The following is a 57671-nucleotide window of genomic DNA, read 5'->3' on the forward strand; positions in this document are numbered from 1 at the left end:
TTGTTGAAGATGAAGCTGTCGTTGACCTCACGGGAAATAATGATCCCGTGCTTCTTCTTGGTCCCGTACACCGTGTTGTCGGCAATGATCAGACCGTGGGAACGGTCGTGCGGGTCGATGCCGTAGACGATGTTGTCTTTGTAGGTGTTGCCCTTGACCACGAAGTCGCGGGTTTCGTAGCAGTAGAAGCCGTACCACATGTCCGAGAATTCCGAGCCGACGATCCAGCCGGTCGGCTCGGGACGCTTGAGCACCTTGGCCATGTTCGGCGTGTACTGGGAAATACTCACGCCATAGGACTTACTGTTGGCGTAGCCGAAACTGGCGATCTTGCTGTTGGCGATGTAGGTCTCGGTGCCACCCCAGGACAGCAGGAACGGGCGGAATTCCTTCGGCGAATTGAACGTCGCCGGGCCGTTGTCCTTCTCGCGCCAGCCGGTGATTCTGGTGTCGCGCACGAACAGCTGGCCGTCGTTGACCAGGAACGCACCGCCCTCCTGGGACAGGCGCAGTTCCTGGGTCTGCTTGTCGATTTCAAGGATGCCGTGACGACCGACCACGATCGGCAACCGGGAGAGGAACACACCCGGCGAGGTTTCGCTGAAGTACTGCTTGGGAACCTTTTTCGCCAGGTCCTTGAGGTTCATGTAGCCGTCGTCGACGAAGATCGCCTGGGGGATGCCGTGCTGACGCACTACCCACTCGGCCATCTTGTTGTCGCCGCCGATGAAGTCCTTCAGGGCGTCTTCCTGCATCATCCGGCGCAGGCTGATCTTGCCCGGTTTGCTGCGCACGACTTTCGCGGCGATGGCTTCGGCGGTGTAGCCGGAAACGTCCGGCAGTTTCGGCGTGGCCAGTTCCAGCGGCGCGGTTGGCGCGCTGCTGACGGTGTAGGTCTTGGCCTGTTGCAGCTCCTTGGCCATGGTTGCCGGCTTCGCCGGTTCCACATTGGCGAAGGCAGTCGCGCTGGCCAGCAGCATCGCGCCGGCCAACAGGCTGATCGAGCCTTTTCGGGCTGGATGATTCATCTGGGAGACTCCCTTCGCAATGTGCATCAGAAGCGCCAGATCACGTCGATGAACGCGCGGTGCATGTACGAATCGACTTCCTTGCCATAGGCATCGCCCGGCTTGAACACGCCACCACGGAAGCGCACCAGGGCCGAAGGCTCATCGATCGCTTGGCTCATCGAGGCGGGCAGCAAGCCTTGCTTGAAGTACTTGGTGACCACCAAGTCCATTTCCTGACCGAGGTCTTTCTCGCCATCGTTCAGCGGCAGCGAAGTGCTGGAGAGGATCGCGCCGGTGACATCGTCGGTGTTGTTCTCGACGGCGTTAATACCGTTGCTGCCGACCGGCTTGTTGCCGTCGACGCGCCAGAACTTGTGGTAGATCAGGCTGGCGTCGTATTCGTCGTTGAGCATCCACGAACCGAACAGGGTGGCGGTCTGCATGTTGTTCATTTCGCCACGGAAGGCTTCACCGAAACGGTGCACTCGCGAGCGGGTGCCGGTGTAGTTCGAGCGGTTGCTTTCCAGACCGTTCTGTTCGTACTCGGCGCTGGCGCGGGCATAGGCGGCACCGACTTGCCATTGCGGATCGAGGCGCAAACGCACGCCGACATCAGTGGCCCAGCCGTTGAGGTCTTCACCGCGCTTGGCTTCAGCCGGCGACGTGCCATCGGCGTTCAGCGGATTGACCTTGTCGATGTCGCCGCTCATGCCGGTGATGCTGCCCCAGTAATTGACGGTGTTGGTATTGCGCCAGTTATAGGCGTCGCTGTCGGCGGTGAGGCCGAGCCAGCTGATGTCGCCGTTCTGTTTCTTGTCCAGCGAATCGGCCGGCACACCCGGCTCCGGGTAGTCGAGCTTGCCGTTGTCATGGGTGTGATGACCGCGAATGCCGACCCAGTTGCCCGGGGTCCACTGGTACGCGGCATCGGCGTAGGCGTGCAGGCGATCCTTGTCTTGTGGCGACAGTTCCTTGAGGTCGGTTCGGTACTCGCTGAAGCGTTCGGCGATACCGACGTTGGCGCGCAGCAAGGTGGTGTCGAAGGTCCAGTTCAGGGCTTCGATGTTGGTGTCGCGCCATTGGCCGTCGTCGTTGCGCAGGCGCTGGCGACCGAGCTTCAGGATCTCGCCGGGGTAAGGCGTGAAGCCGCTGTAGCCGACCCAGAACTCACGCATGGCCAAGTAGTTTTTCTTGGTCTCGCGATCACCGTTGTCGGTGTTCTCGGCGCCATCGGATTGTTGCAGAGTGTCTGTCTCGATGATGTCGGTGGACGTCACCGCTTGACCCATGGCGTAGGCGCTCCACGCGCCGCTTTCGCCGTAGACCCACGGACGCAGGTCGAGACCGACGCCGTTGACGTCACCACCATGGGCGGTGCCGAGGTCACGGTCGTCTTCGGATTGGCCGGTGATTTTCACGTCCAGGCCGAAGTTCTTGGTTTCTTCAGTCATCGCAGCAAGCGTCGGGCAAGACCAGATCAGCGCGAATGTCAGGCCGATGCCGGCCTTCATGAATGGATTCAACTTCATTTCGATTCCTCGCTGGCTTCTTCTTGCAGGGCGTTCAGCTCCGGCGTGTTCGGGCTCAGGGCACCGCGCACGGCCTGTTCTTGTTTCAACAGGCGTTGGGCTTCGGCCAACCGCTCGGGCGGCAATTGCGTTTGGATGGTTTGTGCGAGCTCGGTGGCTTGCGGAGTGTTCTGGGCCAGGGCCAATTGGCTGAAGACGTAGGCGTTCAGCGGATCAGGCTTGGTGCCCTTGCCTTGGGAAAACAGTTGGGCAATGGCGAAGTCGGCGCTGTTCTGGCCGTTGCGCGCAGCGGTCAACAGATGGTCCAGGGCCTTTTGCGGATAGACCTTGCCCAGGTAGCCACGGCGATAGATCTGACCGAGGTAGTAATCGGCAGCGACTTCGCGACCGACCGCTTTCTGGAAATGCGCCTCGGCGACCTTGGCGTCGGCCGGTACCAGTTTGCCTTCGAAGTAGAGCTTGCCCAGCAACAGTTCAGCGCGGGGCTGGTCGGCGGCGCGACCGTTGTCCAGGTACTTCATCATCTGGTCGACGTCGCCCAGTTCGGGGAAGTCGTAAAGCAGTTGCGCGAGGGTGACCCACGATGCCGGGTAGCCCGGTGCGATCGGTTCGAGCAGCGACTGCGCGGTTTTCTCGTCGGTCTTGCCCAGGGACGCATCGGCGAGCACGCGGGCGACGCTGTCCACACGTTGTGCCGAAACGTTGCCGCGAGCGTGAGCCGCTTGCATCTGCTTGATCAGCTCGGCCTGTTGCTCTGGCTTGGCCTGTTTCTGATAGACCGTGGCCAGTTCGACGTAGCAGATGTCGCTGGTGGTGAGCGCGGCCTTGCAGATTTTTTCCACGTCATCCAGATGCTGGTCGTAGGTGCCCTGGGTGCGATAGAGCAGCACTTGCGCCAGGCCGGCTTCCGGTTTGTTCTCGGCACGCCATTGGCTGATCTGCTGCTGCGCGTTCACGTTGGGGAAGCTGTGCGGGTATTGCAGGTACAGCATCGCCAGCGGGATCAGCGTGTTGCCTTCGCCCGCGGCGGCGGCTTTTTTCAACAGGGTTTCGGCTTCGTGCTGCTCGGCTTCGGTGGAGCCGGGCTTGGCCACCAGCAAACGACCGAGGCGTGCCTGGGCGCGCGGAGAAACGCTGGCCGCGGCGCGGTAGGTCGCCTCGGCCTGTTTCATCTGCGCCGGGTCACGGCTGTCGACCTGGATATCGGCCAGACCGACTTGTGCTTCGCTGTAGCCCAGGTCTGCCAGTTGCCGGTAGTTTTGCGCGGCGGTGGCGGTATCGCCACGCTTGAGGGCTTCGTTGGCCAGGCGCTGGTCGGGCAGGCCGGCGCAACCGGCCAGGCTCACTGCCAATGCAACGGCACACAGCGGACCCATGTAGGAGCGAGCCTGCTCGCGATGCAGGCAACTCGGTGCATCAGACAGACCGCGTCGATCCCATCGCGAGCAGGCTCGCTCCCACAGGGTCGGCGGCGTGTTGAGGGTTGGAGTAGTCACAGGCATGTCCTCGACTTAAAGACCGACAGCCATGGCTTTGTCGATCAGCCAGTTCAGGCTTGGGCCACGGTCGCTGTTCACTTCAACCGGGCGGCCGGCGAGGGAGCTGTCCAGGGTTTCGTCCGGCTGGATCAGCACGCGAATGTCGGAGGACAGGTCGGCGCTTTTCAGGCTGGTGCTGCTGACGATCTTGCCGGTGCGGGTCTGGTCTTCGCCGGCGATCTGGAAGCGCACCGAAGTACCCGGGCGCACGTCGCCGAACTGGCGATAGGAGAAGCGCGCTTCAACGTTGGCTTCGCTGTTGCGCGGGACCAGTTGGAAGATCACGTCACCCTTGCTGGCGTACTGACCGTTGGCGACCATTTGCTGGGCCACGGTGCAATCGCAAGGCGAAGTCAGGGTGCCGGTCATCTGCTTGCCGAACAGTTCTTCAACCTTGGCCGGTTGCAGTTGGTCTTCGTCCAGATGGCCCTTGAGCACGTCGAGCATGCTGGTGCTGAAGGTCGCCAGCGGTGCGCCCTTGGCGGCCACGCCGTCGGCTTTCACCAGGCTCTGCACGGTGCCGTCGCGAGGCATGGTGATGTTCACGCCCGGCACGCTGACCAGACCGGCCTGGGCATGGCTGACGAAGTACATGCCGTACACGGATTTGAAAACAAAGCCGAATGCAGCCAGGCCGACAACGAAGATCCCCAGGCTGAAGGTCACGGCTTTCATGCGTCCGAACGCGGACATGCCGTGGCCGCCGTCCTTGAGCTTGCGTGCCTTGGTGAAGTTGTCGCGCTGCAGGGTTGCCAGTACTTCGCCGATGCTGACGATGTCGCCAGCCAGGTGCGAAGTGATCAGGTGGCGCAGGGTCGAAATGTCCTGCGGCTCAAGGTTCTGGAACTGGCAGCCAGCGCGTCCGGTCTGGCGGTCGAAGGAGCGGACCTGCAACTCGACGTCCATGGCCAGGCCGAGGTTGTCGATGACGAATTGCAGGCGGGCCTTGTACACGTCACCGATCTTCAGTGGCAATTGACCGGCGTTGAACGCCAGGCCACCAGCGGACAGGTCGATCACCCGAGCTTCGACCGGCGTCCGGTCAGGGCCGAAGAAACGCAACTTGGCCGGGATTTTCACGCGGGCGTGTTGGCGCTGGGCTTCGGATTCGTGCACTACGTTGGCGTTGACGGCGGTATTCATAAGGGCGTTTTCCTAGTTAATTCAGGCGAGTTCGGTCAGACCATCAACAGCAGCACGGCGACAAAAATGCTGCCGGCAGAGAAGGTCATGGTCCGAGACGACCAGGTGTTGAACCAACGTTGAAAGCTGGCGAGATCACGGGTCAGGGAAGTGGGCTGGCGAGTCCAGGATTGTTGGTCGAGGCGGAAGAACACATAGATCTTCACCAGCGCGCCAACGATCTGGTTGTAATAGAGAATCGCCGGGTAGGCCGGGCCGATCCGGTGTCCGGAGCACGACAACAACAAGGTCAGGATGAATCGGGTGATGCCGATCCACAGTAGGTAAACCAGGATGAACGCGGTGCCGTACTTGAAGCTGGCGATCAGTGCCACGGTCAGGCCCAGCAGCGAGGTCCACATCGACACGCGCTGGTCGAACAGCACCACCGAAGTGAACACGCCGAGGCGTTTGATCCCCAGGCCCAGGGCACGGGAGTTCTGCCGCAGGTTGTTGCCGTACCAGCGGAACATCAGTTTGCGGCTGGCCTTGATGAAGCTCTTTTCCGGCGGGTGTTCAACGGTGTTGATCGCCGCGTCGGGCACGTAGAACGTGTCGTAGCCCAGGCGCATCAGGCTGAACCAGCTCGACTTGTCATCACCGGTGAGGAACTTGAAGCGACCCAGGCGCCAGTGTTGCAGCGAGTCGCTTTCCACGTCGGCGATGAATTCCGGGTTGGTGACCACAGTGGCACGGAACACCGACATGCGGCCGGTCATGGTCAGCACGCGCTTGGACAGGGCCATCGAGCACATGTTGATGTGGCGCTGGGCGAAACGCAGCTTGTGCCATTCGCTCATGATGTAGCCGCCGCGCACTTCGCAGAACTCGTTGGTGGTCAGGCCGCCGACGTTGCCGAACAGCTGGAACCAGGGCACGGTTTTACGCACCACGCCTTCGCCGAGCACGGTGTCGCCATCGATCACTGCAACCACGGCGCGGTCATCCGGCAAGTGCCGGGAAATGGCACGGAAGCCGTAGGCCAGGCCATCGCGCTTGCCGGTGCCGGGAATACGCACGAAGTCGAGCTTGACGTGCGACGGTGGATTCATCCGTTTCCACAGGCTTTTGACCAGCAGCTCATCGGACATTTCCACGATGGAGCAGACCACGGTGGTCGGCAGGCCGCATTCCATGGCTTCGCGAATCACCGAGCTGTAGACCTGTGCGGTGGTCAGCGCGTCGATACGGAAACTGGTGACCATCAGGAACACGTGGGACGGGTCCGCCGCCTTGCCCAGCTTGCGCACTTTGCGCCGCAGGTGCGGGTAGACGATGTAGAGAAAAATCATGCCGCGCACAAAGTGCGTGGCACCCATCGAATAGCGCCAGATACCCACGGCGCCAATCAGGAAAATGAAGTCCTTCGACTCGGAGTCGAACGTGGACACGGGCAACGCCATGGCGAGGCCCATCAGTAAACTCAGGTAGAACAGCCAACCGGCGGCCTGGAGTAGGCCGTGTTTTAGCCTGTGCATAATCTGCATCCGTCTAGATCTCGGGTTAACGCAGGCGTACAAACCTGTAGGAGCGAGCTTGCTCGCGATGGTCGCCAACGATGACGCTGGGTATCTGATACCCAGCGGTGTTCTCAGGTGCATCGCGAGCAAGCTCGCTCCTACAGGGGGCTTACCAGCAGATACCTTCGGTGCGACCGTTGACGCTGGTGGCCTTGGACATGAAGCCAACCAGGTCGATCACCTGCTTGCCGTGTGGAACGTCCTGCACCAAGGCGCGGAATTTCTCGTCACGGTTGCCGAGGATGATCACGTCGGAGTTGTTGATCACCGCGTCGAAGTCGGCGTTGAGCAAGGACGAGACGTGAGGGATCTTCGACTCGATGTAGTCCTTGTTCGCACCGTGAACGCGGGCGTACTCGACGTTGCTGTCGTAGATGCTCAGGTCGTAGCCCTTGCCGATCAGCATTTCCGCCAGGTCAACCAGCGGGCTTTCGCGCAGGTCGTCGGTGCCGGCCTTGAAGCTCAGGCCCAGCAGGGCGACTTTGCGTTTGTCGTGGCTGGAGACGATGTCGAAAGCGTTCTGCACCTGGGATTCGTTGCTGCGCATCAGCGAGTTGAGCAACGGCGCTTCCACGTCCAGGGAACCGGCGCGGTAGGTCAGGGCACGCACGTCTTTTGGCAGGCACGAACCGCCGAAGGCGAAGCCCGGGCGCATGTAGTACTGGGACAGGTTGAGGGTCTTGTCCTGGCAGACCACGTCCATCACTTCGCGACCGTCGACCCCGACCGCCTTGGCGATGTTGCCGATTTCGTTGGCGAAGGTGACCTTGGTGGCGTGCCACACGTTGCAGGTGTACTTGATCATCTCGGCAACGGCGATGTCCTTGCGGATGATCGGTGCGTCGAGCTCTTCGTACAGCGATTGCAGAACATCGCCGGACGCTTTGTCGAATTCGCCGATGACGGTCATTGGCGGCTGGTCGTAGTCGGCGATGGCGGTGCTTTCGCGCAGGAACTCAGGGTTCACGGCTACGCCAAAATCAACACCGGCCTTCTTGCCGGAGCAGTCTTCGAGAATCGGGATGACCACGTTGGCGACAGTGCCCGGCAGTACGGTGCTGCGCACGACGATGGTGTGGCGGGTGGCCTTGTCGCGCAGGACAAAACCGATTTCGCGGCACACGGCCTCGATGTAGTTCAGCTCCAGGTCGCCGTTCTTCTTGCTCGGCGTGCCCACGCAGATCATCGACAGGTCGGTGTCGCGAATCGCCTCGGCGAAGTTGGTGGTGCCGCGCAGACGACCGGTCTGGATACCCTGGGCCAGAAGTTCGCCCAGGCCCGGTTCAACAATCGGCGATTTGCCGGCATTGATCATATCGATCTTGTCTTTGGCCACATCGACGCCAACGACGTCATGACCCCGTGCAGACAGGCAACCGGCACAGACTGCGCCGACGTAACCCAAACCAAAAATGCTGATGCGCATCGCAATTACCTCTCTATTATCAAGCCTGTTTACATCGAGCCATTAGATGGCCAGAGTTAATGGTGTGCAGCGGTAAAAGTGCACTCGCAAGTGCGACTTACAGGCGCAACAATGCCGTGTGCTGGCATATGAGTTACGAGTGTCTAAATAAATGCACTCAAGGGGTGCGCAACTAGGTCTTGTTATTATGATTTGCCCTGTTATGCAGCCGATCCTCCTTTCAGGAGATGCTCGCGCAAAGGTATTACACGCTTGATGTCAGGCCGAAAGCCCGTAGATCAAGCGCTTTGGTGCTCGGGTGAGCACGTTTGTAGGGGCGCTGTCGTGGCCTTGTAGGGGATAGTCATACCGCGTTATCTCCTGTCCGCTTGCTGTTGTCCAAATTAGTGATTAGTCAGCGCAAGTTTGTATTACAACTTCGCTATACGAATCGCTTATCTGCGTAAGTTATCTCGTACACGCTCGGCGAGAATCGTTACCGGTGGTATGAGCGGCGCGTTTGGACATAGTTCCAGTCCGCCCATCACGAAATCTGAAATTTCTTGAAATATTGAGAAAGATGGCACTGCTCTCAAACTGATAGCACTTGCCGTTTCGCCCTTTATATATAGGCGGATAATTGAAGCGGATAGTTTTTTGCCACTACGGAGAAATTATTTCGGTGCCACTACTGAAAAAAAAGATCGAAGTCGAGTGAAACTAAAGTTAGAAATTAGTGTGTTGTATTTTTGGCGCCATAAAAATGGCGAAAAGGCGGGGGAAGGCTGAAGTGAGTCCAGGGTCGGCGCACGAAGGTTGTGAAGGCCGTGCGCCGACGAGTTGCATCACTCTGGTGCGTGATCGCGCAGGAACACCAGAGTGTCCGGTTTAGACTGCTCGACGCTGTAGCGATAGCCTTGAACGTCGAACTGCTTGAGGGTCGCCGGATCGTTGATGCGTTCCTCGATGACGAAGCGGCTCATCAAGCCGCGGGCCTTTTTCGCGTAGAAGCTGATGATCTTGTACTGGCCGTTCTTCAGGTCCTTGAATTCGGTATTGATGATGCGTGCGTTCAAGGCGTTGCGTTTGACCGCCGAAAAGTACTCGTTGGACGCCAGGTTGAGCAGCACGTCATCGCCCTGATCGACCAGGGCTTCGTTCAGCCATTCGCTGATGCGCGTGCCCCAAAAGGCATACAAATCCTTACCCCGGGCGTTGGCCAGCTTGGTGCCCATTTCCAGGCGATAGGGTTGCATCAGGTCCAGCGGGCGCAGCAGGCCGTACAGGCCCGAGAGCATGCGCAGGTGTTTTTGGGCGTAATCGAAATCGGCTTCGCTGAGGGTTTGCGCGTTCATGCCGGTGTACACATCGCCCTTGAAGGCCAGCAGTGCCTGCTTGGCGTTTTCCGGGGTGAACGCAGGCGTCCAGCTGCCGAAACGCGCGGCGTTAAGCCCGCCGATCTTGTCGGAGACGTGCATCAACTCGCTGATTTGCGCGGGCGTCAGCTCGCGCAATTGCAGGATCAACTCCTGGGAGTGGTCGAGGTACTGCGGCTGGGTGAAGCGCTGGGTCGCCGGCGGTGTTTCGTAGTCGAGGGTCTTGGCGGGTGAGATCACCATCAGCATGAAGTCGTCTCCTTTAATCGTGGCGGCGATTCTAGGGGGTTGTCTTCGTTGACTCCAGCTATCGCGTCCATAGGTGATGGCCGGTGGAGTACGGATTTTGTCTAGATGGGCTTCTGTGGCGAGGGAGCTTGCTCCCGCTCGAGCGCGAAGCGGTCGCAATCCTGTGCACCCATTTACCCTGAAAGAATGCGATTGCTCATTTTGGGTCTGCTTCGCAGCCCAGCGGGAGCAAGCTCCCTCGCCACAGAAAGCATTCATGCCTCAGGAGGAGTGGGTTACTTATCAGCTATAGTGCCGCGCGGGTTTTGTTATGGAGACATCCCATTGCGTATCGTTTTTCTTATCTCGATCTGGCTGTTGAGCTTCGGCGTGCTGGCGGCACCGGGCGATGTGGCGACGCTTGATCGCGGCACCTGGCCGGAAAAGCTCGGCAACCCGACGTTGTTCGACGTGGCGTCGAGGGCCGAGATCCTCATGTTTTCCAGTGTGCTGTTGACCAGCGAGTCGCTGGATGAAACTGCCCTGGCCCAGCGCCTGGGCCTGCGCACGATCAATCTGGAGTCGGTCAACCGGGTTCGCCAGCATCTGTGGCAACGGCTGCTGGCCAACTACAACTTCGCCCAACAGAGTTGCGACCAGGATGCCTCCTTCTGTTTTCTGGTCGAAGACATGCCCACCCTGCGCGAGCAGGCCGCCAAGTTCCAGGTCAGCGCAGACAGCTACTACATCAAGTGGGCCGAGCCGAGCCGCGTGTTTCACACCCAATACCTGGACGAGCAGTTGCGCAAGGCCGCGCTGTTCCCGCAAACCAGCAGCGAAGTCGATCGTTTCGGCGACTATGAGCGCAACGGCGACCAGATGCATGACCGGCTGTTTCTGCTGACCTTCGACAGCGCCGCCAACGCTGCGCCGGACAATACCGCCTGGGTCACCGAGTACCTGCGCAAGTCGAACATGAGCGCAACGTTCTTCGTCCTTGGCAAGGACATCCAGGCCCGTTTGGCCGAGCATTCGGTGAGCAACCTGCAAGCGACTTACTCGACCCAGTGCATCGGCGTGCAAGGCTGGGAGTTCCGTTCCCACAGCTATTGGCAGGACTGGCAGGACTCGGTGCGCCGCAGCGCTGAACTGGTCAAAAGCAAACTGCCGGAGAACTACGTGCCGCTGTTCCGCCCACCGGATGGCCAGCGCCGTTCCGATGCTGAAAGCTTCTTCAAAACTCAGGGTTTGCAGGTAGCGCTGTGGGACATCGACGCCCAGGACGGCGCCGGCAAACTCAAGGGCAACCAGAGTGCGCAACGGGTGCTCACCCTGATGCTGCTGTGGCGACACGGCGTAATCAATTTCAATGTGAAGCAGGATGGGGTGAAAACGGCGTTGCCGTGGCTGGTCACGCAAACGGCGCCGGTCGGGATCGGCTGGGAAGATTGTCAGGATGCGTTTCGCTGAAAGCGACAAAACCCAGTAAACATTGGGTTTTTGGCAGTTTTGGACGGGAATTTACTGCAGGTTGACTTCCGACTGTAAACGGGTGATGGCAGTCCGCCAAGTGTTATTGGTCATTCTGAAAAATAAACTTCAAAAAAGCGTCAAAGTACTTTTTTCTGTCACACGTTTTGGAGTATTACGAAGACAGACCGCCGAAACCTGCAACACAGGTGGCGTCTTCCAAGACCCCGCATGTAGGCAGAACACTTGAGTCCCCGCAGGTGTATTCGGTAGTCACTTCGAGGCGCAGCACCGCCAAGGTATTGCGTCGAATGGCTCCCACAAAGGTGACCGAGTATGGATGATCACGGACGTAGCTCTTCTTCCAACCAGCCAATCCTTTATGTACTCGATACCAACGTATTGATTCACGATCCAAACGCGCTGCTTAACTTCGAAGAACACCACGTCGCGATCCCGATGACCGTGCTTGAAGAACTCGACAAGCTCAAGAGCGGGCATCACAGCGTTGCCGCCGAATGCCGCCAGGCCATCCGCCTGATCGACAAGACCCTGGGTGATGCCTCACCCGAGGACGTCGAGCAGGGTGTGCCGATCCAGCGTGGCAAAAGCGGACCCAAGGGTTTGCTGTCAATTCTGATGAGCAAGCATGCCGAGCCGAACCTGATTCTGCCCGAGCACCTCAACGACAACAAAATCATCAACCAACTGATCGACCTGCATACGCGCGATCCGAAGAAGCCCGTGGTGCTGGTCACCAAAGACATCAATATGCGCCTCAAGGCGCGCGCCTGCGGGATTGCGGCCGAGGACTACAGCACCGACCAACTGGTCGATGACGTGTCCTTGCTGCCCAACGGCTACCACAACATGACCGGCTCTTTCTGGGACCGTGTGAGCAAGGTCGAAACCCGTCAGGACCATGGCCGCACCTGGCATCAAGTGCAGTTGATCGACAACCTGCCGGCGGTGCACATCAACGAATTCATCATCGATGAACAGGGCTTTGTCGGCTGGATCAAGGAGATTGAAGAAGACCGCTTGCTGATTCTCGATCTGCACCAGGAACCGCTGCTGCACCAGGAAGCCTGGGGTCTGAAGCCGCGTGATATCTATCAGAGCCTGGCGTTGTATGCCTTGCTCGATCCGGACATCCACCTGGTCAACCTTTCAGGTGCCGCGGGTTCGGGGAAAACCATCCTGGCGCTGGCCGCTGCGATCGAGCAGACCATGGTCAGCAAACGCTATCGCCGCATCATCGCCACCCGCAGCGTGCAGGGCCTGGATCAGGAAATCGGCTTCCTGCCCGGCACCGAGGCGGAAAAAATGGAGCCGTGGCTGGGCGCCATCACCGACAACCTCGAAGCCTTGCACATGGATGACGAAAGCACCCATGGCAGCGTCGACTACATCCTCAGCAAAGTGCCGTTGCAGTTCAAATCCCTCAACTACATCCGGGGTCGCAGCTTCCAGCAGAGCCTGATTTTGATCGACGAATGCCAGAACCTCACGCCGCACCAGATGAAAACCATCATCACCCGTGCCGGCGCCGGTTCCAAAGTAGTGTGCCTGGGCAACCTGGCGCAGATCGATACCCCTTACCTGTCCGCGACCAGCTCCGGGCTGACCTACCTCACTGAACGCTTCAAGGACTTCCCGAACGGGGTGCACATCACCCTGCAAGGGGTACCACGCTCGATCCTGGCTGAATACGCCGAAACGCATTTGTAACCCTTCACCCAAACCGGGCGGCCGCGAGGTCGCCCGGTTTTTTATGCCCAACACAAATCCAAAATGTAGGAGCGAGCCTGCTCGCGATGGACGTCAACGAAAACGCGTGCTGCCTGAATAACCGCGTTGTCCCTGCGTTTTTCGCGAGCAGGCTCGCTCCTACAGGGGATGTGTGACCCGATAATCATGCGTGCGGAAAATTGACCCGCAGGTTTACAATCGGGATTCCTGATCAGGAGTAATCCCGTGCTGACTCATCTCGATTCCCAAGGTCGCGCCAACATGGTCGACGTCACTGAAAAAGCCGTGACGTTCCGTGAGGCGACCGCTCAAGCGCTGGTGCGCATGCTGCCCGAAACCCTGCAGATGATTGTCAGTGGCGGCCACCCCAAGGGTGATGTGTTTGCCGTGGCGCGCATTGCCGGCATTCAGGCGGCGAAGAAAACCAGTGATCTGATTCCCCTGTGCCACCCGCTGATGCTGACCGGCGTCAAGGTCGAGCTCAGTGCCGAAGGTGAGGATTCGGTGCGCATCGTGGCGCGCTGCAAGTTGTCCGGGCAGACCGGTGTCGAGATGGAAGCCCTGACCGCTGCCAGCGTCGCCGCGCTGACGATCTATGACATGTGCAAGGCCGTGGACCGCGGCATGACCATCGAAAGCGTGCGACTGCTGGAGAAGGTCGGCGGCAAGAGCGGTCACTTCCAGGCGGAGCAGCCATGAACGTTACCGTGAAGTTTTTCGCTCGTTATCGTGAAGCGCTGGGGCTGGACTCGGTGAAGGTTGAAGGCAACTTCGCCACCGTCGACGACGTGCGCGCACTGTTGGCCCAGCGTGACGGTGCCGAAGTATTGAGCGAGCAAAACCTGATGTGCGCCCGCAATGAAGACCTGTGCCAGCTCGACGAGCCGGTCAGCGAGGGCGATGAAGTGGCCTTCTTTCCGACCGTGACCGGAGGCTGAGGCATGGCCATTCGCGTGCAGTCCACACCGTTTGACCCGGGTGCCGAAGTCAACGCCATGCACGATGCCAATGTCGGCGTGGGTGCGGTGGTGAGTTTTGTCGGCTACGTGCGCGACTTCAATGACGGCCTCGACGTCGCCGGGATGTTCCTCGAACACTATCCCGGCATGACTGAAAAGGCCCTCGGCAAGATCGCCATCGAGGCCGGGCAGCGCTGGCCGTTGCTCAAGCTGGAAGTGCTGCACCGCATCGGCGCCCTGGAACCGGGCGAGCCGATTGTCTTCGTCGGCGCGGCCAGCGCCCATCGTCAGGCGGCATTTGACGCCTGCGCCTTTGTCATGGATTACCTGAAAACCCGTGCGCCGTTCTGGAAGAAAGAAAACACCAGCGACGGACCGCGTTGGGTTGAGGGGCGTGAAAGCGATCATGCGGCGGCGGATCGCTGGAAGCAGTAAATCCTGCGTTGCTCTCAGGTAAGCCTTCGCGAGCAGGCTCGCTCCCACAGAGTTCTGTGTCGTGCACAAAATCTGTGTTCAACCAGATCTGGGAGCGAGCCTGCTCGCGATGGCGTCATCTGCATCACCAAAAATCTTGCTGACACACCACTCGACCATCGGCTGGCACGGGCTGCAATTGCCTCATTGACGACTCATACATAAAAGTCCAGTATGGAATTATAAGTACAAAAAAGGCTTCCACCCGTTTCAGCTTTTTCTTCTGTCTTGCCAAACCAACAACAACCCGCGAGAAACGAACATGAAGAAGTTTCCCCTCATCACCGGTCTGGCCCTGAGCCTGTTGGCGTGCAGTTCTGTGTTTGCCGCCGAGAAAACCCTGCGCATCGGCATTGAAGCCGCTTACCCACCGTTCGCCTCGAAAACCGACAAAGGCGAGATCGTCGGTTTCGACTATGACATCGGCAACGCCCTGTGCGCGCAGATGAAGGTCAAGTGTGTGTGGGTCGAAGGCGAGTTCGACGGTCTGATTCCTTCCCTGAAGGTGAAGAAAATCGACATGGCGCTGTCGTCCATGACCATCAATGAAGACCGCAAGAAGTCGGTGGACTTCACCCACAAGTACTATTTCACCTCGTCGCGCCTGGTGATGAAGGACGGCGCGGTGGTGGATGACCAGTACGCCAGCCTCAAGGGCAAGACGGTCGGCGTGCAGCGCGCCACCACCACCGACCGTTACGCCTCCGAGGTGTTCGAGCCCAAGGGCATCAACGTCAAGCGCTACAGCAACAACGAAGAAATCTACATGGACCTGGCAGCCGGTCGCCTCGACGCGATTTTTGCCGACACCATTCCGCTCAATGACTTCCTGTCGATGCCGCGTGGCCAGGGTTATGCCTTTGTCGGGCCTGAGCTGAAAGATCCGAAGTATGTGGGCGAGGGTGCCGGGATTGCCGTGCGCAAGGGCAATACCGAACTGGTCAGCGAGCTGAACACGGCCATTGATGGCATTCGCGCCAATGGTGAGTACCAGAAGATTTCCGAGAAGTATTTCAAGTCTGACATTTACGGCGACTGATAGATCGCCATCGCGGGCAAGCCCGCTCTTACATTAATGGATCGGTTTACACCGTACCCTGTGGGAGCGGGCTTACCCGCGATGAGGCCAGAACAATCCCAGCAAATCTTCAGCCCTTCAATTCCTTCAAATGCTTGTACACCGTCGCCCGGCCCATGTTCAGCACATTGGCCACGTAGTTCGATGCGCTTTTGCCTTTGAACGCGCCTTCGGCGTGCAACGCCAGCACCAGTTCACGCTTGTGGTCGCGGGTCAGCAGATTCAGGCTCAGCTGACGTTCCCGTAGCCAGGCATGCAGGAAGGTGTTGATCCGTTCCTGCCAGTCATCGCGGAACAGTGCGTCCGGTTGCGGGATCAGTTTGGTCGGCGACAGGAACAGATCCAGGGCGGCCTTGGCATTCTCGAACAATGAAATATTCAGGTTGATGCATAGCACGGCCAGCGGATGACCTTCGCTGTCGCGTAGCACCGTGCTGAGGCTGCGAATCTTCTGACCATCCCAGTTGAGCTTTTCGTACGGCCCGATATTTCGCTCGCTGACATCGTCGCTGAGCATGTCTTCCAGCGCCGAGTCGTCGCCGATTTCCCGCTTGGACAGGTTGTTGGCGATGTAGTCGACCTTTTGTGTGCGCAGGTCGTGCAGCACTACTTCGGCGTGGGGAAAGAACAGCGTGGCGATGGCATCGGCGATCGCCCGGAAGTTATCCAGCGACGCAGTGTTGGGGGCCGAGTCTTTTTCGGGGGCGTTCATGCAGTGGAACTCCAGGCAGCGTCAGCGCCCCATCAAAGGGGCGCTGAAAGTGTGCCGTAATCGTGTGGGCGCGTCACCTGAGGATCAGGATCAGCCGAGGCGGGCAGGGGAGAGCATTTCGGCACTCAGGCCGAAACGGCCGAGCGTCTCGGGCAGCGCCACACCGCGTACCAGCGCAGTACTGGCCTGGCCCATGGCCGGCGAGGTCTGGATGCCGTAACCGCCCTGTGCCGCGACCCAGAACAGCCCCGGCACCTGTGGATCGAAACCGGACAGCAGGTCGCCATCGCTGACGAAGCTGCGCAAGCCGGCCCAGGTGCGGGTCGGGCGGCGAATGGTCAGGGTCGTGGCTTCTTCGATCTGGTAGATGCCCATGGCAATGTCCAGCTCTTCGGGCTGTACGTCGTGGGGTTCCACCGGGTCGGCGTTGGCCGGCGAACCGAGGAACATGCCGGCGTCGGGTTTCATGTAGAAGGATTCGTCGAGGCTGACCAGCATCGGCCAATGGTGGATGTCCACGCCCTCCGGGCCGGCGAAGATGAACGCGGCACGGCGTTTGGGTTGCAGGCCCAGTGGTTTCGCGCCGGCCAATTCACCGATCTTGTCGGCCCAGGCGCCGGCGGCGTTGATGATGATCGGCGCGCTGAATGTCTGGCTGCCGGTCTGGACGTGCCAGACACCTTGATCATCGCGGCTCAGGCTGACGACTTCGCTGTCGGTATGCACTTCACCCTGGTTGCGGCGGATTCCGCGCAGGTAGCCTTGGTGCAGGGCATCAGTGTCGATGTCGGTCGCCGTCGGATCGTAGATGGCACCGTGGACTTTTTCCCGACGCAGGACGGGTACCAGTGCGCAGGCCTCGTCGGTGCTGAGTAATTGCATCTCCGGCACGGTGGCTTTCGCGCTCTGGTATTGCCTGTTCAGTTCATCCGGATCGCCAGTGAGATCCACGGTCATCTCGCCGCGCGGGGTCAGCAGCGGGTGTTCGCAGAAGCCAACGGGCGGGTTGTCAAAAAAGTCGCGGCTGGCCAGGGTCAATGCCCGTACTTGCGGGGTGCCGTAGGCGGCGGTGTACAACGCAGCCGACCGACCGGTGGAGTGATAGGCCGGATGGGATTCGCGTTCGAGTACGATCACGCGGCCATGCTGCGACAGCCAGAAACCCGTGGAAGCGCCGGCAATGCCGCCGCCGATGATGATGAAGTCTGCCTGGCTCATGAACGTCTCCTGATAGGGCACAAATGGGTAGGCCCTGTAGGAGCCGACTTGCTGGCGATAGCATCACCGCGGTTTATCTGATGGACCGCGGCGTCTGCATCGCTGGCAAGCCAGCTCCTACAGGGTTTGTGGCGTTAACGCTGCAGGCGATAGATCGCATTGGCCAGCGCAATGTCTTCCAAACCCAGGCCGATGGAGCGGAAGAACACGTGGCGGTCGTAACCGGGGCGCTGTACTTTCTCGCTGATCAAGTCGGGCAGGTCGCCGACAATCGCGCCCTTGTCCCAGCCATGCTGTTCAGTGGCGATCAGCATTTCACCGGCCGAGCCCGGAGTGGTCAGGCGATAGTCGCAGAACACTTGCATGTCGTTGAGGCTCTGCGGCGGCACTTCGTGAGCGCGCGGCGCGTTGGTGCTGATGGAGGTGATCAGCGCCGGTTTGCTCAGGCTTGTCGGGTCGATCACCGGGCCTGCGGACGAGGTGCAGAGCATGATTACGTCGGCTTCCTGAACGGCGGCCTCGCGACTGTCGACGATGTTCAGGCGTGGTTCGATGTTTTTCAGCCGGCCAACGGTGTCAGGGTCGTCGCTCAGGTTCGGCGCGTACAGGCTGATGCTCTGCCAGTCGCGCAGGCCTTTCACGTAATGCAGGTGCGCCTGGGCCACTTTGCCGCTGCCGATGATGGCCAGGCGATTGGCTGTGAGCGGCGCGAGGGCGTCGACCGCTACGGCGGTGGTCGCGGCGGTGCGTGCCGTGGTCAGTTCGCCCGCATCGCACAGCAACAGCGGCTGGCCGGTTTGCATCGACATCAGCAAGGTCCACGCCGTCACCAATGGTCCCTGCTCACGGACGATGTATGGCGAAGTCTTGATCCCGTACACGCCGTCTTCGGCCAACACACCCAGGTAGTTGATGAAGTCACCGGCGCCCTGTGGGAACTCCACCAGTTGCTGCGCCGGTTGCACGGCTTGCCCGGTCGCCAGGTCACGGAACATTTTGCGCAGGATCTGCGGTACATCGACCTGCGCCAACAGCTCGCGAGCCTGGGCTTGGGTGATCACTTGGGGCGTACTGGACATGGTCGGCTCCGGAGCTGAAAGTAAACTAATTTGTCTATTATGGACTTTTAGTTGTCGCTAGCAAGCACCTGTTGAAACGCCGGGCGAAAAAAAAGCGCAGTCCGTTTCCGGCTGCGCTTCTCTTTTCAGCGTCGCTTAATGAGGACGCTTGCGCTCCACGGCCCGCAACAGATGCGTCGGTGGCGTTTCACAGCTGATCTTGCGCCCCAGCTTTTCTTCGATGGACGGTAGCTGATAGGAGTCGTCTTCACCGGCAAAGCTGATGGATACGCCGTCGGCACCCGCACGCCCGGTACGCCCGATGCGGTGCACGTAGTCGTCCGGCACTTCCGGCAGGGTGAAGTTGATCACGTGGCTGATGCCGTCGATGTGGATGCCGCGACCGGCCACGTCGGTGGCGACCAGCACACGAATCTTGCCTTCGCGGAAACCTTCCAGGGTCTTGATGCGCTTGTGTTGCGGTACGTCGCCGGACAGTTGCGCGGCATTGATGCCGTCGCGGACCAGGCGTTCTTCGATGCGCCGCACTTCGTCCTTGCGGTTGGCGAACACGATCACCCGCTCCCAGCCGTTGTCGTTGACCAGGTTGTAGAGCAGTTTGTACTTGTCGGCACCGGCCACCGCGTAGATGTGCTGTTCGACGTTTTCGTTGGCCACATTCTGCGACTCGATCTCGACGATGGCCGGGTCGGTGGTCCATTGCTTGGCCAGGTTCATCACGTCTTCGGTGAAGGTCGCGGAGAACAACAGCGTCTGTCGCTCGTTTTTCGGCGGCGTCTGGCGAATGATCTGGCGCACTTGCGGAATGAAGCCCATGTCGAGCATGCGGTCGGCTTCGTCCAGCACCATGACTTCGACCATGTCCAGATGCACGTCGCCGCGCTGGTTGAAGTCCAGCAGGCGGCCGGGTGTGGCCACGAGGATGTCGCAGTGACGGGCTTCTAGGTGCTTGAGTTGCTTGTCGAAGTCCATGCCGCCGACGAACGTCATGACGTTCAGGCCGGTGTACTTGGTCAGGTCGGCGGCGTCCTTGGCGATCTGCACCACCAGCTCCCGGGTCGGCGCGATGATCAGCGCCCGTGGCTCACCCATGTAGCGCTCTTTCGGCGGCGGGGTTTGCAGCAGCTGGGTGATGATCGAGATCAGGAACGCAGCGGTTTTGCCGGTACCGGTCTGGGCGCGGCCGATAGCGTCTTTGCCCGCGAGGGTGAAGCCCAGCACCTGGGCCTGGATCGGCGTGCAATACGGGAAGCCCAGGTCCTGGATGGCGTGCATCAGTTCAGGGGCGAGTTTGAAATCGTGGAAGCGGGTTTTACCTTCCTGGGGTTCGACGACGAAGTCTTCGAGTTTCCATGGGATGACCGGCGCCTTGGGCTTGGGTTCGCGGCGTGGTTTGGCGGGTTTCGGCGTTTCGCTGCGCGGCTGCTCCGGGGCTGTTACTGCCTCAGGCTGGGCAACTTCTGCGGTCTTTGGCTCATGCTTGGGTGCCGCTGTGGTGGCGGCCCGTTCAGACTGATTACCGTCGGTGCGGTGGCTGGGAGCGTGAGACGCAGCGTTGGGAACTGGCGCGAGTTGCTCAGTCTCGCTTTTACCGAACATTTTCTTGAGTGCTTTGAGCACGGTCATCTCATCAATTGGTTAAGGAATGTACGCCGGCCAGTGTAATGCAAGAATCGGGCGCGGCGTAGTGGGATGGATCAAAGGGTGTTTTTAAACCTGAGTGTTCAACGCAGGCGCTCGGAGAGCCAGGTGCCGATATCACGAATCTCCTCGGGTAACACTTCGTGACCCATTGGGTATTCCTGCCATGTCACGGTGACACCACGCTGCTTCAAATGCTCGTAGGCGCTGCGTCCCATCGAGTTTTGCACTACATCGTCGTATTGGCCGTGCATCGACAGTACCGGAGTGCGCTGCTGGCTGGCGGACAGTTCCAGTTGGTCGCTGAAGGTCGGTGCATAAGTAGAAAGGGCAACGACGCCACCCAGTGGTCCCTGCCACTTCAGAAACGCGGTGTGGAACACCACGGCGCCGCCTTGGGAAAAACCTGCCAGGAAAATCCGCGAGGCGTCTATTCCGATGGCTCGCTGGGTGTCGATCAATTTGATGACCCTGTCCGACGACTCTTCCAGTTGCTCGCGGTTGATCGCGCGCGCGGGGCTCATGGCCAATATGTCGTACCAGCTCGGCATCTCGTATCCGCCATTGATGGTGACGGCGCAGGTGGGGGCCTGAGGGAGAACGAAGCGGGTGGTCAGCAATGTTTCCTGCAACGCTTCGGCCACTGGCAGGAAGTCGTAGCGATCGGCGCCCAGGCCGTGCAGCCAGATAACGCAGGCGTCTGCGGGCTTGACGGGTTCAAGAATCAGGGGCTCGGTCATGTCTGCTCCAATGTTGTGCGTGCGCGCTCATTAAGTGCGTGGTCGGAGTGCGCGTCTGGTTGATCAGTTACGAAGATGTCGCAAGGTTACAAGTTTTGCTATTGACCTGCAGCTGAACCGCTTCGGAGGGCGGTGTGGTACGGGCTTTGCTATGGCGAAGTCTGTATGAAAAATCCCACGTCTGTCGGTAACACTATCAGGCCAAGGTTATTAGTGGGATTGAAAAGAATCCGGTGATGGATGTTCGCCAAGGGCCGCTACGGGGCTTCGCGAACGTGAAAGGGCTACAGCCCGTTCGGCCGACTGGTGAGAGTGAGTTTTCCATGATGTGGATTTTCTCCTACTAGACTCATAGCTAACGTCTTACGTCGGTTGACCCCAAAACAAGCCAACTCGGGTCAACTACGCCTCATAAGGGTGCGACAGGACTCACGCTCCGACACAACAAGAGCAAAACTGGAGGTTTGAATGAAGATGTTGAAATCCACCCTGGCTATCGTGACTGCAGCCGCAGTACTCGGTGTCAGCGGGTTTGCCCAGGCGGGTGCAACCCTGGATGCAGTGATGAAGAAAGGTTTCGTGCAGTGTGGCGTCAGCGATGGCCTGCCAGGCTTCTCGGTTCCGGATTCCACCGGCAAGATCGTTGGTATCGATGCTGACTACTGCCGCGCAGTAGCGGCTGCTGTCTTCGGCGACGCGACCAAGGTCAAGTTCAGCCAGTTGAACGCCAAGGAGCGCTTCACCGCGCTGCAATCCGGCGAAATCGACATCCTGTCGCGCAACACCACCATGACCAGTTCCCGTGATGCGGGCATGGGCCTGAAATTCCCGGGCTTCATCACTTACTACGACGGCATCGGCTTCCTGGTAAACAACAAGCTGGGCGTCAAGAGCGCCAAGGAACTGGACGGTGCAACCATCTGCATCCAGGCCGGTACCACTACTGAACTGAACGTTTCCGACTACTTCCGCGGCAACGGCCTGAAATACACCCCGATCACTTTCGACACCTCCGACGAAAGCGCCAAGTCGCTGGAATCCGGTCGTTGCGACGTACTGACCTCCGACAAATCCCAGCTGTTCGCCCAGCGCAGCAAGCTGGCTTCGCCGAAGGACTACGTCGTTCTGCCGGAAACCATTTCCAAGGAACCTCTGGGCCCGGTCGTACGTAATGGCGACGACGAGTGGCTGGCCATCGTGCGCTGGACTGGCTACGCCATGCTCAACGCTGAAGAGGCCGGCATCACTTCGAAGAACGTCGAAGCCGAAGCCAAGGGCACCAAAAACCCTGACGTTGCCCGTCTGCTGGGTACCGACGGTGAATACGGCAAAGACCTGAAAGTGAAGAAAGACTGGGTCGTGCAGATCATCAAACAAGTGGGTAACTACGGCGAAGTGTTCGAGAAAAACCTCGGCAAGAGCACTCCGCTGGAAATCGACCGCGGGCTGAACGCTCTGTGGAACGCTGGCGGCATTCAATACGCACCACCAGTGCGCTGATGGTTCTATCACCCGGTGGGCCAACCACCGGGTGATGTTCTGTTCCATTATTTCCGGGGCACTTCATGCAAAATTCAATCGGCGCACCAAAGCAGAGGCTCAGCCTCAGCGATCCACGAGTGCGTGCGTGGCTATTCCAGATCATCACCATTATCGCGGTGGTCTCGCTGGGCTGGTATCTGTTCGATAACACCCAGACCAACCTTCAGCACCGGGGCATTACCTCCGGTTTCGACTTTCTGGAGCGCAGTGCCGGTTTCGGCATCGCTCAACACCTGATCGACTACACCGAAGCAGACACTTACGCACGGGTGTTTGTCATCGGCCTGCTCAACACCTTGCTGGTGACCTTTATCGGCGTGATCCTGGCGACGATCCTCGGCTTCATCGTCGGTGTGGCACGGCTGTCGAAGAACTGGATCATCGCCAAGCTGGCGACGGTGTATGTGGAAGTCTTCCGCAACATTCCGCCGCTGCTGCAAATCCTGTTCTGGTACTTCGCGGTGTTCCTGACCATGCCGGGGCCGCGTAACAGTCACAACTTCGGTGACACCTTCTTTGTCAGCAGCCGTGGCCTAAACATGCCGGCGGCGTTGATGGCGGACGGCTTCTGGCCGTTTGTGGCCAGCGTTGTGGTGGCTATTGTCGCCATCGTGCTGATGAACCGCTGGGCCACCAAGCGCTTCGAAGCCACCGGTGTGCCGTTCCACAAGTTCTGGACCGGCCTGGCGCTGTTCCTGGTGATCCCGGCCTTGTGCGCGCTGATCTTCGGCGCACCGGTGCACTGGGAAATGCCGAAGCTGCAAGGCTTCAACTTCGTCGGCGGTTGGGTGTTGATCCCGGAACTGCTGGCCCTGACCCTGGCCCTGACCGTGTACACCGCGGCGTTCATCGCCGAGATCGTCCGTTCGGGCATCAAGTCGGTCAGCCATGGCCAGACCGAAGCGGCGCACTCACTCGGCCTGCGCAACGGCCCGACCCTGCGCAAGGTGATCATCCCGCAAGCACTGCGCGTGATCATTCCACCGCTGACCAGCCAATACCTGAACCTTGCGAAGAACTCCTCGCTGGCGGCCGGTATCGGTTATCCGGAAATGGTCTCGCTGTTTGCCGGGACCGTGCTCAACCAGACCGGCCAGGCGATCGAGGTGATTGCGATCACCATGAGCGTGTACCTGGCGATCAGTATCAGCATTTCCCTGCTGATGAACTGGTACAACAAGCGCATTGCGCTGATCGAGCGGTAAGGAAAAGCGCATGAGCACTCATACTTTCAAACCTGACATGCCTCCACCGAGCAGCAGTATCGGTGTGGTGGCGTGGATGCGCGCGAACATGTTCTCCAGCTGGCTCAACACCCTGCTGACCCTGTTTGCGTTCTACCTCATTTACCTGGTGGTGCCGCCGATCCTGCAGTGGGCCATCCTCGATGCGAACTGGGTGGGCACGACCCGCTCGGACTGCACCCAGTCGGGCGCCTGCTGGGTGTTCATCCAGCAGCGCTTCGGCCAGTTCATGTACGGCTACTACCCGCCGGTACTGCGCTGGCGCGTGGACCTGACGGTGTGGCTGGCGATTGTCGGCGTGGCGCCGTTGTTCATCTCGCGCTTTCACCATAAGGCGGTGTACGGGCTGAGCTTCCTGGTGCTGTACCCAATCATTGCCTGGTGCCTGCTGCATGGCGGCGTAATGGGGCTGGACGCCGTGGCGACCAGTCAGTGGGGCGGCCTGATGCTGACCCTGGTGATCGCCACCGTCGGCATCGCCGGTGCGCTGCCGCTGGGGATTGTCCTGGCATTGGGCCGTCGCTCGAACATGCCGGCGATTCGCGTGGTCTGCGTGACCTTCATCGAGTTCTGGCGCGGTGTGCCGTTGATCACGGTGCTGTTCATGTCCTCGGTAATGTTGCCGTTGTTCCTGCCCGAAGGCATGAACTTCGACAAACTGCTGCGGGCCCTGATCGGCGTGATCCTGTTCCAGTCGGCCTACGTGGCCGAGGTGGTGCGCGGTGGTCTGCAGGCGATTCCCAAAGGTCAGTACGAAGCGGCTGCCGCGATGGGGCTGGGCTACTGGCGCAGCATGGGCCTGGTGATTCTGCCGCAAGCCCTGAAGCTGGTGATCCCCGGCATCGTCAACACCTTCATCGCACTGTTCAAGGACACGAGCCTTGTGATCATCATCGGCCTGTTCGACCTGCTCAACAGCGTCAAGCAAGCCGCCGCCGATCCGAAATGGCTGGGCATGGCCACCGAAGGCTATGTGTTCGCCGCCCTGGTGTTCTGGATTTTCTGTTTTGGTATGTCGCGCTATTCCATGCATCTGGAACGCAAGCTCGACACTGGCCACAAGCGCTGAGGCGCTACCCAATTTAGGAAGTTTTGTGATGAGCGAAGCAAACAAGAAGCCTGTGAGTCCTGAAGGCATTATTCAGATGCAGGGCGTAAACAAGTGGTACGGCCAGTTTCACGTACTCAAAGACATCAACCTCAACGTCAAGCAGGGCGAGCGCATCGTCCTGTGTGGCCCGTCGGGTTCCGGCAAGTCCACCACCATCCGCTGCCTCAACCGTCTGGAAGAACACCAGCAGGGCCGCATCGTGGTCGATGGCGTGGAGCTGACCAACGACCTCAAGCAGATCGAAGCGATCCGTCGTGAAGTCGGCATGGTGTTCCAGCATTTCAACCTGTTCCCGCACCTGACCATTTTGCAGAACTGCACCCTGGCGCCGATGTGGGTGCGCAAGATGCCCAAGCGCAAGGCCGAGGAAATTGCCATGCACTACCTGGAACGCGTACGCATTCCGGAGCAGGCGCATAAATATCCGGGGCAACTGTCCGGCGGTCAGCAACAGCGTGTGGCGATCGCCCGCGCACTGTGCATGAAACCGAAAATCATGCTGTTCGACGAACCGACTTCGGCCCTCGACCCGGAGATGGTGAAGGAGGTTCTCGACACCATGATCGGCCTGGCTGAAGACGGCATGACCATGCTCTGCGTAACCCACGAAATGGGCTTTGCCCGCACCGTGGCCAACCGCGTGATCTTCATGGACAAGGGCGAAATCGTCGAACAGGCCGCGCCGAACGACTTCTTCGATAACCCGCAAAATGATCGCACCAAGCTGTTCCTGAGCCAGATCCTGCATTGATCGACGCTCGGCAGTGAAATAAACCCGGACTGCGTTCCGGGTTTATTTTTGCCTGAAGAAAACCATGTCCCTATAGGAGCGAGCTTGCTCGCGATGGACTTGAGAGCGCTGCGAGGTACCTGCCAACCAGCGTTTTCGTTGACGTCCATCGCGAGCAGGCTCGCTCCTACAGGGATCGCCTTGCTCTCTCGGGTGAAGCTGACTAGCATGTCAGAAAATTCATCCTATGATTGGATGAAAGGGCGAATCCTATGTCAGAAACTTCTCCACTCGTTAAACGATCCCTGGTCGATCAGGCCCTGGAGCAACTGCGCCAGCGTATCAACCAAGGCGTTTGGACCGTGGGCCAGCGGTTGCCTACAGAGCCTGAGTTGTCCGCCGAGCTGGGCATCAGCCGCAACACCGTGCGCGAAGCCATGCGCGTGTTGGCGTTTTCCGGGTTGATCGAAATCCGTCAGGGCGATGGCAGTTACCTGCGGGCGGTGGTCGACCCGCTCGATACCTTGAAAGCGCTGTCCCGTTGCTCCCTTGAGCAGGCCCGGGAAACCCGGCACATCCTCGAAGTCGAGGCCATTGGCCTGGCAGCCATGCGCCGCACCGATGAAGACCTGGTGGCATTGCGCGAGGCGCTGGGTGTCAGTGGCAGCCACTATCACGGCGATCTCGACACCTACATCGCCTGCGATCTGGTGTTCCACCGCCGCTTGGTGGACGCAGCACACAACCCGACCCTCAGCGAGCTGTATCGCTATTTCTCCAGCATCGTCGGCGCGCATTTGCGCCAGACGCTGAACATCGTCCCGCGCCGCCAGGAAGTGTTCGACCTGCACATCGAATTGCTCGATGCCGTCGAACAACGCGACCCGGAACGGGCCAAATCCCTGTCGAGGCAGTTGATCAATGAACCTTGAAACCGAGAACTCGATACAGCGCAGTGATTTATCCACAGCCCCCAAACGCTCGGCTGAGCTGGAAGAGCTATTGATCGACGCCGAGGCCGATGACGAACAGGTTCAGCAAACCCACCCGGTACTGCGCCGGCCGTGGCTGTTGCTGCTGGGCCTGATTCTGGTGGCGCTGAACCTGCGCCCGGCGCTGTCGAGCATGGCACCGATGCTCAGCGAAGTGTCGAAGTCCCTCGGTCTATCCGCATCCCAAGCCGGTTTGCTGACGACGTTGCCGGTGCTTTGCCTCGGCCTGTTTGCGCCGTTGGCACCCGTGCTGGCGCGGCGATTTGGTGCGGAGCGGGTGGTGCTGGGCATTCTTCTGACCCTCGCTGGCGGGATCATCCTGCGCAGTTCCTTTGGCGAGATTGGCCTGTTCGCTGGCAGCGTGCTGGCCGGTGCCAGCATCGGTGTGATCGGCGTGTTGCTGCCGGGCATCGTCAAGCGTGATTTCCCGAAGCAGGCCGGGACCATGACCGGCGTCTACACCATGGCCCTGTGCCTGGGCGCGGCGATGGCGGCGGGTGCGACCGTGCCGCTCAGTGAGCATTTCGACAAGCGCTGGGCGCTGGGCCTCGGTTTCTGGGTCATTCCGGCATTAGTGGCCGCGCTGTTCTGGTTGCCGCAAGTCGGCCAGAAGCACGGCGCGCATAATGTCGCCTACCGCGTACGGGGACTATTGCGTGACCCGCTGGCCTGGCAGGTGACTTTGTACATGGGCCTGCAATCGTCCCTGGCTTACATCGTGTTCGGCTGGTTGCCGTCGATCCTGATCGGGCGCGGCCTGACCCCGACTGAGGCCGGGCTGGTGTTATCGGGCTCGGTGATCGTGCAACTGGTCAGCTCCCTCGCCGCGCCATGGCTGGCTACACGTGGCAAGGATCAGCGCCTGGCGATAGTGATCGTAATGGCCCTGACCCTCGGCGGTCTGTTCGGTTGCCTGTACGCCCCGATTGAAGGTCTGTGGGGCTGGGCAATTGTGCTGGGGCTGGGGCAAGGCGCCACGTTCAGCCTGGCATTGACCTTGATTGTGCTGCGTTCGCGGGATTCCCATGTGGCGGCGAACCTGTCGAGCATGGCCCAGGGCTTCGGTTATACCCTGGCGTCCATGGGGCCGTTCGCGGTGGGTATCGTGCATGACTTGACTGGCGGCTGGACGGCTGTGGGCTGGATCTTCGGTGTGATCGGTCTGGGGGCGATCATTGCCGGCCTCGGTGCCGGGCGCGCGCTGTATGTAGAGGTCAGCAGTGAGAAAATTCAACCGTGACAGACGCCTATCAATAGATAACCTCCAGGGTCGCAGAGCCGTCGAGTGATCGTACTTATCAACAACGTTGCGATCAGGGTTAAAGGTATACGCTTCATCGGTAAATTCTTTTTTGGGAAGAAGGTATAGGTGCTGAACCGCTTGTTCATACAGCCAACAAACGGTTCAGCGTCTTGGTCCTTAGAGGTACATCACTTCAAACGTTGCGGAGCCGTCAATTTCGAGGTCGCCGTCCAGCTTCAGCTCATCAGCACGGACGATGTAGGTGTCGACCTTGAAGTCCACGGTGACAGTCTGTGCATCGATCGGTGTAGTACTGCCAGTAGTGGCAGCGGACAACCAGTATCCCGCTTTAACAAAGTCTGTGTTTGCCCAAGTGGTTCCGTTGTCGTTTGACTCGATAGGATCAACCAGGACGCTATCCGCTGTGATTTGCTGAATGAATGGGGTAAAAAATCCCACCGGTTTTCCCTCACTGGTCAGGCCAAGGCCAAACCCGTCACCAAGTCCTGTACCGTTTCTATTGTCGATTGCATTGATGGCGAAGCCGGTAGATCCATCGCAGTCCAAGGTCAATGTAATCTCATGACTGCCAACCCGAGTGTTCCGCTCCTGATCTAGCTGATTATACGAGATCGATCCCAGGTCAATGGCGCCTCCACTGGAGAGTGTTGGCGTGCAAGCGGCTGGCGTGATGACGCCGCTGACCGTCAGTTCAGTGCTCGGCCCTGCAAGTGCAAATGGAGCGATGCTGATCAGTACCGTCGTGGTGAGTGCTGCGAAGTACTTTTTCATGGATGAAACTTCCTTTCGGTAGTTGACCTTGAAGGGGCCAGGGCGCGTGATTGCGCCTTGGGTTCAACAAGGCAGGGTGGGTATTACGGGTAAAACATTTCGATCGTCCCTGAGCCGTCGAGGTGAACGGCGGTGCTCAGGTCCAGGCTCGCTGTTGGGGCGATGACTGCATCGACCGTAACCGTGGTTGTGAGGCTCTGGATGAAAGCAGGTCCTGCGATGCTGGCGGTGCTGTCGGTAAAGCCCAGGTAGCTTTGCTGGGCGATCGCTACGGGGTTTGAACTGGAGGTGCTCCAGGCCCCGCCTCGGGTGGTGGAGCCGGTTTGATACATGCGGGTAAAGCTGTCCACGCTGGCGTTGGCGGGATTGACAGTCAGTGAGTACAGGCCAATCTTGTTGTTGCGCTTATCCAGACCCAGTCCGTAGTAAATCCCGCTGTTGACCGTCGCCGTACCTGGGCGGTTGTCATGCATGACAAGGGCAAATTGCGTCGGTGCGTCGCAGCCAATTCGCAGGGTTAAATCCTTGGGAGGCAGTCGGGTGTCTTTGTCGAGATTCAGGTCGTTTATCGATAACCGACCGAAATCCACCTGGCCGCCATTGGACAGATCCACGTTGCAGGCGACGGGAGCGAAACTGGCGCGCAGGGTTATCTCCCTTGTGCGGCCCGTAGCGACCGCGTCGAACAGGCCGGTGGTTTCCCAGACAACCGCATCTCGTACCTGCAATGCGTTTTCCGGCGTCCAGGCTGTCAGTTCCAGTTGCGCCGACAGGCTTTGCCCTCGTACCGCCATACCGCCCCGAACCGGAACGATCGCCTGTTGCGGTCGCCAAGGCAGACTCGAAGCGGTTTGTTCGGGTAACTGGCCGACGGAGGAAATCAGGCCCAGGTCCACCGGTTGCCCATCGAGTACGGCGTCCCCCATACGCACGGCATAGCTGCCGTGCTCGGTAAAGCGAAAGCGTTCGGCGGTCGCGGCCATGGCGCGGTAGAACAGGGTCATGTCGGTGGGGTGCGGGCAGTTCAGGTTCAGGCTCAGACGGCGCTCGCCCAGGGTTCGCTCTGCGGGGACCTGGGCGCGTATTGCCCGATTCATCACGCCGTAATCGAGCACGGGCTGACTCAGGGTTAGCTGGCAGTCATCAGCGAGCGCCCAGGCCTGAGGCGCAAGTCCGCTCAACATCAAGGTGCCGAGTGTTAACAGCAAAGGGTGGGACAGCTTCATAGGGACATCCTTAAAGTGTTCGGCACTGGGCGGTGGCGGTCTCGTAATACACCTGGTTATTGGCCTTGGCGGGCAGCTCGAAGCGCAGTTCGCAGCGCTCCAGCCCCGGTGCGGTTATCCACAGGTCGCGGGTGTCCAGGACGTTGGGCAGAAACACCAATCCCCCTTCTTGAGCGAGCGTGACGAACTCACCGTTTGCGGTGCTTACCGTCGCGCCACGGGGTAGGGGGGCACCGCTGTCGGTGGTGACTTTGAGCAAGGCACGACGGGTCGACGTGACACCGAACTCGACTTTGTCGACGGCTCCGCGCCCGGCAGAAACCACAGCCAGTCCGTTGTTGATATCGAGGTTGCGTGGCAGCGAGCGGGTGTCGACTTCTACCGGGCTGCGACCATAGGCGCGCACTTGAGGAACCACGGCGTAACCTTGCCAATCGGTCCATACCGGACCGCTTGGGGTCGAGACTTTGATGGCGCTCGTATCGCCTGCCGAAAGCAGCGCGAAGGTGTCCCGCACGGCATACGGCGATAACGTCAAACCGTCGCCATGCAACACAGCTGCGCCACGCGCGCCAATCTGGTAGCTGGAGTGTTCGGCATCGGAGCGGGTGTAGCTCACGTCCAATTGGCTGTAGCGCGGCAGCAGGGAAACCCCCGCCGAGGACTGCACTTGTCTGTCTCGTGTGTCGTGCTCAACACCGACCCGGTAACTCAACTGGTCGTTGAGCTGTTCGTTCAAGCCGACACCGCTGCGGTAATCGCCAGCTGAACTGCGTATCCAAGTGCGCGCCCGACGATTTTCACCCAGTGGAATACTGACGCTCAGGTAAACGCTGTCGTCGCTGCGTTGGGTACCGCTGACGTGCCATTGCGCCGTGGCCGACATCGACACGCCGCCAATCTGGGTGCCCCAGGACGCCAGGGCGCGGCTGCTGTTTTGTCCGTCGAAAGTCGTTGAGCGATTGAAGCCACTGCTGAACGCGCCAAGCCCGGGGTGTGACCAGGCCAACGACAGGCTCTGCTGATCGCGGTAACGCGACTGGCTGCGCTCGGACCGAGTATCGAACACTGCCTCCGAGAGTTCGCGATAGCCGAAGGTCCGGTGCGACGTTCCGGCATTGATCGACCACTGTTTTCCCATGCGTTGCGAAACATTCAGGTCGGCCTGAAGCCCACTGTCGGCCTGGTGGGTGCTGGTGTCGGTCGCTTGCAGGGTGGTCTGGATCTGTGTGTCCGGCCCTGGCAGCAGGCTCAGGCCTGCGCCCGCAGCACGGTAGTCTTTAGCCCCCGACGCACCGGTGGTAAGCAGAACACTCGGGTTGAGTGCTCCGCTCCAGCCGCCGCTGATCACCCAGGGCTCGCCGCTCTGTGCAGCGCCGAGACTACGTACCTGGCCGGCGGCCAGCGAAAAGCCGGGAGCCGGCAAGCCAACACCGAGCATGGCGACGGGGACCGTGAAGCGTTGCTCGCTGCCGTCCGCTTCCTTGACGGTGACCTCGACATCGGAGCGACTGTCGAGCCGACGCACGTTACTCAGGGAAAACGGCCCGGGCGGCACCACTGTCGAGTGGATCAGTGAACCGTTCTGCCGGATTTCGACCTGAGCCTGGCTGTGAGCAATCCCTTCGATGGGATTGCTTTGGCCTTCGACCTGGAGCGCCTGCTCGGTCATGAGCTGGACGCCGGTGATCTGTGCGCCAGCCAGTACCGGGTTGTAGAGATTGACCTGACCCGCTTGAAGCACCGTCTCATGGCTGGCAAAGGTGCGCTGGGCGTAAGCGGCCAGGTGAGTGGTGCTGGACACATCGTTCTGCCAGGTCTGCACCTGACGACTGCGCACAATCCAGTCGCCGGCATTGAAACCGACTTCGGTGTTGGCTGAGAGGTAGCGGTTCGATTGGTTGCCGTATTGACTGTGAAGGCTGTTGACGTCGTAGTTGAGTAACCCGGCGATACCGCCGGTTTGATAACCAGAGATATCGCGGACCGCCGGACGTATCGCCTGGCTGGGCACTATCAATGACAGGCCGAGGTTGGCCGGGTCCTGTTCGATTCGGGCTTGCGGCCAGGTGGCGAGCACATTGAAGCAGCCTTTGTCGTTGGCTGGAGTTGGGGGGACGGTCAGGTTTGCCGCATCGAGCAGGGCATGGTCAAAGCACAAGTCGTCTTCGCGGTTGAATGTGACATCCACCCGGCCACTACGCAGGCCATTGACCGTGAGGGTGATCGGATGTCGGCCAGCGGTGAAGTTCGGAGCGGCCAGCAGCAGGGTTGCGAGACTGGGGTCAATACCGCGTTGACTCAGCATTTTTTGGTCGAACGAAGTCAGTAACGAAGCAGCATTGAGATCTTCGGCATTAGCTTCGAGCCCTATCAGCACGTTGCTCATCAGCAACACCATGCCGGTCTTGGCCCGTGACAGTTGAGGGACCGTGCTGGCCGACCGAATCTCAGGCATGGCTTCGCCATCACGGTATTTCAATACGGTGTTCATGAGGTTCACTTGGGTTATGTCTGGGGGTCGGCTTGATTCGCTATGGCTTTCGTCACACGTGCGGCGACGGCAAAACAGGCCGTCACGTCGAGATGTCGACGCCTGCCTTTCCCTGCACGCTGCTATCGGTGGTACTGGCTCTAGGGAACGAGCAGCGCTTCGTAGGCAGGCACGGCAAAGCCATAGACGGTCGCGGGATGAATTCGAACCTGGGTGGCAGCCTTTACAGGGGTGGAAATGCTGATGTGGTCCCCGGGTAGTACGTAGGTTCGCGGTAGCATTGCACGGCTCCCGGAAGGCAGCAGTTGTACTTCCTGAGCCAGGCGTACGACATAAGGTGTTTCGTTGCGTACGCTCAGTTGACCCTCCTGCAGCGACCATTTCAGGTCGGTCCAGGGTGTGCGGTTGGGGGCCAGGCCGGCGGGGTGAAGGATGACCGGCAGGTTCTGGCGCACCGTCACACCCACACGGGCATGCCCGGCTTCTGGAGCAGATTTGCCTTGGGGGATGCCTTCAAAAATCACCCGTTTCAAACGCTGGGTGAGCAGGGGCTTTTCTGTTTGCAGGATGAAACGCACCAATTGTGACTTTGAAGCTTCAACGCGTGCCAGTGGCGGCGTCACGAACACCAAGGGTTCGGTGTCTTCGGGAATGTCTTCGATGGTTACGTGCAGCAGTGCCAGGCTGGCGTCGGTATTGGTCACCGATACAGCGGTTTCCCCGTTGGCCTCATTGACGATCACCACGGAGGTATCGGGCACCATACCGTCGGCGTGGACCTGTGCGATCCATAACAGAGCGCACGCACTGATACCCGTATGGGTCAGGCGGCGCACCTGCTTCAAAAGCATTGTCGTGATGTCTCTCATTGAAATTCCCGGATAAAAGACTGTCGGCATGGCTCGCATTACAGGTAACGCAGGGATTGTGTGAGCAGGAATTCAGTGCGCTGGGTCATTGGCGTCTTGTTCATGTATTCGATAGTTATGCAGAGAGTGAGCGCAGTTCCGTACGGGCATGGCCGGACTGCTTGGCGGGCCACAAGTTAGCGAGCAGGCGGAGCAGGAGGAATGCAACTAGTACGAAAAGAGAGGGGGCGTGTATGAAAGAGTGTTGCGGACTACGTAGTGTTTTCGTACGAGGAATACTTTGGTTGTAGTCCTGCCTGCGTAGTCTTCAGCGCGCTGCAATGTAGGAACCATCTATTTGTTAGATGGGCAAAGAGTTAGTCCATTGAATACATTGAGGGTGCGACGTTAGAGCGGGAGGGCGTGGCGTTGTGGAATGGGTAGGAACGGCGCTATTTTCCGCGCCTTTGTGCCACAAGCAGGAGGTATCCCACAATGCGAGTCGTAATTGCTGACGACCACTCTGTCGTTCGTGTCGGGCTGCGCATACTCATCAACGCCAGCAGGCGATGCGTGATCGTCGGTGAGGCTGACAATGCCGACAGCTTGATGAATGTGCTTTCAAGCACGCCCTGTGACCTGCTGATCACTGACTTCTCCATGCCGGGAGGGCAGCAGGCCGATGGCTTGAAAATGTTGAGTACGATTCAACGTCACTACCCGGCCTTGCCGGTCATTCTGGTGACGATGTTTACCAGTGTGGCGACGGCAAGGGCAGCGTTGGCGCAAGGGGTGATGGCCATCGTCGCCAAAACCGCATCGGCGAAGGAGTTGCCCCTGGCAATCAATGCGGTGCGGGAAGGGCGCCGCTACCTCAGTGAGTCCCTGCGCGCGCTGTTGGCCAACAGCCACAATCAGTTGTACGAGTCGCCACTGTCAGCCAAGGAGCACGAAGTGGTCCGAATGCTCGCCAGCGGCATGACCGTCAGCGAAATCGCCATTCATTTCAAACGCAGCGTGTCGACCATCAGTAAACAAAAGAACATGGCCATGCACCGGCTGGGTATTTCCACGGACGTTGATCTTTTTTCCTACGCCCGGGACAGCGGAATGACGTATTGAAATGACGTGAATAGTCCCTGCGTTATTTTCATCATGAATGCAGATAGTGTTCGATGCATTTGCAGACTATCGTGCAGGCAATCTTTTGAAGCCGTTATGCAAACCTAGGGGAACCTGCAAATGAGTGAAGCCCATAGCGCCTTGATCACCCGTTTCTACCAGGCTTTCCAGCGCTTGGATGCCGAAGCCATGGCGGCCTGCTACACCGATGATGTGGTGTTCAGTGACCCTGCGTTCGGCGAGCTTCGCGGTCGCGATGCCGGTGATATGTGGCGCATGCTGACCACTCGGGCCAAGGACTTTTCCCTGACCTTCGACCATGTTCACGCCTCCGAGCGCACCGGTGGTGCGCATTGGGTCGCGACCTATCTGTTCAGCCAGACCGGCAGCACCGTGGTCAACGATATCCAGGCGCGTTTTGTCTTCCGTGACGGCAAGATTTGCGAGCACCACGACAGTTTCGATCTATGGGCCTGGTCGCGTCAGGCGTTGGGTTTCAAAGGCCTGCTGCTGGGCTGGACGCCACTGGTGAAGAACGCCGTCCGCGCCCAGGCATTGAAGGGCCTGAAGGCATTCCAGGCCAGTCGCTGATAAGATCGCGGCTTGTTTTCCTTCAAGTTCTGATCGTTACGTGACCACCCTCAGCGAAAGCCCTGTCGACGCCGACACCCCCGCGAGCAAAACCTGGTTCGTCTACCTCGTTCGCGCGGCCAATGGTTCGCTCTATTGTGGGATCAGCGATGATCCCGTGCGTCGTTTCGCCAAGCACCAAAGTGGCAAGGGCGCACGATTCTTTCTCTCTAGCCCAGCGATGGCGCTGGTCTACACCGAACGCTGTCGCGACAAGAGCGATGCGTTGCGTCAGGAACGGCTGATCAAAAAACTCAAGAAAAGCGCCAAGGAATGCCTGGTGGCGAGCGCGGCCTCTGGCTTATCACCCTGACTGATCAGTTCCCATCAGGCAGATCTGTAGGCCGCCAGGTGATTGCGCGCTAAGCTGCGGACTCCTGATCCTTGCGGCGGAGCCGAGCATGTCCGAGTTGATTCTGCATCATTACCCGACGTCCCCCTTTGCCGAGAAGGCTCGTTTGCTGCTGGGATTCAAGGGCTTGTCCTGGCGCTCGGTGAAGATCTCGCCAGTGATGCCCAAACCGGATCTCACGGCGTTGACCGGTGGCTATCGCAAGACACCAGTGTTGCAGGTCGGTGCAGATATTTATTGCGACACGGCATTGATTGCCCGGCGACTGGAGCAGGAAAAAGCCTTGCCGGCGTTTTTCCCGGAAGGTCAGGAAATGATCACCGCGTCGTTTGCCACGTGGGTCGACTCGGTGGTGTTCCAGCATGCGGTCAGCCTGGTGTTCCAGCCGGAGTCGATAGCGGTGCGCTTTGGCAGTTTGCCGCCGGAAGCGATCAAGGCGTTTATTGCCGACCGTGCCGAATTGTTCAGTGGTGGTAGTGCGACAAAGCTGGCCGCCGAACAGGCCAAACATCAGTGGCCAACGATCATGTCGCGCCTGGAGCTGCAGTTGCAGCGCGAAGAGGGGGATTTCCTGTTCGGCGAGCCGTCGATTGCCGACTTCGCCCTGGCTCATTGCCTCTGGTTCCTAAAAGCCACGCCCGTCACGGCGCCACTTGTGGATGCGTACCCGGCAGTTGCCGCGTGGCACGCGCGGGTACTGGGCTTCGGTCATGGTGCGTCCAGCGAAATGAGTTCCGAGGAGGCTCTGGCAGTGGCGCGCGCGTCCATGCCAGCGGCATTGCCGGATGAGCAGTTCATCGATCCCAACGGGTTCACGGCGGGTCAGCAGGTGGTCATCGCGGCCACGGACTATGGCGTTGATCCGGTGGTGGGGGAGTTGTTGTTTGCTGGCCGTGAAGAATTGATTGTGCGTCGTAAGGACGAGCGTGGCGGGGTGGTGCATGTGCACTTCCCGCGGTTCGGTTTTCGGATTGAAGCGCATTAATTGACGCTGCCGAATTTGGTCTGGACAACAATCTGTGGCGAGGGGGCTTGCCCCCGTTCGGCTGCGTAGCAGTCGTAAATCCAGTGAATGCGATTTGATCCCTTGACATGCTGGGGCCGCTTCGCTGCCCAACGGGGGCAAGCCCCCTCGCCACAACTGTCGTGCATATCTGGTGGGGTTACTTCAACGCCGCCAGAATCGCATCCGGGTCATACCCGCGAATCAGGGTTCCGTTCACATCGATGATGGGAATCCCTCCTCCACCCAGCGCCTGATAGTCCTTGCGCGCGACGGCATCCTTCTCGATATCGAACTCCTTGTATGGAATGCCTTTCTGATCGAGAAAACGCCGGGTGAGCTTGCAGTATCCACACCATTCGGTGGCGTAGAGCACGACGTTGGCCTGGGCCTGCGTCTGTGCAGGCACCACTTGCGAAGGGTTGAACACCCGCTCGATCTTGCCCCAGTTCTGGTAAACCACGACCACCAGCAGGATCAGCAGGAATTTTTTCAGTACGCCGCCGAGCATCAGTTGCGACGCTTCAGCTGATCGGTGAGCGAAGTGGGCAGGCCCTTGATGATCAGTGTGCCGGCCTCTTCGTCGTACTCGATCTTCGAGCCCAGCAAGTGTGCTTCGAAACTGATCGACAGGCCTTCGGCGCGGCCTGTGAATCGGCGGAACTGGTTCAGGGTGCGTTTATCGGCCGGGATTTCCGGCGACAGGCCGTAATCCTTGTTGCGGATGTGATCGTAGAAGGCCTTCGGGCGTTCTTCATCGATCAGCCCCGACAATTCTTCAAGGCCCATCGGCTCACCGAGCTTGGCCTGGCTGCTGGCGTAATCCACCAGGGTCTTGGTTTTCTCGCGGGCGTCGTCTTCCGGCAGGTCTTCGCTTTCAACGAAATCACTGAAGGCTTTGAGCAAAGTGCGGGTTTCACCGGGACCGTCGACGCCTTCCTGGCAGCCGATGAAGTCGCGGAAATACTCCGAAACCTTTTTCCCGTTCTTGCCTTTGATAAACGAAATGTACTGCTTGGATTGTTTGTTGTTCTGCCACTCGGAAACGTTGATCCGCGCCGCCAGGTGCAACTGGCCAAGGTCCAGGTGGCGGGACGGGGTCACGTCCAGTTCATCGGTCACGGCCACGCCTTCGCTGTGGTGCAGCAGGGCGATGGCCAGGTAGTCGGTCATGCCTTGCTGATAGTGTGCGAACAGCACGTGGCCGCCGACCGACAGGTTCGACTCTTCCATCAGTTTTTGCAGATGCTCGACCGCCACGCGGCTGAACGCAGTGAAATCCTGGCCTCCCTCGAGGTACTCCTTCAGCCAGCCGCTGAACGGGAATGCGCCGGACTCCGGATGGAACAGGCCCCAGGCTTTACCCTGCTTGGCGTTATAGCTTTCGTTGAGGTCGGCGAGCATGTTCTCGATGGCCGCGGACTCAGCCAGTTCAGAGTCACGGGCGTGGAGAACTGCAGGTGTGCCGTCGGGTTTTTTGTCGATCAGGTGGACGATGCAATGACGGATCGGCATGGGCTTCTCGGCTGAATGAAGAGAGGAGGGCGTGCTCCCCCGAAAAAGCCCTCAGTGTACCGCAACCACTGGTTTTGGCGCGGTGTGAAGGGCAATTGTCAGGCGACCGACGGCGCTTATGCGTTTTTTTCCTGTTTTGGCGCAATAAAGCTGACCAAATGGGTAGCTAGAGGCGGATATTTCCACGTCTGTGTGCTAGCTTTGCCCGGTCTTGCGCGAAGTCACTGCGTTAAGCGTGCAGTCAGCATTTGTCAGGTCGAACCAAACCCTGATTTCGGTATCTATAACCCCGATCCCGAGGTTATTTGGCCGAGGGTGCCGGATCCAAAAGATCGGGCTCGATGGCTGACATTGCACTCTGCAATCCATATGAATTTGATAGGGAAGGAACACTAAATGGCTCTTACTAAAGACCAACTGATCGCCGACATCGCTGAAGCTATCGACGCGCCGAAAACCACCGCGCGTAACGCTCTGGACCAACTGGGCCAAATCGTTGCCGATCAGCTGGAAAACGGCGGCGAAATCACTCTGCCAGGTATCGGCAAACTGAAAGTGACTGAGCGCCCTGCCCGTACCGGCCGTAACCCTTCGACTGGCGCTGCCATCGAAATCGCTGCCAAGAAAGTGATCAAGCTGGTTGTGGCCAAAGGCCTGACCGACGCTGTTAACAAGTAAGACTTGTTAAAAAAAAACCGTGCGCCGGAGCGATCCGGGCACGGTTTTTTTGTGGGCGACATAAAGATCTACGCAAGCTAGATCGATACAAGACATTTGTTGTTTCTCTGTAATACATATCTATTCCCGATATTTCATGGGCGATTGTTTGTGGATTCGGTTTTTTAAGTGTGCACTGAATAAATCAGTTTTCTCCGTATATCTGACGAACTTTCCTACAGTACTGATAGTTGAGTGTCTGCCCTGGATCGGTAGTATCGATCGGGTGTGACGCTCGGCTTTGCGTAAAAGCTAAAAAACTAAATTCTAGTGGTAAGTTGTAGGGATATTTTATGAAGCTTAAACAGTTGGTGTTGGGTGTGGCGGTTATGTTATCCGGCCAGGCGTGGGCAAATGTCACGGAGTACTGCCCAAGCCCTTCAGACATCAAAGAGGCGGCCCCAGGTGTCTATAAAGCCCCTACGGCCAGTGGCGACGGCGAGTGGTATGGCGTGTCTCAAACCGGCCAGGGGCCGGTGGGTGAATTCGAGTTGGCTATATTCGCGCCTCACAAGGATGTCGAGGGTGAAACTGCCATAGGTGAAGTCCTGCGTTGTGGTTATAAGCTGCAAAAGGGCGGCGCGGTGGATATGCACTTCAAGCGGGAAGGGGTCGTCGCCAGTATTGAAACCAATGGGCCATGGGAAGAGTGGAATTCACGGTATTACTGCGACAATAAAAAAGTGCGCGGCTGCGCATTCAAAGAAGTTGTCAGGGCAAGCAAGCGCTGATGCGCGATTCATTCGATCCAGAGTGTCGGGTCAATGGTGGCCAATATCCTGATTGAAGCTATCAGCAAGTAACATTTGTTAAAAAGCCGTGCACCGGATTAATCCGTGCACGGCTTTTTTGTTCGCGATAACGACTTGGCCCAAGGCCAAGCCTGCAACATTGTGTTACTCCGATGAAGCCTTGGCCCAACGTGCCTGGCGCCAGGCCTGTTGCTGCGCTTTGGTCTGGAAAGTCCACGCGACGAAGCGGCTCTGTTTCTGTCCCTGGGACATTTCCACTGTCTGGCTTTCCAGGGCGCCGGCCTTTTTCAGGGCGGTCTGGATCGCGGGAAGATTTGAGGCTTTCGACACCAGGGTGCTGAACCACAAGACCTGCTGCCCCACTTGAGCACTTTCGCTGATCAGTTGTGTGACGAACCGTGCCTCTCCGCCCTCGCACCACAACTCTGCGGCCTGACCGCCAAAATTCAGCACCGGCAGTTTGCGTTTCGGATCGGCTTTGCCCAGGGCTCGCCATTTGCGTGTACTGCCCCGTGTGGCCTCGTCCAGCGAGGCGTGGAATGGCGGGTTGCACATGGTCAGGTCGAACCGCTCTGCGCTCTCCAGCAGGCCTGTGAGGATCTGCTTGGGGTTGCTCTGCTGGCGTACCTGGATCGCTTTGTTCAGGCCATTGGATTGAATGATGGCCTTCGCCGCGGCGATGGCGGTCGCGTCGATATCGGAACCAAGGAACTGCCAACGATAGTCACTGTAACCTATCAGCGGATACACGCAGTTGGCGCCCATGCCGATGTCCAGCACCTTCACGGCGGCGCCCCGGGGGATCATACCGTCATTGCCACTGGCCAGAAGGTCGGCGAGGAAGTGCACGTAGTCGGCCCGCCCTGGAACCGGTGGGCACAGGTAGTCGGCCGGAATGTCCCAGTGGGCAATGCCGTAGAACGACTTGAGCAGCGCCCGGTTGAACACGCGCACGGCTTCCGGGTTGGCGAAGTCGATGCTTTCTTTGCCGTACGGATTGATGATCACGAACTTCTTCAGTTCTGGGGCGCTTTTGATCAGCGCCGGAAAGTCGTAGCGACCCTGATGGCGATTGCGCGGGTGCAGGATGGCCTTTTCCTTCGGGGCGACGGCCGTGGCCGGAGTCTTCGGGGCAGGCTTGTTGCGCGCAGGCTTGGGGGGGCGGGGGGCGGTCATGGGTGTGGTCGATTCGGGTATGGCTGAAAGTGGCGGGCATTGTCCCACATCCGGCCCGTGTGAGCCCAATTGTGGCAAACACCGCTATCCCTTGTGGGCGAGCTTGCCCGCGATGGCGGTCGGTCAGTCAATATTGATGTTGAATGTTATGGCTTCATCGTTGAAGCGCCGCCCGGAGCAAGCTCGCTCCCACAAGGTTTTTTTGGCGTTTGGGAAAATGTGGCAGGCACAAAAAAGGGAGACCATTGCTGGCCTCCCTTTTTCATTGCGTTTTGCCGTTACAGGCTGGCAATCCGCGCGTGCTGCTCGGCCAGCTTGCCCAGGGCCTGTTCGGCCTCGGCCAGTTTGGCGCGTTCTTTCTCGATGACTTCCGCTGGTGCCTTGTCAACGAAACCGGCGTTGGACAGCTTGCCGCCGACACGTTGCACTTCACCTTGCAGACGCTGGATTTCCTTGTCCAGACGCGCCAGTTCCGCACCTTTGTCGATCAAGCCGGCCATAGGGACCAGCACTTCCATCTCGCCAACCAGTGCGGTGGCAGACAGCGGTGCTTCTTCGCCGGCAGCCAGGACGGTGATCGATTCAAGGCGCGCCAGCTTCTTCAGCAGGGCTTCGTTCTCGGTCAGGCGACGCTGATCCTCGGCGCTGACGTTCTTCAGGAACAACGGCAGCGGTTTGCCCGGGCCGATGTTCATTTCGCCACGGATGTTACGAGTGCCAAGCATCAGGCCCTTGAGCCATTCGATGTCGTCTTCGGCCGCCGGATCGATGCGGGTTTCGTTGGCCACTGGCCAAGGTTGCAGCATGATCGTCTTGCCTACGATACCGGCCAGCGGCGCGATGCGCTGCCAGATTTCTTCGGTGATGAACGGCATGAACGGGTGCGCCAGACGCAGGGCGACTTCCAGTACGCGAACCAGGGTACGTCTGGTGCCGCGCTGGCGTTCGACCGGAGCGTTCTCGTCCCACAACACAGGCTTGGACAGTTCCAGGTACCAGTCGCAATACTGGTTCCAGATGAACTCGTACAAGGCTTGCGCAGCCAGGTCGAAACGGAACTGGTCGAGCTGACGGGTCACTTCGGCTTCGGTGCGTTGCAGTTGCGAAATGATCCAGCGATCGGCCAGGGACAGTTCGTAGGCTTCGCCGTTCTGACCACAGTCTTCGCCCTTGTCCAGCACGTAGCGCGCCGCGTTCCAGATCTTGTTGCAGAAGTTGCGATAGCCTTCGACGCGGCCCATGTCGAACTTGATGTCACGACCGGTAGACGCCAGCGAGCAGAAGGTGAAGCGCAGGGCGTCGGTGCCGTAGCTGGCGATGCCTTCGGCGAACTCGTCACGGGTCTGCTTCTCGATCTTCTTCGCCAGTTTCGGCTGCATCATGCCGGAGGTGCGTTTCTGCACCAGGGCTTCGAGCTCGATACCGTCGATGATGTCCAGCGGGTCCAGGACGTTGCCCTTGGACTTGGACATCTTCTGGCCCTGGCCATCACGCACCAGACCGTGCACATAAACAGTCTTGAACGGAACCTGCGGCGTGCCGTCTTCGTTCTTCACCAAATGCATGGTGAGCATGATCATCCGGGCAACCCAGAAGAAAATGATGTCGAAGCCGGTCACCAGAACGTCGGTGGAGTGGAATTTCTTCAGGAATTCGGTTTGCTCAGGCCAGCCGAGCGTCGAGAACGTCCACAGGCCCGAACTGAACCAGGTGTCGAGAACGTCGTTGTCCTGTTGCAGAGCAACGTCCGGACCGAGGTTGTGCTTGGCGCGCACTTCGGCTTCGTCGCGGCCGACGTAGACCTTGCCCGACTCGTCGTACCAGGCCGGAATCCGGTGGCCCCACCACAACTGACGGCTGATGCACCAGTCCTGGATGTCGCGCATCCACGAGAAGTACATGTTTTCGTACTGTTTCGGCACGAACTGGATGCGGCCGTCTTCAACGGCGGCAATCGCAGGCTCGGCCAAAGGTTTGGTGGACACGTACCATTGGTCGGTCAGCCACGGTTCGATGACGGTGCCGGAGCGGTCGCCTTTCGGCACCTTCAGGGCGTGATCGTCAACGCTGACCAGCAGGCCGGCGGCGTCGAACGCGGCCACGATCTGCTTGCGTGCTTCGAAGCGGTCGAGACCGGCGTATTCGGCCGGGATCTTGCCGTCGATGGTTTCGTTCAGCGTGCCGTCGAGGTTGAACACCTGGCAGGCCGGCAGGACCGCTGCGTTTTTGTCGAAGATGTTCAGCAGTGGCAGGTTGTGACGCTTGCCGACTTCATAGTCGTTGAAGTCGTGGGCCGGGGTGATTTTCACGCAGCCGGTGCCGAATTCAGGGTCGCAGTAATCGTCGGCGATGATCGGGATACGGCGGCCAACCAGCGGCAGCTCGACAAATTTGCCGATCAGGGCTTTGTAGCGTTCATCGTTCGGGTTAACGGCCACGGCAGAGTCGCCGAGCATGGTTTCCGGGCGAGTGGTCGCGACGATCAGGAAATCGTTGCCTTCAGCGGTCTTGGCGCCGTCGGCCAGCGGGTATTTCAGGTTCCACAGGAAACCTTTCTCGTCGTGGTTCTCCACTTCGAGGTCGGAAATCGCCGTGTGCAGCTTGGTGTCCCAGTTGACCAGGCGCTTGCCGCGATAGATCAGGCCGTCTTCGTGCAAACGGACGAAGGCTTCCTTTACGGCTTCCGAGAGGCCGTCGTCCATGGTGAAGCGCTCGCGGCTCCAGTCGACGGACGAGCCGAGGCGACGGATCTGACGGCTGATGTTGCCACCGGACTCATCCTTCCACTCCCAGACTTTCTCGAGGAACTTCTCGCGACCCAGGTCGTGACGGCTCTGGCCTTTGGCTTCGAGCTGACGCTCTACCAGCATCTGCGTGGCGATACCGGCGTGGTCAGTACCCGGCTGCCACAGGGTGTTGCGACCCTGCATGCGGCGGAAACGGATCAAGGCGTCCATGATCGCATTGTTGAAGCCGTGACCCATGTGCAGGCTGCCGGTGACGTTCGGCGGCGGGATCATGATGGTGTAGGACTCGCCCGCGCCTTGCGGGGCGAAGTAATTCTCTGACTCCCAGGTGTTGTACCAGGAAGTTTCAATGGCGTGCGGCTGGTAGGTCTTATCCATGCGCGGCGGGACCCTATTGGCATTTATTCAGGAAAAGCCGGGAAGTATAGCGGGGATGAGCCGATGCGCGTAGAGCGAGGTGACAATGGGCGGGGGAAAAGTTGTGGTCGTTTGGTGGCTTTTTCGTCAGATATGGCCCCTTCGCGGGCAAGACGCGCTCCCACAGGATCAGTGTCGATTACGAAATAGTGGTTCGACAAAAGACCTGTGGGAGGGAGCCTGCTCGCGAAAGCGATCTATCAGGCAACCTGGTTCAAATCGTTATGCCGCGTTTCCTTCAGGCACAGCACTGCAATCAAACTCAGCACCGCCGCACCGGACACATACCCGCCGACGTAACTCAATCCGCCCATCGCGACCAGTTTCTGGGCGAAGAACGGCGCCGCGGAAGCCCCCACGATACCGCCCAGGTTGTAGGCCGCCGAGGCGCCGGTGTAGCGCACGTGGGTGGGGAACAGCTCAGGCAGCAGCGCACCCATCGGCGCAAATGTCACGCCCATCAGAAACAGTTCGATGCACAGGAACAGCGCCACACCCCAGGTCGAGCCTTGGGTCAGCAGCGGCTCCATGAGGAAACCGGACAGGATCGCCAGCACGCCGCCGATGATCAGCACCGGTTTACGCCCGTAACGGTCGCTGGCCCAAGCTGACAGCGGGGTGGCGGCCGCCATGAACAGCACGGCGAAGCACAGCAGGCCAAGGAAGGTTTCACGGCTGTAGCCGAGCGTTGCCACGCCGTAACTCAGGGAAAACACGGTGGAGATGTAAAACAGCGCGTAGCACACCACCATCGCGCCGGCGCCCAGCAATACGGGCGCCCAGTGTTGGCCGAACAGCTCGAACAGGGGGATCTTCACTCGTTCCTGACGCGCCATGGCATTGGCGAATACCGGGGTCTCATGCAGCTTGAGGCGCACGTACAGGCCGACCATCACCAGTGCGGCGCTGAGCAGGAACGGAATACGCCAGCCCCATGAGCGGAACTGTTCATCGTCCAGTACCACGGCCAGGGTCAAGAACAGGCCGTTGGCCGCGAGGAAACCGATGGAGGGGCCGAGCTGCGGGAACATGCCGAACCACGCGCGCTTGCCTTTGGGGGCGTTCTCCGTGGCCAGCAGTGCCGCGCCACCCCATTCACCGCCCAACCCCAGGCCTTGGCCGAAGCGCAGGACGCACAGCAGGATCGGTGCCCAGGCGCCAATGCTGTCGTAACCCGGCAGCACGCCGATCAACGTGGTGCATACGCCCATCAGCAGCAGCGAGGCGACCAGCGTCGATTTGCGGCCGATACGGTCGCCGAAGTGGCCGAATAACGCCGAACCCAGCGGGCGCGCGAGGAAGGCGATACCGAACGTGAGAAACGCCGAAAGCATCTGGGCGGTGCCGGACGTCTGTGGAAAGAACACCGGGCCGATCACCAGCGCGGCGGCGGTGGCATAGACATAGAAATCGTAGAACTCGATGGCGGTACCAATGAAGCTCGCGGTGGCCACGCGGGTGGCGGAGTTCGTCGGTTGCGCGGGTGTGGAGTTGCTGTAAGTCGTACTGGTCGTCATGCGGTTATCCCTGACAGTCATGTGCTCCAGTGGAGCGAATTATTATGGTCGAGAACCCAGGGATGTGGGTGAGGGCGCGGTCGCTGTTTCAGGTAGGAACAGTCGTCGGTTTGCTGCGGTTCTTGCTGATGGTCGGGCCGGAAGCTGCGAAGTGCTGGGTAAGCACGGGGCCGGCGAGGCTTGGGTAAGCGGTTCGATTATAGGAAGGTGGCTAACGATCGAACAAGTGGTCTGGCGAGGACATTGTGGCGAGGGGGCTTGTCGGAACGCCGAACCGCCCCGTTCGGCTGCGAAGCAGTCGTAAACCAACAGGCGCGGTGGTTTTTTTTGGGGGGGGGGCACTGGTTTTGGGCACTGCTTCGCAGCGCAACGGGGGCAAGCCCCCTCGCCACAGGGGTTTGTGTCGGATTCTAGATAATCACAGGCATCGAACTGGTCTGCCAGATCAGCACTCGCGTGACACGGTTGTCCTCGGTCTCGAGAATTTCCAGGCGATACCGGCCGATCTTCAGGCACACCGCGCTTTCGGGAATGGTTTCCAGGGCCTCGGTGACCAACCCGTTCAGGGTTTTTGGGCCATCGCTGGGCAGGTGCCAGCCGAGGCTCTTGTTCAGCTCGCGAATGGACGCGGCACCGTCGATCACCAGGCGTCCGTCGGCTTGCGGATGAATATGCGGGTTGTCCAGGCTGTGCTGGCTTTCGAACTCGCCGACGATTTCTTCGAGAATGTCCTCCAGGGTGACGATGCCCAGGACTTCGCCGTATTCATCGACCACCATGCCCAGGCGTCGCTGCTGCTTGTGGAAGTTGAGCAATTGCAGCTGCAGTGGAGTGCTTTCCGGCACGAAGTACGGCTCGTGACTGGCCGCCAGCAACGCTTCCCTGGTCAGGCTCGCATCGGGCAGCAAATGAAGGATGTGCCGGGTGTTGAGGACGGCTTCGACCTGGTTGATATCACTGTGGAACACCGGCAGGCGAGTACGCTTGTTGTGGCGCAATTGTTCGATGATTTCGCCGATGGGGTCATCGAGGTTGATGCCGTCCACGTCACTGCGCGGCACCAGGATGTCATTGACCGTGATGTTGTCCAGCGCGTGGATGCCTGGCAGTGGGTGAGGGCGGCTTACGGTTTCCGGCGTGTCCTGCCGCTCCGTCGGCGTTTCGTCCTCACTTCGTTGCACCACTTTGGCTTTGCGGGCGAATGGCCGCGTCAGCAACTGACTGATGCTGTTGAGCAGCCATGCCGCGGGATAGATGATTTTCAGTGGTACGCGCAACAGATTGTTGCCCTGGGCCAGGATCGCATCCGGATATCGGGTGGCCAGCGCCCGTGGCAAATAATCGGAAAACACCAGCAAAATGACGCCCGCCCCAAGGCAAGCGACCCATGGGCCGTTCTCGGCCCAGGTGAAAATGGCCAGCAAGGTGCTGATGACCACCGCGAGTGCGCGGCATAGGGTATTGCAAAAAATCAGGCTGGCCAGGGGGAAGCTGAGTTTCGCCACCGGTTTGTCGCTGGAACGCGTTGCGGTGCGCTGGGCCAGTAAATGCTGGTGCGCCGCTTCGATGGCGGTAAAGAGCCCCGACCATAAAATCAGCAGGGTCACTACCGCGAGCATCGGCCCTATGGGCAAGTCGTCCATTAATGCCGCCCGTCAGATATGCAGGATGTATTCACGAACCAGTTTGCTGCCGAAATACGCCAGCATCAGCAGGCAAAAACCGGCCAGGGTCCAGCGAATGGCTTTGTGCCCGCGCCAGCCAAGGCGATTGCGTCCCCACAGCAGCACGCTGAAAACGATCCAGGCCAGACAAGCCAGCAGGGTCTTGTGCACCAGATGCTGGGCGAACAGGTTCTCGACGAACAGCCAGCCGGAGATCAGCGACAGCGACAACAGCGTCCAGCCGGCCCAGAGGAAACCGAACAGCAGGCTTTCCATGGTTTGCAGTGGCGGGAAGTTCTTGATCAGCCCGGATGGGTGCTTGTGCTTGAGCTGGTGGTCTTGAACCAGCAGCAGCAAGGACTGGAACACCGCGATGGTGAACATGCCGTAGGCCAGAATCGAAAGCAGGATGTGGGCGAGGATGCCTGGCTCCTCATCGATGACCTGTACCGTGCCGGCGGGGGCAAAATGCGCCAGCATCACGGTCAAGGCCCCAAGCGGGAACAGCAGTACCAGCAGGTTCTCTACCGGAATCCGCGAGCAGGCCAGCAGGGTCAGCGCGATGACCGCCACGGCAATCAGGCTCGCGGCACTGAAGAAGTCCAGGGCCAGGCCAGTCGGGGTCAGCAGGTGGGTGAGCAGGCTGACGCTGTGGGCCAATACGGCGAGCACGCCGAGCATGACCAGCAGGCGTTTGTTGACCTTGGCGCCGGACGCCAGGTGAGTGCCCTGGTAAGTGGTCGCAGCGGCATACAAGCAGGCGGCGGCGAGGGTGGTTAGCAAGCTGGGTGACAAGGGGAGCATAAATCCTGTTAGGCGAGCCCGAAAGTCGCTGAGTTTGGCATAGAACCCCCGCTACACGAAAGACCGCGCAACCCGACGGCGAGGTGTCCGCCAGCCACAGTCTTCGCTATAATCCGCGACCTGCCCACGCCGCAGGCTCGCCGAGCACACGTTTAGTCCGGTCCGGGCCGCCATTATCCCGGTCTACACAGGGCCTGAAAGGATCGCGCAATGTTTGAAAACTTAACCGACCGTCTCTCGCAGACGCTGCGCCATGTCACCGGCAAGGCCAAGCTCACTGAAGACAACATCAAAGACACCCTGCGTGAAGTGCGCATGGCGTTGCTCGAAGCCGACGTCGCCCTGCCGGTGGTCAAGGACTTCGTCAACGCGGTCAAGGAACGTGCCGTCGGTACCGAGGTATCGCGCAGCCTGACGCCGGGCCAGGCCTTCGTGAAGATCGTCCAGGCCGAGCTCGAAAGCCTGATGGGCGCGGCCAACGAAGACTTGAACCTGAGTGCCGTTCCCCCCGCCGTCATCCTGATGGCCGGTTTGCAGGGCGCGGGTAAAACCACCACTGCCGGCAAGCTCGCGCGCTTCCTTAAAGAGCGCAAGAAAAAGTCGGTCATGGTTGTGTCTGCCGACGTTTACCGTCCGGCGGCGATCAAGCAGCTGGAAATGCTTGCCGGTGAAGTTGGCGTGACCTTCTTCCCTTCCGACCTGAGCCAGAAGCCGGTCGAGATCGCGCAAGCGGCTATTAAGGAAGCAAAACTCAAGTTCATCGACGTGGTCATCGTCGATACCGCTGGTCGCCTGCACATCGATGAAGAGATGATGGGCGAGATCAAGGCGCTGCATGCCGCGATCAACCCGGTCGAAACACTGTTCGTGGTCGATGCCATGACCGGCCAGGACGCCGCCAACACGGCCAAGGCCTTCGGCGACGCATTGCCGCTGACCGGTGTGATCCTGACCAAGGTCGACGGCGACGCCCGTGGCGGTGCCGCGCTGTCGGTGCGAGCCATCACCGGAAAGCCGATCAAGTTCATCGGTATGGGCGAGAAGAGCGAAGCGCTCGATCCGTTCCACCCAGAGCGTATCGCCTCGCGCATCCTCGGCATGGGTGACGTGCTCAGCCTGATCGAGCAGGCGGAAGCGACCCTCGACAAAGACAAGGCCGACAAGCTGGCCAAGAAGCTGAAGAAGGGCAAGGGCTTCGACCTCGAAGACTTCCGCGATCAGCTTCAACAAATGAAAAACATGGGCGGCCTCGGCGGGCTCATGGACAAGCTGCCGAACATGGGTGGCGTGAACCTGGCGCAAATGGGCAACGCCCAGGGCGCGGCAGAGAAGCAATTCAAGCAGATGGAAGCCATCATCAACTCCATGACCCCGGCCGAGCGCCGCGACCCTGAGATGATCAGCGGTTCACGCAAGCGCCGGATCGCCATGGGTTCCGGCACCCAGGTGCAGGACATCGGCCGCTTGATCAAGCAGCACAAGCAGATGCAGAAGATGATGAAGAAGTTCTCCGCGAAAGGCGGAATGGCCAAGATGATGCGCGGCATGGGCGGTATGTTGCCCGGCGGCGGCATGCCGAAAATGTAAAGAATTCGCGCCGGCTATCAGGTCGGCGCTACCCCCACACGGACGTGGGATACACAGCAAACCCGCACTTGGCGGGAGCTGACCGGCCGTTTTCAACGACGGCTCTATAGCAAATCTGCATGGCGGCCGATAGGCGCCGGAAAAAGTCATTTGCAAAAGTCCGGATATTCCTTAGAATATGCGGCCTTTCGGGCACCCATGCCCGCTGTGCATTTAGATTTGCAGCACCGACTACAGGAACGATGTTCACATGCTAACAATCCGTCTTGCCCTTGGCGGCTCCAAAAAGCGCCCGTTTTACCACTTGACCGTAACCGACAGCCGCAACCCGCGCGACGGTTCGCACAAGGAACAGGTTGGCTACTTCAACCCTGTTGCTCGTGGTCAGGAAGTTCGTCTGTCCGTGAACCAAGAGCGCGTAGCCTACTGGCTGAGCGTTGGTGCACAACCTTCTGAGCGCGTTGCTCAGTTGTTGAAGGAATCTGCTAAGGCTGCGGCCTGAGCAATATGAACGCGACGCCAGCCATTGCTGATGATTTGATCGTTATCGGCAAGATTTATTCTGTTCACGGCGTTCGCGGCGAAGTGAAGGTGTATTCCTTTACTGATCCGATTAAGAACCTGCTGGATTACAAAACCTGGACGCTCAAGCGTGACGGCAATGTAAAGCAGGTAGAGCTGGTCAGCGGACGCGGGAACGACAAGTTCCTGGTCGCAAAGCTCAAGGGTCTCGATGATCGCGAAGAAGCTCGTCTTCTGGCCGGTTATGAGATCTGTGTGCCGCGCAACCTGTTCCCTGAACTGACCGATGGCGAGTACTACTGGTACCAGCTGGAAGGTCTCAAGGTCATCGACACCCTCGGGCAACTGTTCGGGAAGATCGATCACCTGCTGGAGACCGGCTCGAATGATGTAATGGTGGTCAAGCCTTGCGCTGGCAGCCTGGATGATCGCGAACGCCTGTTGCCCTATACCGAGCAATGCGTGTTGGCCGTCGACCTGGCCGCAGGCGAGATGAAGGTGGATTGGGACGCGGATTTCTAAGCGTGGCTAACTTGCGCGTAGAAGTGATCAGTCTGTTTCCCGAGATGTTCTCCGCCATCAGCGAGTACGGCATCACCAGTCGTGCGGTGAAACAGGGGCTCTTGCAGCTCACCTGTTGGAATCCGCGAGACTACACGACGGATCGACATCACACTGTGGACGATCGCCCGTTTGGCGGTGGTCCGGGCATGGTGATGAAGATCAAGCCCCTGGAAGATGCTCTGGTTCAGGCCAAGGCAGCAGCCGGGGAGGCGGCGAAGGTAATTTACCTGTCGCCCCAAGGCCGCCAGCTGACTCAGTCGGCGGTGCGCGAGTTGGCGAATCTGGATGCATTGATCCTGATTGCCGGCCGCTATGAAGGCATTGACGAGCGTTTTATTGATGCTCATGTCGATGAAGAGTGGTCGATTGGCGACTATGTACTGTCTGGCGGTGAGCTGCCGGCGATGGTCCTGATCGATGCGGTTACACGACTGCTGCCTGGAGCTTTAGGGCATGCGGACTCCGCCGAGGAAGATTCCTTTACGGATGGTTTGCTGGATTGCCCGCACTACACCCGACCGGAGGTGTATGCGGATCAGCGTGTTCCCGACGTATTGCTAAGTGGCAATCACGCGCACATCCGGCGTTGGCGTTTACAGCAGTCCCTTGGTCGGACCTTTGAACGACGCGCCGATCTTCTGGAAAGCCGCTCGCTTTCTGGAGAAGAGAAGAAGCTGCTCGAGGAATACATCCGCGAGCGGGACGATAGTTAACAACGTATCGATGGTAGATCAGACGATTTACCTTAGGAGCACAGCATGACTAACAAAATCATCCTTGCACTCGAAGCAGAGCAGATGACCAAAGAGATCCCTACCTTTGCCCCGGGCGACACCATTGTCGTTCAGGTGAAAGTGAAGGAAGGCGACCGTTCGCGTCTGCAAGCGTTCGAAGGTGTTGTTATCGCCAAGCGTAACCGCGGCGTAAACAGTGCATTCACCGTTCGTAAAATCTCCAACGGTGTTGGCGTAGAGCGTACTTTCCAGACCTACTCCCCGCAAATCGACAGCATGGCTGTCAAGCGTCGCGGTGACGTACGTAAAGCCAAGCTGTACTACCTGCGTGACCTGTCGGGTAAAGCAGCTCGCATCAAGGAAAAACTGGCTTAAGTCCAGCTTCCGATGCAGAAAAAAGCAGCCTTCGGGCTGCTTTTTTGTTGCCTGGGATTTAATGAGTCTCCGGTTCGCGGCCTGACGCAAGACCGAGTCGCGGCCATCGCGAGCAGGCTCGCTCCCATAGTGGGTCTTCAGTGAGCGCAATATCTGTGAGCACTAAAGATCATTGTGGGAGCGAGCTTGCTCGCGATGGGATTTAGCCGGCGCCAACAGTCTCCGGCTGAATCAACGCCAATAAGGTCCACCCCGCCGAAGGTTTCAACGAGCTTTCTGGCGTCACCACGTGCACCCAGCCACTGTCATCGCGCACAAACATCAACGTGGCGCGATCACCATGCAATGCCTGGTAATCATCCCAGCCGAAGCCATCCGTCAATGTCGTGCTGTATAGCTCCGAACCCTGGCTCAGCTGGCTGGCGAGTTTGGCGTAGGTCAGTGCTTCGCTGCCCAATTGATTGCCGCGATGTTCCAGGCTGGTGCGGTGCTTGTCGGTGCGACGGCTTTCCTGGCCGCTGGCCAGGCCGAACATGCGCTGGTGGCCCAGCTCATGGCGAAAGCGCATCAGCGCCAGGGTGTTCATCTCGCCAGAAGGTGACAGCGCCAGCAAATGCCCGAGGCCGACCAAGTCCAGGTGCGCATCGGCATGTTGCGACGCCGGATTGCCAAAATAGGTCGGCAAACCTTCCATCCGCGCTGCGCGAATGTTTTCCCAGCTCGAATCCGTCAACAATACGCGACTGCCCAGTTGTTGCAGGGCCTTGGCCAGCGTGCGCGCAGGTCCGTTGGCGCCGATGATCAGGAAGCCGCTCGGTGCCGGTTCCGCCACCTTCAGCAGGCGAGCCAGCGGTCGTGCCGTCGCGCTTTGCAACACCACCGTGCCGATGATCACTGCAAAGGTCAGCGGTACAAGCAGCAATGCCCCCTGATGGCCGGCCTCATGCAGGCGAATGGCGAAGATTGCCGACACCGCCGCTGCCACGATTCCGCGCGGGGCGATCCAGGCCAGCAGCGCCCGCTCGCGCCAGCTCAGGCTGGAGCCCGCCGTGGACAGCAGCACGTTCAAGGGACGGGCGATGAGTTGAATGACCAGTAGCAAAATCAGCACCAGAGGCCCGAGGCCGATCATTGCGTTCAGGTCCAGTCGTGCCGCCAGCAGAATGAACAGGCCGGAGATCAGCAGTACGCTGAGGTTCTCCTTGAAGTGCAGGATGTGCCGCACGTCGACGCCTTTCATATTGGCCAGCCACATGCCCATCAGTGTCACGGCGAGCAATCCGGATTCGTGTGTAACCTCGTTGGAGGCAATGAAAATACCCAGGACAGCCGCAAGCGCTGCCAGGTTGTGCAGATACTCCGGCAGCCACTGGCGACGAATCAGGGTGCCGAGCAACCAGCCACCCAAAACACCGAACAGACTGCCGCACAAAATCACGCCACCGAAGGTCAGCAGGCTTTCCTTGAGGCCGTTACCTTCGGCACTGGCGATGATGAAGCTATAGACGACCACCGCCAGCAGGGCGCCAATGGGGTCGATGACAATACCTTCCCAGCGCAGGATGTTGGCAATCGAGGCTTTGGGTCGCACGACGCGTAGCATCGGGACGATCACGGTCGGTCCGGTCACCAGGGTCAGGCTGCCGAACAGGATGGCCAGCATCCAGTCGAAACCCAGCAGCCAGTGAGTGGCAACCGCAATTACCGCCCATGTGGAGAGGGCGCCAATGGTGACCAGGCGATGGACAACGCTGCCAATCTCGCGCCATTCGGACAAATGCAGAGTCAGGCTGCCTTCGAACAGGATCAGCGCCACCGCAAGAGACACCAGCGGCATCAGCAGTGGTCCGAACATCTCCTGCGGGTCAAGCAAGTGCAGCACGGGACCGGCCAGGATACCGGTCAATAGCAGGAAAAGGATCGCCGGCAGTTTCAAGCGCCAGGCCAGCCATTGACAGAGCAGTGCCGCCGCACCGATTCCGCCAAACGCCAATAAGATCTGCTGTTCGCTCATTGCTGCTCCCTGTTCCTTGAAATGGCGGCCTATGAAAGACTAGCGGCCGTTTCCATTTCTATTTTTAATTTTGTGCACAGCCTCAAGGCTGCGTGATTCGAGTGCCCATGCCTGCCATCGACCATCCGCTGATAGACCAATTCCTCGATGCCTTGTGGCTGGAGAAAGGCCTTTCCGACAACACCCGCGATGCCTATCGCAGTGACCTGGCGTTGTTCAACGGTTGGTTGCAGGACAAAGGGCTGGAGCTGGTCAATGCCGGGCGCGAGTTGATTCTCGACCATCTGGCCTGGCGCCTGGAGCAAAACTACAAACCTCGTTCCACGGCGCGATTTCTCTCCGGTGTGCGTGGTTTCTATCGCTATTTACTGCGGGAAAAATTGATCGCCGTCGACCCAACGTTAAGGGTTGATATGCCGCAGCTCGGCAGGCCGTTGCCCAAATCCTTGTCGGAAGCCGACGTCGAAGCGCTGCTGGCGGCACCGGATTTGAGCGAAGCCATCGGTCAGCGCGACCGGGCGATGCTTGAAGTGCTGTATGCCTGTGGCTTGCGGGTGACCGAGTTGATCAGCCTCACCCTGGAACAAGTCAATTTGCGTCAAGGCGTGTTGCGAGTGATGGGCAAGGGCAGCAAGGAGCGGCTGGTGCCGATGGGTGAGGAGGCGATTGTCTGGGTCGAACGCTACATGCGTGATGCCCGCGGCGAACTGCTTGGCGGGCGTCCCAGCGATGTGCTGTTCCCGAGCCAGCGTGGCGAGCAGATGACCCGCCAGACCTTCTGGCACCGCATCAAGCATCAGGCCATGGTTGCCGGGATCGGCAAGTCGCTGTCGCCGCACACCCTGCGCCATGCCTTTGCCACGCACCTGCTCAACCACGGCGCAGACCTGCGGGTAGTGCAGATGCTGTTGGGGCATAGTGACTTGTCGACGACGCAGATCTATACCCACGTTGCCCGTGCGCGGTTGCAGGATTTGCATGCCAAACATCATCCGCGGGGTTAGGGGGCCCCTAAAGGTTGACAGAGGCTTCTGTGGCGAGGGGGCTTGCCCCCGTTCGGCTGCACAGCAGTCGTCAAACCTCATGGTGCGGTTTATCTGTCGGATTGAGATCGCCAAGTAGGGCTGCTTCGCAACCCAACGGGGGCAAGCCCCCTCGCCACAGGGGCCTTATGTGATAGGCTTGACCGGTTTGCACGATGGGCGGTTATGACCCGGTGTTTCGGCACGGGCGTTCTGATCGTCCCATATGTTCGCCTTCAGGAGTTCTCATGCGTCTGACCCAGATTTTCGCCGCCGCAGCCATTGCGTTGGTCAGCACCTTTGCCGTCGCCGATGATGCGGCCGACAAAGCCATTCGTAAAAGTCTGGAAAACCTCCAGCTTGAAGTACCAGTAGAAAGCATCACCGCCAGCCCGTTGCCTGGCCTGTACGAAGTCAAACTCAAAGGCAGCCGTGTGCTGTACGCCAGTGCCGACGGCCAGTACGTGGTTCAGGGCTACCTGTTCGATCTCAAGGACGGCAAGCCGGTCAACCTGACCGAGAAGACCGAGCGCCAGGGCATCTCCAAGCTGGTCAATGATATTCCGGTTGCCGAAACCGTGGTGTACCCGGCCATTGGCGAAACCAAGTCGCACATCACCGTATTCACCGACACCACCTGCCCGTACTGCCACAAGCTGCACGCCGAAGTTCCCGAGCTGAACAAGCGCGGCATCGAAGTGCGTTACGTCGCGTTCCCGCGCCAGGGCCTGGGCTCGCCGGGTGACGAGCAACTGCAGGCAGTGTGGTGCTCGAAAGACAAGAAAGCGGCCATGGACAAAATGGTCGACGGCAAGGAAATCAAGGCCGCCAAGTGCGATAACCCGGTTTCCAAACAGTTCGCACTCGGCCAGTCGATTGGCGTGAACGGCACACCGGCCATCGTTTTGGCCGACGGTCAGGTCATTCCGGGCTACCAGCCTGCGCCACAAGTCGCCAAACTGGCGCTGGGCGCGAAGTAAATTCGCATCGTCACGGTCAGCCATTGACGATCATGGTCCGGTAGCGACATTCGCCGGGCCATCAATAGAGAACCGCGAGTCTGCGGTTGTTTTCACGGCCGGCCTCGAGCTGGCCGTTTTATGGGGAGTTCACAGTGAAACCGGTCAAAGTAGGCATCTGTGGGTTAGGAACCGTCGGTGGCGGTACCTTCAACGTACTTCAGCGCAACGCCGAGGAAATTGCTCGTCGTGCCGGGCGTGGGATCGAAGTGGCACAAATTGCCATGCGCACGCCAAAGCCTCAGTTCCAAACGACCGGTATTGCGATTACCAACGATGTCTTCGAAGTGGCCACGAACCCTGAGATCGACATCGTTATAGAGCTGATGGGCGGCTACACCGTTGCCCGCGAGCTGGTACTCAAGGCCATCGAGAATGGCAAGCATGTGGTCACCGCGAACAAGGCACTTATCGCTGTTCACGGTAATGAAATTTTCGCGAAGGCCCGCGAGAAGGGCGTGATCGTTGCGTTCGAAGCGGCGGTGGCCGGTGGCATTCCGGTGATCAAGGCGATCCGCGAAGGCTTGTCCGCCAACCGCATCAACTGGGTGGCCGGCATCATCAACGGCACCGGCAACTTCATCCTGACGGAAATGCGCGAGAAGGGTCGCACCTTCGAAGACGTATTGGCCGAAGCCCAGGCACTGGGCTACGCGGAAGCCGATCCGACCTTCGACGTTGAAGGCATCGACGCCGCTCACAAGCTGACCATCCTGGCTTCGATCGCGTTCGGCATCCCGCTGCAATTCGACAAGGCCTACACAGAAGGCATCACCAAGCTGACCACCGCCGATGTGAACTACGCCGAAGCGCTGGGCTACCGCATCAAGCACCTGGGCGTGGCGCGCAGCACCGCGGCCGGTATCGAACTGCGCGTGCACCCGACGCTGATTCCGGCCGATCGCCTGATCGCCAACGTCAACGGCGTGATGAACGCGGTAATGGTCAATGGCGATGCTGCCGGTTCGACCCTGTTCTACGGCGCTGGTGCTGGCATGGAGCCGACCGCTTCGTCGGTGATCGCCGACCTGGTGGACGTGGTCCGCGCCATGACTTCCGACCCGGAAAACCGTGTGCCGCACCTGGCATTCCAGCCGGATTCGCTGTCGGCTCATCCGATCCTGCCGATCGAAGCCTGCGAAAGCGCCTACTACCTGCGTATTCAGGCCAAGGACCATCCCGGCGTGTTGGCCCAGGTTGCAAGCATCCTCTCGGAGCGCGGCATCAACATTGAGTCGATCATGCAGAAGGAAGCCGAGGAGCACGACGGCCTGGTGCCGATGATCCTGCTGACCCACCGCGTGCTGGAGCAGCACATCAACGACGCCATCGCTGCTCTGGAAGCCTTGGCGGGCGTGGTCGGTCCGGTCGTACGTATCCGTGTCGAGCACCTGAACTAAATAAAAACAGCGGCGAGCTGTAAGCCTCAGGCGGCAAGTTGAAAGCAGTTCAGCTTTGACTTGTCGCTTATGGCTTGAAGCTCAAAGCTCAAACCGAAGGTTTGCCCCTATGCGCTACATCAGTACCCGCGGCCAGGCACCGGCCCTGAATTTCGAAGACGTCCTGCTGGCAGGTCTTGCCACCGACGGCGGTCTGTACGTCCCGGAAAACCTGCCACGTTTCACCCATGAAGAAATCGCTTCGTGGGCCGGGCTGCCGTATCACGAACTGGCTTTCCGCGTTATGCGGCCGTTCGTCACCGGCAGCATTCCAGACGCTGATTTCAAGAAAATCCTCGAAGAAACCTACGGCGTGTTTGCCCACAGCGCCGTGGCGCCGCTGCGTCAGTTGAACGGCAACGAATGGGTGCTGGAGCTGTTCCACGGCCCGACCCTGGCGTTCAAGGACTTCGCCTTGCAACTGCTCGGTCGCCTGCTTGACTACGTGCTGGAAAAGCGCGGCGAGCGCGTGGTGATCGTCGGCGCCACCTCCGGTGACACCGGTTCGGCCGCCATCGAAGGCTGCAAGCACTGCGAAAACGTCGACATCTTCATCCTGCACCCGCACAACCGGGTATCCGAAGTGCAGCGTCGGCAGATGACCACCATTTTCGGTGAGAACATCCACAACATTGCCATCGAAGGCAACTTCGATGACTGCCAGGAAATGGTCAAGGCAAGTTTCGCCGACCAGGGTTTCCTCAAGGGCACTCGCCTGGTGGCCGTGAACTCGATCAACTGGGCGCGGATCATGGCCCAGATCGTTTACTACTTCCACGCAGCCCTGCAGTTGGGTGGCCCGGCGCGTTCGGTAGCGTTCTCGGTACCGACCGGCAATTTCGGCGA

Annotated in this window: 51 protein-coding genes (2 of these 51 running past the window's edge); 27 read left to right on the forward strand and 24 right to left on the reverse strand. The window is 59.4% G+C overall.

All coding sequences use genetic code 11. From position 1 onward, the window contains the following. The 7 genes from algG to yaaA all read right to left on the reverse strand — a co-directional run. Nucleotides 1-1028 carry the 5' portion of a mannuronan 5-epimerase AlgG gene (gene algG, locus B0D71_RS19915; protein WP_103396275.1) on the reverse strand. The gene continues 547 nt to the left of window position 1, outside the view, so only the first 1028 of its 1575 coding nucleotides appear in the window; it begins with the start codon at nt 1026-1028; its stop codon lies off the left edge, out of view. A gap of 26 nt (nt 1029-1054) precedes the next feature. Next, nucleotides 1055-2539, reverse strand: a complete 1485-nt coding sequence (locus B0D71_RS19920) for an alginate export family protein (protein ID WP_103396276.1) — start codon at nt 2537-2539, stop codon at nt 1055-1057. After that, nucleotides 2536-4035, reverse strand: coding sequence for an alginate biosynthesis TPR repeat lipoprotein AlgK (gene algK / locus B0D71_RS19925; protein WP_103396277.1), 1500 nt, complete (start codon nt 4033-4035; stop codon nt 2536-2538). Before algK ends, B0D71_RS19920 begins: the two co-directional genes overlap by 4 nt. Nucleotides 4036-4050: 15 nt before the next feature. Beyond that, the gene (locus B0D71_RS19930) at nt 4051-5220 is read right to left on the reverse strand and encodes an alginate biosynthesis protein Alg44 (RefSeq protein WP_103396278.1); all 1170 of its coding nucleotides are present in this window, start codon (nt 5218-5220) and stop codon (nt 4051-4053) included. A gap of 35 nt (nt 5221-5255) precedes the next feature. Further along, entirely contained in the window at nt 5256-6737 is a 1482-nt protein-coding gene (gene alg8, locus B0D71_RS19940) for a mannuronan synthase (RefSeq protein ID WP_420825142.1), read from the reverse strand. A gap of 151 nt (nt 6738-6888) precedes the next feature. After that, on the reverse strand, nt 6889-8205 hold the full coding sequence (locus B0D71_RS19945; RefSeq protein ID WP_103396280.1) for a nucleotide sugar dehydrogenase: 1317 nt from the start codon (nt 8203-8205) through the stop codon (nt 6889-6891). An 824-nt stretch (nt 8206-9029) separates the two neighbouring features. After that, nucleotides 9030-9809, reverse strand: coding sequence for a peroxide stress protein YaaA (yaaA, locus tag B0D71_RS19950; RefSeq protein ID WP_103396281.1), 780 nt, complete (start codon nt 9807-9809; stop codon nt 9030-9032). A gap of 324 nt (nt 9810-10133) precedes the next feature. Here yaaA and B0D71_RS19960 point away from each other — a divergent pair, with 324 nt between their 5' ends. The 6 genes from B0D71_RS19960 (at nt 10134) to B0D71_RS19985 (ending at nt 15482) form a co-directional block, all read left to right on the forward strand. Continuing rightward, on the forward strand, nt 10134-11258 hold the full coding sequence (locus B0D71_RS19960; protein WP_103396282.1) for a polysaccharide deacetylase family protein: 1125 nt from the start codon (nt 10134-10136) through the stop codon (nt 11256-11258). Nucleotides 11259-11594: 336 nt separating this feature from the next. Then, the gene (locus B0D71_RS19965; protein ID WP_103396283.1) at nt 11595-12989 is read left to right on the forward strand and encodes a PhoH family protein; all 1395 of its coding nucleotides are present in this window, start codon (nt 11595-11597) and stop codon (nt 12987-12989) included. Nucleotides 12990-13235: 246 nt separating this feature from the next. Then, the gene (gene moaC / locus B0D71_RS19970) at nt 13236-13709 is read left to right on the forward strand and encodes a cyclic pyranopterin monophosphate synthase MoaC (protein ID WP_008080206.1); all 474 of its coding nucleotides are present in this window, start codon (nt 13236-13238) and stop codon (nt 13707-13709) included. Further along, a complete protein-coding gene (moaD, locus tag B0D71_RS19975) occupies nt 13706-13948 on the forward strand; it encodes a molybdopterin converting factor subunit 1 (RefSeq protein WP_075945584.1) in 243 nt (80 codons plus the stop codon). The genes moaC and moaD overlap by 4 nt, the downstream gene beginning before the upstream one ends. Nucleotides 13949-13951: 3 nt before the next feature. Further along, entirely contained in the window at nt 13952-14404 is a 453-nt protein-coding gene (gene moaE, locus B0D71_RS19980; protein ID WP_103396284.1) for a molybdopterin synthase catalytic subunit MoaE, read from the forward strand. Between the two features lie 301 nt (nt 14405-14705). After that, nucleotides 14706-15482: an ABC transporter substrate-binding protein gene (locus B0D71_RS19985; RefSeq protein WP_103396285.1), complete on the forward strand. Its 777-nt coding sequence runs from the start codon at nt 14706-14708 to the stop codon at nt 15480-15482. 109 nt (nt 15483-15591) lie between these two features. On the opposite strand, the gene B0D71_RS19990 is transcribed toward B0D71_RS19985, so the two are convergent. The 5 genes from B0D71_RS19990 to B0D71_RS20010 all read right to left on the reverse strand — a co-directional run bounded on the left by B0D71_RS19990 (nt 15592) and on the right by B0D71_RS20010 (nt 20911). Next, nucleotides 15592-16233, reverse strand: a complete 642-nt coding sequence (locus B0D71_RS19990) for a helix-turn-helix transcriptional regulator (RefSeq protein ID WP_103396286.1) — start codon at nt 16231-16233, stop codon at nt 15592-15594. Nucleotides 16234-16323: 90 nt separating this feature from the next. Then, complete coding sequence (locus B0D71_RS19995; protein WP_103396287.1) at nt 16324-17451, reverse strand: NAD(P)/FAD-dependent oxidoreductase; 1128 nt, start codon at nt 17449-17451, stop codon at nt 16324-16326. 134 nt (nt 17452-17585) lie between these two features. Then, nucleotides 17586-18530, reverse strand: coding sequence for an ornithine cyclodeaminase family protein (locus tag B0D71_RS20000; protein ID WP_103396288.1), 945 nt, complete (start codon nt 18528-18530; stop codon nt 17586-17588). Nucleotides 18531-18665: 135 nt separating this feature from the next. Beyond that, the gene (rhlB, locus tag B0D71_RS20005; protein ID WP_103396289.1) at nt 18666-20156 is read right to left on the reverse strand and encodes an ATP-dependent RNA helicase RhlB; all 1491 of its coding nucleotides are present in this window, start codon (nt 20154-20156) and stop codon (nt 18666-18668) included. A gap of 98 nt (nt 20157-20254) precedes the next feature. Beyond that, a complete protein-coding gene (locus B0D71_RS20010; protein ID WP_103396290.1) occupies nt 20255-20911 on the reverse strand; it encodes an alpha/beta hydrolase in 657 nt (218 codons plus the stop codon). A gap of 468 nt (nt 20912-21379) precedes the next feature. Here B0D71_RS20010 and B0D71_RS20015 point away from each other — a divergent pair, with 468 nt between their 5' ends. From B0D71_RS20015 to B0D71_RS20040, 6 genes are all read left to right on the forward strand, one after another. Then, nucleotides 21380-22411 (forward strand): amino acid ABC transporter substrate-binding protein, encoded by a 1032-nt coding sequence (locus B0D71_RS20015; RefSeq protein WP_008018591.1) that lies wholly within the window; start codon nt 21380-21382, stop codon nt 22409-22411. A 65-nt stretch (nt 22412-22476) separates the two neighbouring features. Then, nucleotides 22477-23658: an amino acid ABC transporter permease gene (locus tag B0D71_RS20020; protein WP_103396291.1), complete on the forward strand. Its 1182-nt coding sequence runs from the start codon at nt 22477-22479 to the stop codon at nt 23656-23658. A gap of 10 nt (nt 23659-23668) precedes the next feature. Continuing rightward, the gene (locus B0D71_RS20025) at nt 23669-24766 is read left to right on the forward strand and encodes an amino acid ABC transporter permease (RefSeq protein ID WP_103396292.1); all 1098 of its coding nucleotides are present in this window, start codon (nt 23669-23671) and stop codon (nt 24764-24766) included. Between the two features lie 28 nt (nt 24767-24794). After that, the gene (locus B0D71_RS20030; protein ID WP_103396293.1) at nt 24795-25559 is read left to right on the forward strand and encodes an amino acid ABC transporter ATP-binding protein; all 765 of its coding nucleotides are present in this window, start codon (nt 24795-24797) and stop codon (nt 25557-25559) included. Between the two features lie 251 nt (nt 25560-25810). Next, nucleotides 25811-26470 (forward strand): FadR/GntR family transcriptional regulator, encoded by a 660-nt coding sequence (locus tag B0D71_RS20035; RefSeq protein WP_103396294.1) that lies wholly within the window; start codon nt 25811-25813, stop codon nt 26468-26470. After that, nucleotides 26460-27770 (forward strand): CynX/NimT family MFS transporter, encoded by a 1311-nt coding sequence (locus B0D71_RS20040; RefSeq protein ID WP_103396295.1) that lies wholly within the window; start codon nt 26460-26462, stop codon nt 27768-27770. Before B0D71_RS20035 ends, B0D71_RS20040 begins: the two co-directional genes overlap by 11 nt. A 180-nt stretch (nt 27771-27950) precedes the next feature. On the opposite strand, the gene B0D71_RS20045 is transcribed toward B0D71_RS20040, so the two are convergent. The 4 genes from B0D71_RS20045 to B0D71_RS20060 form a co-directional block, all read right to left on the reverse strand. Beyond that, entirely contained in the window at nt 27951-28565 is a 615-nt protein-coding gene (locus B0D71_RS20045) for a DUF1120 domain-containing protein (RefSeq protein WP_103396296.1), read from the reverse strand. A gap of 83 nt (nt 28566-28648) precedes the next feature. After that, on the reverse strand, nt 28649-29791 hold the full coding sequence (locus B0D71_RS20050) for a DUF1120 domain-containing protein (protein WP_103396297.1): 1143 nt from the start codon (nt 29789-29791) through the stop codon (nt 28649-28651). Between the two features lie 10 nt (nt 29792-29801). Continuing rightward, a complete protein-coding gene (locus tag B0D71_RS20055; RefSeq protein ID WP_103396298.1) occupies nt 29802-32285 on the reverse strand; it encodes a fimbria/pilus outer membrane usher protein in 2484 nt (827 codons plus the stop codon). Nucleotides 32286-32425: 140 nt separating this feature from the next. After that, the gene (locus B0D71_RS20060) at nt 32426-33154 is read right to left on the reverse strand and encodes a fimbria/pilus chaperone family protein (RefSeq protein WP_103396299.1); all 729 of its coding nucleotides are present in this window, start codon (nt 33152-33154) and stop codon (nt 32426-32428) included. 474 nt (nt 33155-33628) lie between these two features. On the opposite strand from B0D71_RS20060, the gene B0D71_RS20065 reads away from it, so the two are divergent. The 4 genes from B0D71_RS20065 to B0D71_RS20080 all read left to right on the forward strand — a co-directional run bounded on the left by B0D71_RS20065 (nt 33629) and on the right by B0D71_RS20080 (nt 36222). Then, complete coding sequence (locus tag B0D71_RS20065) at nt 33629-34255, forward strand: response regulator (RefSeq protein ID WP_103396300.1); 627 nt, start codon at nt 33629-33631, stop codon at nt 34253-34255. A 120-nt stretch (nt 34256-34375) separates the two neighbouring features. Continuing rightward, on the forward strand, nt 34376-34846 hold the full coding sequence (locus B0D71_RS20070; protein ID WP_103396301.1) for a nuclear transport factor 2 family protein: 471 nt from the start codon (nt 34376-34378) through the stop codon (nt 34844-34846). Nucleotides 34847-34886: 40 nt separating this feature from the next. Further along, nucleotides 34887-35198, forward strand: a complete 312-nt coding sequence (locus tag B0D71_RS20075; RefSeq protein ID WP_103396302.1) for a GIY-YIG nuclease family protein — start codon at nt 34887-34889, stop codon at nt 35196-35198. 88 nt (nt 35199-35286) lie between these two features. Then, nucleotides 35287-36222 (forward strand): glutathione S-transferase family protein, encoded by a 936-nt coding sequence (locus B0D71_RS20080; protein WP_103396303.1) that lies wholly within the window; start codon nt 35287-35289, stop codon nt 36220-36222. Between the two features lie 178 nt (nt 36223-36400). Here B0D71_RS20080 and B0D71_RS20085 read toward each other — a convergent pair whose 3' ends face one another. Further along, nucleotides 36401-36751, reverse strand: coding sequence for a glutaredoxin family protein (locus B0D71_RS20085; protein WP_103396304.1), 351 nt, complete (start codon nt 36749-36751; stop codon nt 36401-36403). After that, nucleotides 36751-37755, reverse strand: coding sequence for a nucleoid-associated protein YejK (gene yejK, locus B0D71_RS20090; RefSeq protein WP_008018580.1), 1005 nt, complete (start codon nt 37753-37755; stop codon nt 36751-36753). Before yejK ends, B0D71_RS20085 begins: the two co-directional genes overlap by 1 nt. A 396-nt stretch (nt 37756-38151) precedes the next feature. Between yejK and B0D71_RS20095 the strand changes: the two genes are divergently transcribed. Both B0D71_RS20095 and B0D71_RS20100 read left to right on the forward strand, forming a co-directional pair. Continuing rightward, complete coding sequence (locus tag B0D71_RS20095) at nt 38152-38433, forward strand: HU family DNA-binding protein (protein ID WP_007905514.1); 282 nt, start codon at nt 38152-38154, stop codon at nt 38431-38433. 332 nt (nt 38434-38765) lie between these two features. Beyond that, nucleotides 38766-39203, forward strand: coding sequence for a DUF3757 domain-containing protein (locus B0D71_RS20100; protein WP_103396305.1), 438 nt, complete (start codon nt 38766-38768; stop codon nt 39201-39203). A 165-nt stretch (nt 39204-39368) separates the two neighbouring features. Here B0D71_RS20100 and rlmF read toward each other — a convergent pair whose 3' ends face one another. The 5 genes from rlmF to B0D71_RS20125 all read right to left on the reverse strand — a co-directional run bounded on the left by rlmF (nt 39369) and on the right by B0D71_RS20125 (nt 47549). Continuing rightward, nucleotides 39369-40400, reverse strand: a complete 1032-nt coding sequence (gene rlmF / locus B0D71_RS20105) for a 23S rRNA (adenine(1618)-N(6))-methyltransferase RlmF (RefSeq protein ID WP_103396306.1) — start codon at nt 40398-40400, stop codon at nt 39369-39371. Nucleotides 40401-40678: 278 nt separating this feature from the next. Then, complete coding sequence (locus B0D71_RS20110; protein WP_103396307.1) at nt 40679-43525, reverse strand: valine--tRNA ligase; 2847 nt, start codon at nt 43523-43525, stop codon at nt 40679-40681. Between the two features lie 239 nt (nt 43526-43764). Next, on the reverse strand, nt 43765-45081 hold the full coding sequence (locus B0D71_RS20115) for an MFS transporter (RefSeq protein ID WP_103396308.1): 1317 nt from the start codon (nt 45079-45081) through the stop codon (nt 43765-43767). A 410-nt stretch (nt 45082-45491) separates the two neighbouring features. Next, nucleotides 45492-46724, reverse strand: coding sequence for a transporter associated domain-containing protein (locus B0D71_RS20120; RefSeq protein ID WP_103396309.1), 1233 nt, complete (start codon nt 46722-46724; stop codon nt 45492-45494). A gap of 12 nt (nt 46725-46736) precedes the next feature. Next, entirely contained in the window at nt 46737-47549 is an 813-nt protein-coding gene (locus B0D71_RS20125) for a cytochrome C assembly family protein (RefSeq protein WP_103396310.1), read from the reverse strand. Between the two features lie 210 nt (nt 47550-47759). Between B0D71_RS20125 and ffh the strand changes: the two genes are divergently transcribed. The 5 genes from ffh to rplS all read left to right on the forward strand — a co-directional run bounded on the left by ffh (nt 47760) and on the right by rplS (nt 51331). Continuing rightward, nucleotides 47760-49136 carry a signal recognition particle protein gene (gene ffh, locus B0D71_RS20130; protein ID WP_103396311.1) on the forward strand — a complete coding sequence of 459 codons (1377 nt, stop codon included), beginning with the start codon at nt 47760-47762 and terminating at the stop codon, nt 49134-49136. A 250-nt stretch (nt 49137-49386) separates the two neighbouring features. After that, entirely contained in the window at nt 49387-49638 is a 252-nt protein-coding gene (gene rpsP, locus B0D71_RS20135; protein WP_007972721.1) for a 30S ribosomal protein S16, read from the forward strand. A gap of 5 nt (nt 49639-49643) precedes the next feature. Further along, nucleotides 49644-50180, forward strand: coding sequence for a ribosome maturation factor RimM (rimM, locus tag B0D71_RS20140; RefSeq protein ID WP_008053499.1), 537 nt, complete (start codon nt 49644-49646; stop codon nt 50178-50180). Between the two features lie 2 nt (nt 50181-50182). Further along, a complete protein-coding gene (trmD, locus tag B0D71_RS20145) occupies nt 50183-50935 on the forward strand; it encodes a tRNA (guanosine(37)-N1)-methyltransferase TrmD (protein ID WP_007897583.1) in 753 nt (250 codons plus the stop codon). Between the two features lie 45 nt (nt 50936-50980). After that, the gene (gene rplS / locus B0D71_RS20150; RefSeq protein WP_003175895.1) at nt 50981-51331 is read left to right on the forward strand and encodes a 50S ribosomal protein L19; all 351 of its coding nucleotides are present in this window, start codon (nt 50981-50983) and stop codon (nt 51329-51331) included. 202 nt (nt 51332-51533) lie between these two features. Here the strand turns inward: rplS and B0D71_RS20155 are convergent, their stop codons facing one another. After that, complete coding sequence (locus tag B0D71_RS20155; protein WP_103396312.1) at nt 51534-53345, reverse strand: cation:proton antiporter; 1812 nt, start codon at nt 53343-53345, stop codon at nt 51534-51536. Between the two features lie 107 nt (nt 53346-53452). Between B0D71_RS20155 and xerD the strand changes: the two genes are divergently transcribed. The 4 genes from xerD to thrC form a co-directional block, all read left to right on the forward strand. Next, a complete protein-coding gene (gene xerD / locus B0D71_RS20160) occupies nt 53453-54349 on the forward strand; it encodes a site-specific tyrosine recombinase XerD (RefSeq protein WP_103396313.1) in 897 nt (298 codons plus the stop codon). A 266-nt stretch (nt 54350-54615) separates the two neighbouring features. Next, on the forward strand, nt 54616-55347 hold the full coding sequence (gene dsbC / locus B0D71_RS20165; RefSeq protein ID WP_103396314.1) for a bifunctional protein-disulfide isomerase/oxidoreductase DsbC: 732 nt from the start codon (nt 54616-54618) through the stop codon (nt 55345-55347). A gap of 134 nt (nt 55348-55481) precedes the next feature. Beyond that, entirely contained in the window at nt 55482-56786 is a 1305-nt protein-coding gene (locus tag B0D71_RS20170) for a homoserine dehydrogenase (protein WP_007998527.1), read from the forward strand. A gap of 109 nt (nt 56787-56895) precedes the next feature. Then, nucleotides 56896-57671, forward strand: the 5' portion of a protein-coding gene (gene thrC, locus B0D71_RS20175; RefSeq protein ID WP_103396315.1) for a threonine synthase. The gene runs 634 nt beyond the window's last position; only the first 776 of its 1410 coding nucleotides appear in the window; the start codon lies at nt 56896-56898; its stop codon lies beyond the right edge, outside the window.

It is taken from the genome of Pseudomonas laurylsulfativorans, from assembly GCF_002906155.1.
GTDB classification, from domain to species: domain Bacteria; phylum Pseudomonadota; class Gammaproteobacteria; order Pseudomonadales; family Pseudomonadaceae; genus Aquipseudomonas; species Aquipseudomonas laurylsulfativorans.

Excerpts from the sequence above, each read along its gene's own strand:
- B0D71_RS19920 (WP_103396276.1), bottom strand. The coding sequence starts at position 2,539 with ATGAAGTTGAATCCATTCATGAAGGCCGGCATCGGCCTGACATTCGCG.
- B0D71_RS19930 (WP_103396278.1), bottom strand. The coding sequence starts at position 5,220 with ATGAATACCGCCGTCAACGCCAACGTAGTGCACGAATCCGAAGCCCAG.
- alg8 (WP_420825142.1), bottom strand. The coding sequence starts at position 6,737 with ATGCACAGGCTAAAACACGGCCTACTCCAGGCCGCCGGTTGGCTGTTC.
- B0D71_RS19945 (WP_103396280.1), bottom strand. The coding sequence starts at position 8,205 with ATGCGCATCAGCATTTTTGGTTTGGGTTACGTCGGCGCAGTCTGTGCC.
- yaaA (WP_103396281.1), bottom strand. The coding sequence starts at position 9,809 with ATGCTGATGGTGATCTCACCCGCCAAGACCCTCGACTACGAAACACCG.
- B0D71_RS19965 (WP_103396283.1), top strand. The coding sequence starts at position 11,595 with ATGGATGATCACGGACGTAGCTCTTCTTCCAACCAGCCAATCCTTTAT.
- moaD (WP_075945584.1), top strand. The coding sequence starts at position 13,706 with ATGAACGTTACCGTGAAGTTTTTCGCTCGTTATCGTGAAGCGCTGGGG.
- moaE (WP_103396284.1), top strand. The coding sequence starts at position 13,952 with ATGGCCATTCGCGTGCAGTCCACACCGTTTGACCCGGGTGCCGAAGTC.
- B0D71_RS19985 (WP_103396285.1), top strand. The coding sequence starts at position 14,706 with ATGAAGAAGTTTCCCCTCATCACCGGTCTGGCCCTGAGCCTGTTGGCG.
- B0D71_RS19990 (WP_103396286.1), bottom strand. The coding sequence starts at position 16,233 with ATGAACGCCCCCGAAAAAGACTCGGCCCCCAACACTGCGTCGCTGGAT.
- B0D71_RS19995 (WP_103396287.1), bottom strand. The coding sequence starts at position 17,451 with ATGAGCCAGGCAGACTTCATCATCATCGGCGGCGGCATTGCCGGCGCT.
- B0D71_RS20000 (WP_103396288.1), bottom strand. The coding sequence starts at position 18,530 with ATGTCCAGTACGCCCCAAGTGATCACCCAAGCCCAGGCTCGCGAGCTG.
- rhlB (WP_103396289.1), bottom strand. The coding sequence starts at position 20,156 with ATGACCGTGCTCAAAGCACTCAAGAAAATGTTCGGTAAAAGCGAGACT.
- B0D71_RS20010 (WP_103396290.1), bottom strand. The coding sequence starts at position 20,911 with ATGACCGAGCCCCTGATTCTTGAACCCGTCAAGCCCGCAGACGCCTGC.
- B0D71_RS20015 (WP_008018591.1), top strand. The coding sequence starts at position 21,380 with ATGAAGATGTTGAAATCCACCCTGGCTATCGTGACTGCAGCCGCAGTA.
- B0D71_RS20020 (WP_103396291.1), top strand. The coding sequence starts at position 22,477 with ATGCAAAATTCAATCGGCGCACCAAAGCAGAGGCTCAGCCTCAGCGAT.
- B0D71_RS20025 (WP_103396292.1), top strand. The coding sequence starts at position 23,669 with ATGAGCACTCATACTTTCAAACCTGACATGCCTCCACCGAGCAGCAGT.
- B0D71_RS20030 (WP_103396293.1), top strand. The coding sequence starts at position 24,795 with ATGAGCGAAGCAAACAAGAAGCCTGTGAGTCCTGAAGGCATTATTCAG.
- B0D71_RS20035 (WP_103396294.1), top strand. The coding sequence starts at position 25,811 with ATGTCAGAAACTTCTCCACTCGTTAAACGATCCCTGGTCGATCAGGCC.
- B0D71_RS20040 (WP_103396295.1), top strand. The coding sequence starts at position 26,460 with ATGAACCTTGAAACCGAGAACTCGATACAGCGCAGTGATTTATCCACA.
- B0D71_RS20045 (WP_103396296.1), bottom strand. The coding sequence starts at position 28,565 with ATGAAAAAGTACTTCGCAGCACTCACCACGACGGTACTGATCAGCATC.
- B0D71_RS20050 (WP_103396297.1), bottom strand. The coding sequence starts at position 29,791 with ATGAAGCTGTCCCACCCTTTGCTGTTAACACTCGGCACCTTGATGTTG.
- B0D71_RS20055 (WP_103396298.1), bottom strand. The coding sequence starts at position 32,285 with ATGAACACCGTATTGAAATACCGTGATGGCGAAGCCATGCCTGAGATT.
- B0D71_RS20060 (WP_103396299.1), bottom strand. The coding sequence starts at position 33,154 with ATGAGAGACATCACGACAATGCTTTTGAAGCAGGTGCGCCGCCTGACC.
- B0D71_RS20065 (WP_103396300.1), top strand. The coding sequence starts at position 33,629 with ATGCGAGTCGTAATTGCTGACGACCACTCTGTCGTTCGTGTCGGGCTG.
- B0D71_RS20070 (WP_103396301.1), top strand. The coding sequence starts at position 34,376 with ATGAGTGAAGCCCATAGCGCCTTGATCACCCGTTTCTACCAGGCTTTC.
- B0D71_RS20080 (WP_103396303.1), top strand. The coding sequence starts at position 35,287 with ATGTCCGAGTTGATTCTGCATCATTACCCGACGTCCCCCTTTGCCGAG.
- B0D71_RS20085 (WP_103396304.1), bottom strand. The coding sequence starts at position 36,751 with ATGCTCGGCGGCGTACTGAAAAAATTCCTGCTGATCCTGCTGGTGGTC.
- yejK (WP_008018580.1), bottom strand. The coding sequence starts at position 37,755 with ATGCCGATCCGTCATTGCATCGTCCACCTGATCGACAAAAAACCCGAC.
- B0D71_RS20095 (WP_007905514.1), top strand. The coding sequence starts at position 38,152 with ATGGCTCTTACTAAAGACCAACTGATCGCCGACATCGCTGAAGCTATC.
- B0D71_RS20100 (WP_103396305.1), top strand. The coding sequence starts at position 38,766 with ATGAAGCTTAAACAGTTGGTGTTGGGTGTGGCGGTTATGTTATCCGGC.
- rlmF (WP_103396306.1), bottom strand. The coding sequence starts at position 40,400 with ATGACCGCCCCCCGCCCCCCCAAGCCTGCGCGCAACAAGCCTGCCCCG.
- B0D71_RS20110 (WP_103396307.1), bottom strand. The coding sequence starts at position 43,525 with ATGGATAAGACCTACCAGCCGCACGCCATTGAAACTTCCTGGTACAAC.
- B0D71_RS20115 (WP_103396308.1), bottom strand. The coding sequence starts at position 45,081 with ATGACGACCAGTACGACTTACAGCAACTCCACACCCGCGCAACCGACG.
- B0D71_RS20120 (WP_103396309.1), bottom strand. The coding sequence starts at position 46,724 with ATGGACGACTTGCCCATAGGGCCGATGCTCGCGGTAGTGACCCTGCTG.
- B0D71_RS20125 (WP_103396310.1), bottom strand. The coding sequence starts at position 47,549 with ATGCTCCCCTTGTCACCCAGCTTGCTAACCACCCTCGCCGCCGCCTGC.
- ffh (WP_103396311.1), top strand. The coding sequence starts at position 47,760 with ATGTTTGAAAACTTAACCGACCGTCTCTCGCAGACGCTGCGCCATGTC.
- rpsP (WP_007972721.1), top strand. The coding sequence starts at position 49,387 with ATGCTAACAATCCGTCTTGCCCTTGGCGGCTCCAAAAAGCGCCCGTTT.
- rimM (WP_008053499.1), top strand. The coding sequence starts at position 49,644 with ATGAACGCGACGCCAGCCATTGCTGATGATTTGATCGTTATCGGCAAG.
- rplS (WP_003175895.1), top strand. The coding sequence starts at position 50,981 with ATGACTAACAAAATCATCCTTGCACTCGAAGCAGAGCAGATGACCAAA.
- B0D71_RS20155 (WP_103396312.1), bottom strand. The coding sequence starts at position 53,345 with ATGAGCGAACAGCAGATCTTATTGGCGTTTGGCGGAATCGGTGCGGCG.
- xerD (WP_103396313.1), top strand. The coding sequence starts at position 53,453 with ATGCCTGCCATCGACCATCCGCTGATAGACCAATTCCTCGATGCCTTG.
- dsbC (WP_103396314.1), top strand. The coding sequence starts at position 54,616 with ATGCGTCTGACCCAGATTTTCGCCGCCGCAGCCATTGCGTTGGTCAGC.